This window comes from Pseudomonas sp. FW305-96 (genome assembly GCF_058783825.1).
Genome location: NZ_JBYSYW010000003.1, coordinates 222940 through 274350, shown reverse-complemented (window position 1 = coordinate 274350; position 51411 = coordinate 222940). Strand labels below are relative to the sequence as shown.

Annotated in this window: 47 protein-coding genes and 1 tRNA gene (1 of these 48 only partly in view); 22 read left to right on the top strand and 26 right to left on the bottom strand. The window is 65.2% G+C overall.

The window, feature by feature from the left end; translation table 11 throughout:
* On the top strand, positions 1 to 191 hold a 191-nt coding region (locus AC3WL2_RS04080), incomplete at its 5' end, for a 5-formyltetrahydrofolate cyclo-ligase (RefSeq protein WP_305887787.1).
* 8 nt (positions 192 to 199) lie between these two features.
* Here AC3WL2_RS04080 and AC3WL2_RS04075 read toward each other — a convergent pair.
* The gene (locus AC3WL2_RS04075; protein WP_011536298.1) at positions 200 to 355 is read right to left on the bottom strand and encodes a hypothetical protein; all 156 of its coding nucleotides are present in this window, start codon (positions 353 to 355) and stop codon (positions 200 to 202) included.
* Between the two features lie 176 nt (positions 356 to 531).
* On the opposite strand from AC3WL2_RS04075, the gene AC3WL2_RS04070 reads away from it, so the two are divergent.
* The 4 genes from AC3WL2_RS04070 to AC3WL2_RS04055 all read left to right on the top strand — a co-directional run bounded on the left by AC3WL2_RS04070 (position 532) and on the right by AC3WL2_RS04055 (position 5865).
* Positions 532 to 981, top strand: a complete 450-nt coding sequence (locus AC3WL2_RS04070) for an EVE domain-containing protein (RefSeq protein WP_102683477.1) — start codon at positions 532 to 534, stop codon at positions 979 to 981.
* A gap of 93 nt (positions 982 to 1074) precedes the next feature.
* Positions 1075 to 2034, top strand: coding sequence for an HlyD family secretion protein (locus tag AC3WL2_RS04065; protein WP_102683478.1), 960 nt, complete (start codon positions 1075 to 1077; stop codon positions 2032 to 2034).
* A complete protein-coding gene (gene rbbA, locus AC3WL2_RS04060; RefSeq protein ID WP_102683479.1) occupies positions 2031 to 4754 on the top strand; it encodes a ribosome-associated ATPase/putative transporter RbbA in 2724 nt (907 codons plus the stop codon). Before AC3WL2_RS04065 ends, rbbA begins: the two co-directional genes overlap by 4 nt.
* 1 nt (position 4755) lies before the next feature.
* Positions 4756 to 5865, top strand: a complete 1110-nt coding sequence (locus AC3WL2_RS04055) for an ABC transporter permease (RefSeq protein WP_102683480.1) — start codon at positions 4756 to 4758, stop codon at positions 5863 to 5865.
* On the opposite strand, the gene AC3WL2_RS04050 is transcribed toward AC3WL2_RS04055, so the two are convergent.
* Positions 5866 to 6267, bottom strand: a complete 402-nt coding sequence (locus AC3WL2_RS04050; protein WP_102683481.1) for a flagellar basal body-associated protein FliL — start codon at positions 6265 to 6267, stop codon at positions 5866 to 5868.
* Positions 6268 to 6424: 157 nt separating this feature from the next.
* On the opposite strand from AC3WL2_RS04050, the gene AC3WL2_RS04045 reads away from it, so the two are divergent.
* The 7 genes from AC3WL2_RS04045 to AC3WL2_RS04015 all read left to right on the top strand — a co-directional run bounded on the left by AC3WL2_RS04045 (position 6425) and on the right by AC3WL2_RS04015 (position 14144).
* Entirely contained in the window at positions 6425 to 7405 is a 981-nt protein-coding gene (locus tag AC3WL2_RS04045; protein ID WP_102683482.1) for an NADPH:quinone oxidoreductase family protein, read from the top strand.
* A 250-nt stretch (positions 7406 to 7655) separates the two neighbouring features.
* On the top strand, positions 7656 to 8897 hold the full coding sequence (locus AC3WL2_RS04040) for an SfnB family sulfur acquisition oxidoreductase (protein ID WP_102683483.1): 1242 nt from the start codon (positions 7656 to 7658) through the stop codon (positions 8895 to 8897).
* 136 nt (positions 8898 to 9033) lie between these two features.
* Positions 9034 to 10215, top strand: coding sequence for an SfnB family sulfur acquisition oxidoreductase (locus tag AC3WL2_RS04035; RefSeq protein WP_102683484.1), 1182 nt, complete (start codon positions 9034 to 9036; stop codon positions 10213 to 10215).
* Positions 10215 to 11606: an LLM class flavin-dependent oxidoreductase gene (locus AC3WL2_RS04030; protein WP_102683485.1), complete on the top strand. Its 1392-nt coding sequence runs from the start codon at positions 10215 to 10217 to the stop codon at positions 11604 to 11606. Before AC3WL2_RS04035 ends, AC3WL2_RS04030 begins: the two co-directional genes overlap by 1 nt.
* On the top strand, positions 11599 to 12399 hold the full coding sequence (locus AC3WL2_RS04025; RefSeq protein ID WP_102683486.1) for a MetQ/NlpA family ABC transporter substrate-binding protein: 801 nt from the start codon (positions 11599 to 11601) through the stop codon (positions 12397 to 12399). The genes AC3WL2_RS04030 and AC3WL2_RS04025 overlap by 8 nt, the downstream gene beginning before the upstream one ends.
* A 1-nt stretch (position 12400) precedes the next feature.
* Positions 12401 to 13510 carry a methionine ABC transporter ATP-binding protein gene (locus AC3WL2_RS04020; RefSeq protein WP_102683487.1) on the top strand — a complete coding sequence of 370 codons (1110 nt, stop codon included), beginning with the start codon at positions 12401 to 12403 and terminating at the stop codon, positions 13508 to 13510.
* Positions 13500 to 14144, top strand: coding sequence for a methionine ABC transporter permease (locus AC3WL2_RS04015; RefSeq protein ID WP_023632119.1), 645 nt, complete (start codon positions 13500 to 13502; stop codon positions 14142 to 14144). Before AC3WL2_RS04020 ends, AC3WL2_RS04015 begins: the two co-directional genes overlap by 11 nt.
* Positions 14145 to 14175: 31 nt before the next feature.
* On the opposite strand, the gene dibA is transcribed toward AC3WL2_RS04015, so the two are convergent.
* Positions 14176 to 16071, bottom strand: a complete 1896-nt coding sequence (dibA, locus tag AC3WL2_RS04010) for a phosphodiesterase DibA (protein WP_102683488.1) — start codon at positions 16069 to 16071, stop codon at positions 14176 to 14178.
* Between the two features lie 150 nt (positions 16072 to 16221).
* Between dibA and desA the strand changes: the two genes are divergently transcribed.
* Positions 16222 to 17406 carry a delta-9 fatty acid desaturase DesA gene (gene desA / locus AC3WL2_RS04005; RefSeq protein WP_102683489.1) on the top strand — a complete coding sequence of 395 codons (1185 nt, stop codon included), beginning with the start codon at positions 16222 to 16224 and terminating at the stop codon, positions 17404 to 17406.
* 141 nt (positions 17407 to 17547) lie between these two features.
* The gene (locus AC3WL2_RS04000; RefSeq protein WP_046857663.1) at positions 17548 to 18537 is read left to right on the top strand and encodes a GGDEF domain-containing protein; all 990 of its coding nucleotides are present in this window, start codon (positions 17548 to 17550) and stop codon (positions 18535 to 18537) included.
* 6 nt (positions 18538 to 18543) lie between these two features.
* On the opposite strand, the gene AC3WL2_RS03995 is transcribed toward AC3WL2_RS04000, so the two are convergent.
* From AC3WL2_RS03995 to AC3WL2_RS03970, 6 genes are all read right to left on the bottom strand, one after another.
* Complete coding sequence (locus AC3WL2_RS03995) at positions 18544 to 19230, bottom strand: hypothetical protein (protein ID WP_219730451.1); 687 nt, start codon at positions 19228 to 19230, stop codon at positions 18544 to 18546.
* A gap of 233 nt (positions 19231 to 19463) precedes the next feature.
* Entirely contained in the window at positions 19464 to 20801 is a 1338-nt protein-coding gene (locus AC3WL2_RS03990; RefSeq protein ID WP_256582478.1) for a response regulator, read from the bottom strand.
* Between the two features lie 135 nt (positions 20802 to 20936).
* The gene (gabT, locus tag AC3WL2_RS03985; protein WP_102683490.1) at positions 20937 to 22214 is read right to left on the bottom strand and encodes a 4-aminobutyrate--2-oxoglutarate transaminase; all 1278 of its coding nucleotides are present in this window, start codon (positions 22212 to 22214) and stop codon (positions 20937 to 20939) included.
* Positions 22215 to 22397: 183 nt separating this feature from the next.
* Positions 22398 to 23840 (bottom strand): NADP-dependent succinate-semialdehyde dehydrogenase, encoded by a 1443-nt coding sequence (gabD, locus tag AC3WL2_RS03980; RefSeq protein WP_046853707.1) that lies wholly within the window; start codon positions 23838 to 23840, stop codon positions 22398 to 22400.
* 282 nt (positions 23841 to 24122) lie between these two features.
* Entirely contained in the window at positions 24123 to 25796 is a 1674-nt protein-coding gene (locus tag AC3WL2_RS03975; RefSeq protein ID WP_102683491.1) for an aryl-sulfate sulfotransferase, read from the bottom strand.
* A gap of 17 nt (positions 25797 to 25813) precedes the next feature.
* Entirely contained in the window at positions 25814 to 28147 is a 2334-nt protein-coding gene (locus tag AC3WL2_RS03970; protein ID WP_102683492.1) for a TonB-dependent receptor, read from the bottom strand.
* A gap of 192 nt (positions 28148 to 28339) precedes the next feature.
* On the opposite strand from AC3WL2_RS03970, the gene AC3WL2_RS03965 reads away from it, so the two are divergent.
* On the top strand, positions 28340 to 29245 hold the full coding sequence (locus AC3WL2_RS03965) for a LysR family transcriptional regulator (RefSeq protein ID WP_102683493.1): 906 nt from the start codon (positions 28340 to 28342) through the stop codon (positions 29243 to 29245).
* 32 nt (positions 29246 to 29277) lie between these two features.
* On the opposite strand, the gene AC3WL2_RS03960 is transcribed toward AC3WL2_RS03965, so the two are convergent.
* Both AC3WL2_RS03960 and AC3WL2_RS03955 read right to left on the bottom strand, forming a co-directional pair.
* Positions 29278 to 30183 (bottom strand): TauD/TfdA dioxygenase family protein, encoded by a 906-nt coding sequence (locus AC3WL2_RS03960; protein ID WP_102683494.1) that lies wholly within the window; start codon positions 30181 to 30183, stop codon positions 29278 to 29280.
* A gap of 28 nt (positions 30184 to 30211) precedes the next feature.
* Positions 30212 to 31252 carry an ABC transporter substrate-binding protein gene (locus tag AC3WL2_RS03955; protein ID WP_102683495.1) on the bottom strand — a complete coding sequence of 347 codons (1041 nt, stop codon included), beginning with the start codon at positions 31250 to 31252 and terminating at the stop codon, positions 30212 to 30214.
* A 362-nt stretch (positions 31253 to 31614) separates the two neighbouring features.
* Here AC3WL2_RS03955 and AC3WL2_RS03950 point away from each other — a divergent pair, with 362 nt between their 5' ends.
* Positions 31615 to 33135 (top strand): ABC transporter permease, encoded by a 1521-nt coding sequence (locus tag AC3WL2_RS03950; RefSeq protein WP_256582485.1) that lies wholly within the window; start codon positions 31615 to 31617, stop codon positions 33133 to 33135.
* The gene (locus AC3WL2_RS03945; RefSeq protein WP_102683497.1) at positions 33132 to 33995 is read left to right on the top strand and encodes an ABC transporter ATP-binding protein; all 864 of its coding nucleotides are present in this window, start codon (positions 33132 to 33134) and stop codon (positions 33993 to 33995) included. The genes AC3WL2_RS03950 and AC3WL2_RS03945 overlap by 4 nt, the downstream gene beginning before the upstream one ends.
* A gap of 102 nt (positions 33996 to 34097) precedes the next feature.
* On the opposite strand, the gene AC3WL2_RS03940 is transcribed toward AC3WL2_RS03945, so the two are convergent.
* The 8 genes from AC3WL2_RS03940 to AC3WL2_RS03905 form a co-directional block, all read right to left on the bottom strand.
* Complete coding sequence (locus AC3WL2_RS03940; protein WP_102683498.1) at positions 34098 to 34373, bottom strand: DUF971 domain-containing protein; 276 nt, start codon at positions 34371 to 34373, stop codon at positions 34098 to 34100.
* A complete protein-coding gene (locus AC3WL2_RS03935; RefSeq protein WP_102683499.1) occupies positions 34373 to 35338 on the bottom strand; it encodes a HEAT repeat domain-containing protein in 966 nt (321 codons plus the stop codon). The genes AC3WL2_RS03940 and AC3WL2_RS03935 overlap by 1 nt, the downstream gene beginning before the upstream one ends.
* Entirely contained in the window at positions 35335 to 36186 is an 852-nt protein-coding gene (locus AC3WL2_RS03930) for an ABC transporter ATP-binding protein (RefSeq protein WP_102683500.1), read from the bottom strand. Before AC3WL2_RS03930 ends, AC3WL2_RS03935 begins: the two co-directional genes overlap by 4 nt.
* The gene (locus AC3WL2_RS03925; RefSeq protein WP_102683501.1) at positions 36186 to 36962 is read right to left on the bottom strand and encodes an ABC transporter permease; all 777 of its coding nucleotides are present in this window, start codon (positions 36960 to 36962) and stop codon (positions 36186 to 36188) included. Before AC3WL2_RS03925 ends, AC3WL2_RS03930 begins: the two co-directional genes overlap by 1 nt.
* A 15-nt stretch (positions 36963 to 36977) precedes the next feature.
* On the bottom strand, positions 36978 to 38384 hold the full coding sequence (locus AC3WL2_RS03920; protein WP_102683502.1) for an ABC transporter substrate-binding protein: 1407 nt from the start codon (positions 38382 to 38384) through the stop codon (positions 36978 to 36980).
* Positions 38385 to 38508: 124 nt separating this feature from the next.
* Entirely contained in the window at positions 38509 to 38754 is a 246-nt protein-coding gene (locus tag AC3WL2_RS03915) for a 4Fe-4S dicluster domain-containing protein (protein WP_008096634.1), read from the bottom strand.
* 149 nt (positions 38755 to 38903) lie between these two features.
* Positions 38904 to 40628 (bottom strand): fumarate reductase/succinate dehydrogenase flavoprotein subunit, encoded by a 1725-nt coding sequence (locus AC3WL2_RS03910; RefSeq protein WP_102683503.1) that lies wholly within the window; start codon positions 40626 to 40628, stop codon positions 38904 to 38906.
* Positions 40625 to 41374, bottom strand: a complete 750-nt coding sequence (locus AC3WL2_RS03905) for a GntR family transcriptional regulator (protein ID WP_102683504.1) — start codon at positions 41372 to 41374, stop codon at positions 40625 to 40627. Before AC3WL2_RS03905 ends, AC3WL2_RS03910 begins: the two co-directional genes overlap by 4 nt.
* A gap of 212 nt (positions 41375 to 41586) precedes the next feature.
* Between AC3WL2_RS03905 and AC3WL2_RS03900 the strand changes: the two genes are divergently transcribed.
* Positions 41587 to 41663 (top strand) — tRNA-Arg (locus AC3WL2_RS03900).
* Between the two features lie 93 nt (positions 41664 to 41756).
* Here the strand turns inward: AC3WL2_RS03900 and AC3WL2_RS03895 are convergent.
* On the bottom strand, positions 41757 to 43607 hold the full coding sequence (locus AC3WL2_RS03895) for a DUF3857 domain-containing transglutaminase family protein (RefSeq protein WP_102683505.1): 1851 nt from the start codon (positions 43605 to 43607) through the stop codon (positions 41757 to 41759).
* Positions 43608 to 43826: 219 nt separating this feature from the next.
* Here AC3WL2_RS03895 and AC3WL2_RS03890 point away from each other — a divergent pair, with 219 nt between their 5' ends.
* Positions 43827 to 45557 (top strand): dipeptidase, encoded by a 1731-nt coding sequence (locus AC3WL2_RS03890; RefSeq protein WP_102683506.1) that lies wholly within the window; start codon positions 43827 to 43829, stop codon positions 45555 to 45557.
* 146 nt (positions 45558 to 45703) lie between these two features.
* On the top strand, positions 45704 to 46141 hold the full coding sequence (locus AC3WL2_RS03885; protein ID WP_102683507.1) for a CBS domain-containing protein: 438 nt from the start codon (positions 45704 to 45706) through the stop codon (positions 46139 to 46141).
* 6 nt (positions 46142 to 46147) lie between these two features.
* On the opposite strand, the gene AC3WL2_RS03880 is transcribed toward AC3WL2_RS03885, so the two are convergent.
* The 3 genes from AC3WL2_RS03880 to AC3WL2_RS03870 all read right to left on the bottom strand — a co-directional run bounded on the left by AC3WL2_RS03880 (position 46148) and on the right by AC3WL2_RS03870 (position 47617).
* Complete coding sequence (locus AC3WL2_RS03880) at positions 46148 to 46786, bottom strand: NADH:ubiquinone oxidoreductase subunit N (protein WP_102683508.1); 639 nt, start codon at positions 46784 to 46786, stop codon at positions 46148 to 46150.
* Between the two features lie 70 nt (positions 46787 to 46856).
* A complete protein-coding gene (locus AC3WL2_RS03875) occupies positions 46857 to 47099 on the bottom strand; it encodes a DUF2789 domain-containing protein (protein ID WP_023629226.1) in 243 nt (80 codons plus the stop codon).
* A gap of 59 nt (positions 47100 to 47158) precedes the next feature.
* On the bottom strand, positions 47159 to 47617 hold the full coding sequence (locus AC3WL2_RS03870; protein WP_023629227.1) for an aminoacyl-tRNA deacylase: 459 nt from the start codon (positions 47615 to 47617) through the stop codon (positions 47159 to 47161).
* Between the two features lie 117 nt (positions 47618 to 47734).
* Between AC3WL2_RS03870 and AC3WL2_RS03865 the strand changes: the two genes are divergently transcribed.
* Both AC3WL2_RS03865 and AC3WL2_RS03860 read left to right on the top strand, forming a co-directional pair.
* Complete coding sequence (locus tag AC3WL2_RS03865) at positions 47735 to 49057, top strand: NfeD family protein (protein ID WP_219730245.1); 1323 nt, start codon at positions 47735 to 47737, stop codon at positions 49055 to 49057.
* A gap of 3 nt (positions 49058 to 49060) precedes the next feature.
* On the top strand, positions 49061 to 49813 hold the full coding sequence (locus AC3WL2_RS03860; RefSeq protein ID WP_023630586.1) for a slipin family protein: 753 nt from the start codon (positions 49061 to 49063) through the stop codon (positions 49811 to 49813).
* 65 nt (positions 49814 to 49878) lie between these two features.
* Here the strand turns inward: AC3WL2_RS03860 and AC3WL2_RS03855 are convergent, their stop codons facing one another.
* The 3 genes from AC3WL2_RS03855 to AC3WL2_RS03845 all read right to left on the bottom strand — a co-directional run.
* Positions 49879 to 50511, bottom strand: coding sequence for a LysE family transporter (locus AC3WL2_RS03855; protein WP_102683510.1), 633 nt, complete (start codon positions 50509 to 50511; stop codon positions 49879 to 49881).
* A gap of 79 nt (positions 50512 to 50590) precedes the next feature.
* Positions 50591 to 51178 carry a mechanosensitive ion channel family protein gene (locus tag AC3WL2_RS03850; protein ID WP_023630588.1) on the bottom strand — a complete coding sequence of 196 codons (588 nt, stop codon included), beginning with the start codon at positions 51176 to 51178 and terminating at the stop codon, positions 50591 to 50593.
* Positions 51178 to 51411 carry the final stretch of an ATP-binding cassette domain-containing protein gene (locus AC3WL2_RS03845; RefSeq protein ID WP_102683511.1) on the bottom strand. It continues 1677 nt past the right edge of the window, so only the last 234 of its 1911 coding nucleotides appear in the window; the start codon falls outside the window, past its right edge — the gene reads right to left on this strand; the stop codon is at positions 51178 to 51180. Before AC3WL2_RS03845 ends, AC3WL2_RS03850 begins: the two co-directional genes overlap by 1 nt.

Sequence of the window (51411 nt, the reverse complement as noted above, 5' to 3'; positions counted from 1 at the left end):
GCCTGGGCATGGGCGGGGGCTTCTATGACCGCAGTCTGGCCTACCAGGGCCGGCGCAAGGCCTGGAAAAAACCATTGCTGCTGGGGCTGGCGCATGAATGCCAGAAGGTGGAGCGGCTCAACCAGGCAAGCTGGGATGTACCGTTGCAAGGCACGGTGTCAGACCGTGGTTGGTACCTGGCGGCGAAATGAACCCGCGATCAGCGGTGCTGTTGCTGCGCCGGATCGACGGGCGCCTGCTGATAGGCGGCATCGAGCTTGCGCTCCCACAAACCTTGCGCGTAACCGGTGGTGACCACGCCCAGGCCGAAGATGAAGGCCAGGATCCAGAGCAGGTCCGGTTTACGTTGTTTCATTGATTGCCCCCCAAGAACAACTGTCCAGGCTCGGCGGCTTTCTTGATGGCTGCCGGAGCGTATAGCTTAAAATCGGCGCATTTTCCGACAACATGAGTCGCTAGGCAAACGTTGACGCCAACCGACTGTCGGTTTCATGCAACGAGTTATTTCAAACTCTTTCAGGAGCAGCATCCATGGCCTACTGGCTGATGAAATCCGAGCCCGACGAGCTCTCCATCGAAGCCTTGGCACGCCTGGGCAGCGCCCGTTGGGACGGAGTACGCAACTACCAGGCGCGCAATTTCCTCCGGGCCATGAGCGTAGGCGACGAGTTCTTCTTCTATCACTCCAGCTGCCCGCAACCAGGGATCGCTGGCATTGCCCGGATCAGCGCCGCGGCCTACCCGGACCCGACTGCCCTCGACCCGCAAAGCCACTACCACGACGCCAAGGCCAGCGCCGAGAAGAACCCGTGGAACGCGGTGGATGTCGAGCATGTGCAGACCTTCCGCCAGGTACTCGGCCTGGGCCTGCTCAAGCAGCAGGCGGCACTGGAGGAACTGCCACTGGTGCAAAAGGGCAGCCGCCTGTCGGTGATGCCGGTGACCGCCGAACAATGGGCCGCGATCCTCGCGCTGAGCTGATTGTGCGTCTATTGTCAGGGGTTTGATCAATATCAACGCGCCAGGATGCGCGTCGCGCCAGGATAAGGCGTGCAAGCCGCAGGATGCAGACCGATGAATCGAAAAGCCCCCAGAATCTTCGCCTCCGCCCTTGTATTGCTGTTGCTGGCGGCAGGCGGGCTGGGTTACTGGAAGTCCCTTCACGACCGCCTGCCCGAAGGCCTGAGCATGGGCAACGGGCGCCTCGAATCCACCGAAGTACAGATCGCCAGCAAGGTCCCCGGGCGCCTGGCCGAGGTGCTGGTCGATGAAGGCGACAAGGTCTCCCGCGGCCAACTGCTGGCGCGCATCGACACCCGCACCATGGAAGCCCAGCGCAGCCAGGCCGAGGCCGAGGTGATGCGCGCCCGCGAGAACTACGCCGCCGCCCAGGCCAGCGTGCAGCTGCGCCAGAGCGAACTGCTGCTGGCCAGCCAGGAGCTCAAGCGCGTTCGCGAGATCTACCAACGCAAGTTCGCCAGCCAGCAACTGCTCGACCAGCAACAGGCACGCTACGACACCGCCACCTCAGCCGTGGTCGCCGCCCGCGCCCAGCTGGCGGCAATCAAGGCCGCCATCGGCGCCGCCGAGGCACAGGTGGCCCAGCTCACCAGCGAGATCGACGACAGCAGCCTGCGCGCCCCCATCGACGGCATCATCCAGCTGCGCCTGGCCGAGCCCGGCGAGGTGCTCGGTGCCGGTGGCCGGGTGCTGATGCTGATCGACCCCAGCGACCAGTACATGAACCTCTACCTGCCCGCCGCCACCACCGGCCGGCTGACCGTGGGCGACCAGGCGCGGATCGTGCTCGACGCCCTGCCCGAGCAGGCCCTGCCGGCGAAGATCGCCTTTGTCGCGGCCAAGGCGCAGTTCACGCCGAAACAGGTCGAGACCCGTGACGAGCGGCAAAAGCTGGTGTTCCGGGTCAAGCTGCGTCTGACCGAGCCGAGCGCCGTGCCCCAGGCCAAGCCGGGCATGCCCGGCGCCGGGTACGTCCGTACCGCCGACGTGGGCTGGCCGGCCAACCTGCAATGAACGCGGCGACAGCGCTGCAGGCCGACGGTGTCAGCCACCGCTATGGCGATCTGCAGGCCCTGCACCCCCTCGCATTCAGCCTGCCGGCCGGCACCCGCTGCGGCCTGATCGGCCCGGATGGCGCCGGCAAGTCGACCCTGCTCGGGCTGATTGCCGGGGTCAAGCGCCTGCAACAGGGTGAGTTGCAGGTGCTCGGCGGTTCGATCCGCCAACGCCGCCACCGCACCGCGCTGTACCCCAAGGTCGCATTCATGCCCCAGGGCTTGGGCAACAACCTGTACCCGGAGCTGTCGATCCGCGAGAACATCCGCTTCTTCGCCACCCTGTTCGGCCTCGGCCGCGCCGAATGCGAGCAACGCATGGCCAGCCTGCTGCGCGCCACCGACCTCGAACGTTTCGCCGAGCGCCCGGCTGGCAAGCTGTCGGGCGGCATGAAGCAGAAGCTGGGATTGTGCTGCGCGCTGATCCACGAGCCGGACCTGCTGATCCTCGACGAGCCGACCACCGGCGTCGACCCGCTGTCGCGGCGGCGCTTCTGGGAACTGGTCGAACAGGTGCGCGCCCAGCGTCCGCAGCTGACCCTGCTGGTGGCCACCGCCTACATGGAGGAAGCCGAGCAGTTCGAGCACTGCCTGATGCTTGATGCCGGTCGCCTGCTGGCTGCGGGCCTGAGCCGTGAGCTGGCCGCGGCCACGCCCAGTGGCAAGCTCGATGATGCCTTTACCCACTTCCAGGGAGCCGGCCGCGAGCAGCCTGAGCCGCTGCGGATTCCGCCACGCCAGGTCGATGATGGGCCGATCGCCATCGAAGCCCACGACCTGACCTTGCGCTTCGGCGACTTCACCGCGGTCAACAAGGTCAGCTTCGCCATCGGCCGCGGCGAGATTTTCGGCTTCCTCGGTTCCAACGGCTGCGGCAAGACCACCACCATGAAGGTGCTCACCGGCCTGATGCCGGCCAGCGAAGGCAGCGCCAGCCTGCTCGGGCGCCCGGTGGATGCCGGTGACCTGGCCACGCGCAAGCGGGTCGGTTTCATGTCCCAGAGTTATTCCCTGTACGGCGAGCTGAGCGCCCGGCAGAACCTCGAGCTGCACGCTCGTCTGTTCGACCTGGCCAAGGCAGACAGTGCGCCGCGCATCGCCGAACTCATCGAGCGCTTCGACCTTGGCAACATCGCCGAGCAGCCTTCCGGCGCCCTGCCACTGGGCCTGCGTCAGCGCCTGTCGCTGGCCGTGGCAGTGCTGCACCGCCCGGAAGTGCTGATCCTCGATGAACCGACCTCGGGCGTGGATCCGGCGGCCCGCGACGATTTCTGGCGGCTGCTGGTGGAGTTGTCCCGCGAACAGGGCGTGACCATCTTCCTGTCCACCCACTTCATGAACGAGGCCCTGCGCTGCGACCGCATCTCGCTGATGCACGCCGGCCGCGTACTGGCCTGCGACACACCCCAGGCACTGCAGCGCCAGTTCCACGGCGCGACCTTGGAAGACGCCTTTGTGACCTGCCTGGAGCAGGCCCAGGACGCACCGGCCCCGGCTCAGGCCGACAACGCCTTGGAGCAGGCAGCGACCACCCCGCCGATGCTGCGCCAGGCTTTCAGCCCGCGCCGCCTGCTGGCCGTCGCCAGTCGCGAAGGCAAAGAGCTGCTGCGCGACAAGGTGCGCCTGGCCTTCGCCCTGGCAGGGGCATTGTTCATGATGGTGATCTTCGGCTATGGCATCTCGCTGGATGTGGAAAACCTCGCCTTCGCCGTGTACGACCAGGACCAGAGCCCGCAGAGCCGCGCCTACCTGGAGGCCTTCCGTGGCTCACGCTACTTCGCCGAGCGGCCGCCGATCCGCGATGCCCGCCAGCTGCACCAGCGCTTGCAGCGCTCGGAGATCAAGCTGGCCCTGGAGATCCCGCCAGGCTTTGGCCGCGATCTGCATGCCGGGCGCCAGCCGGTGGTTGCGGCCTGGCTTGACGGTGGCATGCCGTTTCGCGCCGAAACCAGCCGCAACTATGTCGAAGCCGTGCACCAGGCCAACCTCGAACAGCTCGCGGCCCTCGGACCGAACCCTGTCTCGCGCCAGCAGCCGGTACGCCTGGAATCACGCTTTCGCTACAACCAGGACGTGGTCAGCGTGAACGCCATCGGCCCCGGCGTCATGGCGCTGATTCTGGCCTTCATCCCGGCCATGCTGACCGCGCTGGGCATCGTGCGGGAAAAGGAACTGGGCTCGATCACCAACTTCTACGCCACGCCCCTGACCCGCCTGGAGTTCCTGCTCGGCAAGCAGGCGCCCTACCTCGCGGTGAGCCTGGTCAACCTGGCGCTGCTGGTGGCGATGAACCGCTGGCTGTTCGGCGTGCCGCTCAAGGGCAGCCCGCTGGCCCTGGCCTGCGGCGGCCTGGCCTACCTGCTGGCGACCACCAGCCTGGGCCTGCTGATCTCGGCGTTCACCCGCACGCAGATCGCGGCGATCCTCGGCACCCTGATCATCACCAGCCTGCCGACCATCCAGTTCTCCGGCCTGATCGTTCCGCGCTCGTCGCTGGACGGCGCGGCGGCGCTGATGGGCCAGCTGTTCCCGGCCGGCTACTTCCTCGACATCGCCGTCGGTACTTTCACCAAGGCCCTGGGCCTGCGCGAACTGTGGCCGCAGTGCCTGGCGCTGCTGGGCTTCTTCGCCGCCTTCACCGGGCTGAGCCTGATCATGCTGAAAAAGCAGGAGGCCTGAGATGAGCCGGCTCTCCCACACCTTGCGCCTGGGCCTGAAGGAACTCACCAGCTTGCGCCATGACAGCGTGTTGCTGCTGTTCCTGCTGTACGCCTTCAGCGTGGCGATCTACATGCCCGCCGCAGGCTCGGTGATCGGCGTGCACAACGCCAGTGTCGCAGTGGTCGACGAAGACCACGGCGCCATCTCGCGCAAGCTCGCCGAGTCGCTGCAACCGCCCGAGTTCCAGCCCGCCGTGGCACTGCCGGCGGATCGCCTTGACCAGGCCATGGACAGCGGCCAGTACACCTTCGTGATCAACGTGCCGGTGAACTTCCAGGCCGACCTGCTGGCCGGGCGTTCGCCGGAGCTGCAGGTCAACGTCGATGCCACGGCCATGAGCCAGGCATTCATGGGCGCCGGCTACATCGGGCGGATCTTCGAACGCGAGCTGCTGGAGTACGCAGGCCGCAGCACCAGCAGCCCGGCACTGCTCAATCCCAAGGCGCTGTTCAACCCCAACCTCGAAGGCGGCTGGTTCCTGGCGGTGATCCAGATCGTCAACAACATCACCATCCTGGCCATCATCCTCACGGGCACCGCGTTACTGCGCGAACGCGAGCACGGCACTCTCGACCACCTGCTGGTGTTGCCGCTGACGGCGCTGGAAATCATGCTGGCGAAGATCGCCAGCAACGCCCTGGTGGTGGTGGCCTGTACCTGGATTTCGCTGGAAGTGGTGGTCAAGGGCGCCCTGGGCGTGCCGCTGGCGGGCTCCATGGGGCTGTTCCTGGGGGTGACTGCGCTGTACCTGTTCGCCAGCACGGCACTGGGCATCTTCCTCGCCACCCTGGCGCGCTCGACACCACAGTTCGGCCTGCTGGCGATCCCGGTGATCATCCCGATGCTGCTGCTGTCGGGAGGCAGCACGCCGCTGGACAGCATGCCGCAGTGGCTGCAGTGGGTCATGCAGGGCTCGCCCTCGACCCATTTCGTCAGCCTCGGCGCGGCGATCCTGTTCCGCGACGCCGGACTGAGCGTGGTCTGGCCGGACGTCGCGGCGCTGGCCGCGATTGGCCTGATATTCTTCGGCGTGGCCCTGGCGCGCTTTCGCCGCAGCCTCGCCGCCTGATCACTGCACGATCAGGTTGTTGAACAGCAGGTCCTCGACGATCGGCTTGCCCTCTTCGGACTCCATCACCTGCTGCACCTGTTTCAGGGCTTCCTGGCGGAGCTTTTCCTTGGCCTCGACGTTGCTCATGTTGTCCAAGCCCTGCTGGGTGAACAGCGCCACCAGCTGGTTGCGGATCAGCGGTTCGTGGTGCTTGACCGCCGTGGCGGCGGCATCCCCGGTCACGCGCAGGGCGACGTCGGCCTTGTACACGCGCAGCTTGGGGCCGCCGTCGAGGGCGTAGTTGCCAACGAAGGGCGGGCTGAGGCTGATATAGGCGACCTTGGGCTCGCCTTCCTTTTCCTCGGCCATGGCCGCCGCCGGCAGCATCAGGGCCAGCACCATCAAGATCCACGCTTTCACGAATTCGCTCCTCATTACAGTTGCCGCCAGCTTACCCAGCGCGCCGGCCAAACCCAAGCCCGGGCTTATGCCGGCTCATCAGGGCCGACCATGCTCGTTGACCCTCGGGGCGGCCCTCCTACACTTATCGGCCACCACACGCAAAGGAATAGCCCTGATGAAAGCCTTGTTGTGCAAAGCCCTGGGCCCGGCGCGGGACCTGGTCCTGGAAGAGGTCGCCAGCCCCGTGCCGAAGAAGAACGAGATCCTCCTCGACGTGCACGCCGCAGGGGTCAACTTCCCCGACACCCTGATCATCGAGGGCAAGTACCAGTTCAAGCCACCGTTGCCGTTCTCACCGGGGGCGGAAGCCGCCGGCGTGGTAGCCGCGGTCGGCGAGAAGGCCGGCGCGTTCAAGGTTGGCGACCGGGTCATGGCCCTGACCGGCTGGGGCGCTTTCGCCGAGCAAGTGGCGGTACCGTTCTACAACGTGCTGCCGATGCCGGCGGATATGGACTTCACCACTGCCGCCGCGTTCGGCATGACCTACGGCACCTCGATGCACGCCCTCATCCAGCGCGGTCAGCTCAAGGCCGGTGAAACCCTGCTGGTGCTCGGCGCCTCGGGTGGCGTCGGCCTCGCGGCGGTGGAAATCGGCAAGGCCCTCGGGGCACGGGTGATTGCGGCGGCCAGCAGTGCCGAGAAGCTGGCGATTGCCAAGGCGGCTGGCGCCGACGAGCTGGTCGACTACAGCCAGGCCAGCCTCAAGGACGAGATCAAGCGCCTGACCGGCGGTCAGGGCGTGGATGTGATCTACGATCCGGTCGGTGGCGAGTTGTTCGATCAGGCTGTGCGCGGGCTGGCGTGGAACGGCCGGTTGCTGGTGGTGGGGTTCGCCAGCGGGACGATCCCGCAGTTGCCGGTGAACCTGGCGCTGCTCAAGGGCGCGGCGGTGGTCGGGGTGTTCTGGGGCGCCTTTGCCCAGCGCCAGCCGGAGGACAACGCCGCCAACTTCCGCCAGCTGTTCGCCTGGCATGCCGAGGGCAAGCTGAAACCGCTGGTGTCGCAGACCTACGCGCTGGCCGAGGGCGGCGCCGCGATCGAACGTCTGGGGCAACGCCAGGCAGCGGGCAAGCTGGTGGTAACGGTTCAGCGCTGACCTTTCTGCCCTGTCGCTGGCTCACAGTGACAGGGCCGACCCCGCAGTTCTTCTATTCATATTCCTAAACGGTAGTTCATAAACTTTTTATAAACGAATAGGGTATATCAACCGGACCACCGGACCAGCAAACGTCTGTCGCCATCAGCTGAGGCGACGCTTTCAACTTTGTGAGGTTAGGAATGGTCAGGATCACAATCACCCCAGTGCATAACGCCAGGGCATTGAGTGCAGCCAAGGAGCGGTACTGATGTCCAGCCAACCAACTACCCGATTCCACAGCGATCACGACAGCTCGCCGCTGCTGCTGCCGGCCAAGGTGCTGCGCAACGACGAAGAGGCCCTGCAGGCCGCCCGCGAACTGGCCGAGGTGGCCCGCCAGCAGGCCGCCAAACGTGACCAGCAGCGCAAGCTGCCATGGGCCGAGATCGAACAGTTCACCCGCAGCGGCCTGGGCAGCATCAGCGTGCCCAAGGCGTTCGGCGGCCCCGAGGTCTCGTTCGAAACCATCGCCGAAGTGTTCCGCCTGATCAGTGCCGCCGACCCGGCGCTGGGGCAGATTCCGCAGAACCAGTTCGGCATCCTGCAACTGGTGCGCCTTACCGCCACCCAGGCGCAGCAGGAAGCGATCTTCCGCGCCGTGCTCGACGGCTGGCGCATCGGCAATGCCGGCCCCGAGCGCGGGACCAAGGACACCCTGACACTCAAGGCGCGCATTACCCGCGAGGGCGACGGCTATCGCATCAGTGGCGAGAAGTTCTACTCCACCGGCGCCCTGTACGCCCACTGGGTAGCGGTAAAAGCCCTGGACGATGACGGCCGGCAACGCCTGGCCTTCGTCCGTCGCGGCAGCCCGGGGCTGCGCATCGTCGACGACTGGTCCGGCTTCGGCCAGCGCACCACCGCCAGCGGCACCGTGCTGCTCGACCAGGTGCCGGTGGACGCCGACCTGGTGCTGGACAACTGGCGCCTGCGTGAAGAGCCCAGCATCCAGGGCGCCGCCTCGCAGCTGATCCAGGCGGCCATCGACGCCGGCATCGCCGAAGCGGCCATCGAGGACACGATCCAGTTCGTGCGGGAGAAGTCCCGGCCCTGGATCGAGGCCAAGGTCGAACGCAACAGCGACGACCCCTATGTGATTGCCGACATCGGCCGCCTGAAGCTCGAACTGCACGCCGCCGAGGCCCTGCTGCGCAAGGCCGCCAGGGTGCTCGACGAGGTCAACGCCGGCGTGATCGGTGCCGCCGCCGCGGCCCGTGCCTCGATCGCCGTGGCCGAAGCCAAGGTGCTCACTACCGAGATTTCGCTGCAGGCCAGCGAGAAGCTGTTCGAGCTGGCCGGCAGCCGCGCCAGCCTGGCCGAGTTCAACCTCGACCGGCACTGGCGCAACGCCCGCGTGCACACCTTGCACGACCCGGTGCGCTGGAAATACCACGCCGTCGGCGCCTATCACCTCAACGGCACCCTGCCTGCCCGCCATTCCTGGATCTGATTCACGGCCCAGGGGCTGTGGTGCAGCCCTTTCGCCGGCAAGCCGGCTCCCACAAGGATTTCTGTGAAGCCTCACTGTGGGAGCCGGCTTGCCGGCGAAAGGGCCGCACGGCGGCCCAAAGTGCCCGGAGAGCAAAATGACTGCATCCATCATCACCACCGACGCCCAGGCCCTGGCCGTCGCCGACGAACTCGCCCACTACCTGCGCGAAGACAGCGCCCTGCGCGACCGCGAGCGCCGTCTGCCGCATGCCGAACTCGAACGTTTCGTGCAGTCCGGCCTGTGGGGCATCAGCGTGCCCAAGGCCTTTGGCGGCGCCGGCGTGTCCAGCGCCACCCTGGCCAAGGTCATCGCCCGCATCGCCCAGGCCGACGCCTCGCTCGGGCAGATCCCGCAGAACCACTTCTACGCCCTGGAAGTGCTGCGGGTGAACGGCAGCCCCGAACAGCAACGCCGCCTCTACGCCGAAGTCCTCGCCGGCCGCCGCTTCGGCAACGCCCTGGCCGAGCTCGGCACGAAGAACGCCCACGAGCGCACCACCCGCCTGAGCCGCGACGGCGACCATTACCGCATCGATGGCCGCAAGTTCTACTGCACCGGCGCGATCTACGCCCAGCGCATCCCGACCCTGGTGATCGACGAGCAGGGCGTATCGCACCTGGCCTTCGTGCCCGCCGACAGCCAGGGCATCGAGGTGATCGATGACTGGAGCGGCTTCGGCCAGCGCACCACCGGCAGCGGCTCGGTGGTGTTCAACCATGTGCCGGTCCGTGCCGAAGACGTGGTGCCGTTCCAGAGCGCCTTCGAGCGCCCGACCACGGTCGGCCCGCTGGCGCAGATCCTCCATGCCGCGATCGACACCGGTATCGCCCGCGCCGCCTACGAGGACGCCCTGCACTTCGTGCGTACCCGCAGCCGCCCGTGGATCGACTCTGGCCTCGACAAGGCCAGCGACGATCCACTGACCCTGAAGAGCTTCGGCCAACTGGCAATCCGCCTGCATGCCACCGAGGCCCTGCTCGAACGCGCGGGTGAAATCCTCGACATCGCCCAGGCCGACAGCAACGCCGAGACCCTGGCCGCCGCCTCGATTGCCGTCGCCGAGGCCCGGGCGATCAGCACCGAGATCTCCCTGGCCGCCGGCACCACCCTGTTCGAGCTGGCCGGCAGCCAGGCCACCCTGGCCGAGCACAACCTCGACCGCCACTGGCGCAACGCCCGGGTGCACACCCTGCACGACCCGGTGCGCTGGAAGTACCACGCCATCGGCAACTACTACCTCAACGACGAGAAGCCGCCGCGCCGAGGGACCATCTGATGGCCAAGCAGATCCTGCTCAATGCCTTCAACATGAACTGCATCGGGCACATCAACCACGGTTTGTGGACCCACCCGCGGGACACTTCGACCCAGTACAAGACCCTCGACTACTGGACCGACCTTGCCCGCCTGCTGGAGCGGGGGCTGTTCGACGGGCTGTTCATCGCCGATATCGTCGGCACCTACGATGTCTATGGCCAGTCACTGGACGTGACGCTCAAGGAGTCGATCCAGTTGCCGGTCAACGACCCGCTGCTGCTGGTCTCGGCCATGGCCGCCGTTACCAGGCATCTGGGCTTCGGCCTCACCGCCAACCTGACCTATGAAGCGCCTTACCTGTTTGCCCGGCGCCTCTCCACTCTCGATCACCTGAGCAACGGCCGGGTCGGCTGGAACATCGTCACCGGCTACCTCGACAGTGCAGCTCGGGCCATGGGGCTGGAACAGCAACCCGAGCACGACCGCCGCTACGACCAGGCCGACGAATACCTGCAGGTGCTGTACAAGCTGCTCGAAGGCAGCTGGGCCGACGATGCCGTGGTCGCCGACCGCGCGCAACGCGTGTATGCCCGGCCGGACAGGGTGCGCAAGGTCGAGCACCAGGGCGAGTTCTACAAGGTCGAGGGCTATCACCTGTGCGAGCCTTCGCCGCAGCGCACACCGGTACTGTTCCAGGCCGGCAGTTCGGCGCGCGGTTTGGCCTTTGCCGGCAACCATGCCGAGTGCGTGTTCATCAGCGGCCAGGAAAAGGCCGCCACCCGCGCCCAGGTCGACAAGGTGCGCGCAGCGGCGCAAGCCGCTGGTCGCGACCCGCAGGCGGTCAAGGTATTCATGGGCATCACCGTGATCGTTGCCGCAACTGAAGACCAAGCCCACGCCCTGCACGCCGAGTACCTGAATTACGCCAGCGCCGAGGCAGGTGTTGCGCATTTCGCCAGTTCCACCGGTATCGACTTCTCACGCTACGAACTGGACGAACCCATCGGATTCGCCAAGGGCAATGCCATCCAGTCCGCCACCCGCCAATTGCAGGACAGCGCCTGGACTCGCCGCCGCCTGCTGGAGCAGCACGCCTTGGGCGGCCGCTACGTGACCCTGGTCGGCGACCCCGGGCAGGTGGCCGAGCAACTGATCGGCTGGCTCGACGACACCGGCCTGGACGGCTTCAACCTGACCCGCACCGTCACCCCGGAAAGCTTCGAGGCCTTCATCGACCTGGTAGTACCCGAACTGCAACGCCGTGGCCGCTACAAGACCGACTACGCCGAAGGCACCCTGCGCGAGAAGCTGTTCGCCAGTGACCATCCGCACTTGCCCGCCGACCATCCCGGATCCTCCTACCGCAACACCCCCACCCCTGCCCCGACTGGAGCCCTGCACCATGCTTGAAAAACTGTTCCGGCCCGTCGCGGCCATCGCCCTGGGCCTCGGCCTGTCCGCCGCCGCCTTCGCCGCGGAGCCACTGAAGATCGGCACCACCGCCGCCTTCGCCATCCCGTTGGAAGCGGCGGTGGCAGAAGCCCACAAACAAGGCCTGGAGGTGAAGCTGATCGAGTTCAGCGACTGGATCGCGCCGAATGTCAGCCTCAACAGCGGCGACATCGACGTGAACTACTTCCAGCACATCCCCTTCCTGGAAAACGCCAAGGCCGCCGCCGGCTTCAACCTGGTCCCCTATGCACCGGGGATCATCAACAACGTCGGGCTGTACTCGAAAAAGTACAAAAGCTTTGCCGAGCTGCCCGAAGGCGCCAGCGTGGCCATCGCCAACGACCCGATCAACAGCGGCCGTGGCCTGCAACTGCTGGCCAAGGCCGGGCTGATCACCCTCAAGCAGGGCGTGGGTTACAAGGCCACCGAGGACGACATCATCGCCAACCCGAAGAAGATCAAAATTCTCCAGGTGGAAGCGGTGCAACTGGTGCGCGCCTATGACGACGCCGACCTGGTGCAGGGCTACCCGGCCTATATCCGCCTGGCCAACACCTTTGACGCTACGTCGGCGCTGCTGTTCGACGGCCTGGAGAACAAGGAGTACGTGATCCAGTTCGTTATCCGCCCACAGGAGAAAAACGACCCGCGCCTGGCCAGGTTCGTCGATATCTACCAACACTCGCCGGTCGTGCGCGCCGCCCTGGACAAGGCCCATGGCAAGCTCTACCAGGCCGGCTGGGAAGGCTGATATGGCCCAGGCCAGCGCCCTGAGGGCGCCCATCCCGCCCGCCGAACCGTGCAAGGCCGAGGAAACGGCCCTGCGCCCGGAAGTGAACCAGGCGCACATCCGCTTCATCGGCCTTGGCAAGACCTATCCGGGCCAGGGCCAACCAGCGCTGCAAGGCATCGACCTGAACATCCGCCGCGGCGAAATATTCGGCATCATCGGCCGCAGCGGTGCCGGCAAGTCTTCGCTGCTGCGCACGATCAACCGCCTGGAACAGCCCAGCCAGGGCCGGGTGCTGATCGACCAGGTGGATATCGCGCCGTTCGACGAGGACCGCCTGGTGGCCCTGCGCCGGCGCATCGGCATGATCTTCCAGCACTTCAACCTGATGTCGGCCAAGACCGTGTGGCAGAACGTCGAGCTGCCGCTGAAGGTTGCCGGCGTGGCCAAGGCCGAGCGCCAGCGCAAGGTACGCGAGCTGCTGGAGCTGGTGGGCCTTGCGGAAAAGCACCATGTCTACCCCGCGCAGCTGTCCGGCGGGCAAAAGCAGCGCGTCGGCATCGCCCGGGCGCTGGTGCATGACCCCGAGATCCTGCTGTGCGACGAAGCCACCTCCGCGCTGGACCCGGAAACCACTGCCTCGATCCTCGAGCTGCTGCGCGACATCAACCAACGCCTGGGCCTGACCGTGGTGCTGATCACCCACGAAATGGCGGTGATCCGCGATATCTGCCAGCGCGTGGTGGTGCTCGAGCGGGGCGAGATCGTCGAACAGGGCGAGGTCTGGCAAGTGTTCGGCACACCGCGCCACGACGTCACCCGCACCCTGCTCGCACCGCTGCAGACCAAGCTGCCGGCCACCTTGCAGGCCAGTCTACGCAGCCAGCCGGGCAGCCGCGACGCGGCCGTGGTGCTCAAGCTCGACCTGGTGGGCGAGCCGGAACTGAGCGCCCTGTTCAGCGATCTGGGCGGACGCGTGCGGCTGCTCCAGGGCGGCGTCGAGACCATCGGCGAGCATGCCTTGGGGCAACTGATCCTGGCAGTGCGCGGCTCGCCGCTGGACACCCGCCAGTTGCTCGAACGCGCCCGTCGCTGGGCCGTGGATGTGGAGGTACTCGGCCATGTGGATTGATCGCCTGCTGCAAGGCTTGCTCGACACCCTGCTGATGGTCGGCGTGTCCTCGCTGGTCGCGCTGGTCGTCGGGGTACCGATGGCAGTGCTGCTGGTCACCAGCGACAAGGGCGGGATCTTCGAGGCCGCCGCGCTGAACCGGGTGCTGGGTGCCATCGTCAACCTGTTCCGCTCGATCCCGTTCCTGATCCTGATGGTCGCGCTGATCCCCTTTACCCGCCTGGTGGTCGGCACCACCTATGGCGTGTGGGCCGCCGTGGTGCCGCTGACAATTGCCGCCACGCCGTTCTTCGCGCGCATCGCCGAGGTCAGCCTGCGCGAGGTGGACCACGGCCTGATTGAAGCGGCACAGGCCATGGGCTGCCGGCGCTGGCACATCGTCTGGCACGTGCTGCTGCCCGAGGCACTGCCGGGGATCGTCGGCGGGTTCACCATCACCCTGGTGACGCTGATCAACTCCTCGGCCATGGCCGGGGCGATCGGTGCCGGGGGTTTGGGCGATATTGCCTACCGCTACGGCTACCAGCGCTTCGACAGCCAGATCATGCTGACCGTGATCGTGATGCTGGTGGCGCTGGTGGCGGTGATCCAGCTGGGTGGGGACCGTTTGGCCAAAGGTTTGAACAAGCGTTGAGCCCATCGCGGGCTTGCCCCGCGATGCGGTGTCAGCCCCAGTGCAGCTCCGCCGCCGGCACCGGCCGCCCGAACCAGTACCCCTGCCCCAGCTGGCACTGCTGTTCCAGCAGGAACCGCGCCTGCTCGGCCTGCTCCACCCCTTCGGCATGCACCTGCATGCCCATGCTTCGCGCCAGGGCGATGATCACCCGCACGATGGCAATGTCGTCTTCATCGTGGGGCAGGCCTGCCACGAAGCCCTGGTCGATCTTCAGCTTTTGCACGGGCATGCGTTTGAGCCGCAGCAATGACGAATAACCTGTACCGAAATCGTCGATGGCCAAGGTCACGCCCAGCTCGCGCAGGCGATGCAGCTGTTCCAGGGCGACCTCGGGGTCTTCCATCACCGCGCTCTCTGTCACTTCGAGCTCGAGCAGCGACGGATCCAGCCCGGTATCATGCAGCGCATCGGCCACCTGGCGGTACAGGTCACGCTGGCTGAACAGGCGACTGGAGATGTTCACCGCCACGAACGCCAGCTGCCGCCCTTCGGCCTGCCACTGCACCATCTGCCGACACGCTTGGTGCAGCACCCAGGCGTCGATTTCGGCAATCAGCCCGGTACGCTCGGCGATGGGGATGAACTCCCCGGGGGGAACCAGGCCACGCACGGGATGCTGCCAGCGCACCAGCGCCTCGACGCCGATCATCCGGGCGGTGAACAGGTCGTGCACCGGCTGGAAGAACACCCGCAGCTCCTGCTGTTCGAGCGCCCGACGCAATTCGCCGGCGGTCTCGACCCGCTGCTGGGCATGGGCGGTAAGCTCCTCGGTGTACAGCGCGTAGCAGGCGCGGCCATTGCTCTTGGCCTTGAACAGCGCCGAATCGGCGTTGCGCAGCAGCTGCTCGGCGCTCAGTGCATCGTTGGGGAACAGGCTGATGCCGATGCTGGCACTGATGAACAGGCGGTTGCCCTCGAAACAGAACGGTTCTTTCAAGCGCTCGATGATCGATTGCGCCAACTTGCCTGCCTGGCCGACCTGCTGACAGCTCTCGGCCAGCACGCCGAACTCGTCTCCCCCCAGGCGCGCCAGGGTCACACCATTGCCCAGCACCTCGCGCAGACGTTCGCCGACCAGCTTGAGCAGTTGGTCGCCAATGGTGTGGCCGAGGCCGTCGTTGATGCTCTGGAAGTGATCGAGGTCGAGCAGCAGCAAGGCGCAGCCGCGCTTGTTGGCCTGCGCCGCGGCCATCGCCTGCATGGCGCGATCATTGAACAGCAGGCGGTTGGGCAGACCGGTCAGCGGATCGTGGTGAACGAGATAGGCCAGCTCCTGTTCGGTGTGCTTGATCACGCTGATGTCGCTGAACACTGCGACGTAATGGCTAAGCTCACCACTGTCGTCACGAATGGCGCAGATCGTCTGCCATTGCGGGTAGATTTCCCCGCTTTTACGGCGATTCCAGATTTCCCCGCTCCATTCGCCCTGCTCCGCCAGCGCGGCATAGATCTGCTGGTAGAACGGCGCTCCATGCCGCCCTGACTTGAACTTGCTCGGACGTTGGCCGATGACTTCTTCCTGCTGGTAGCCGGTAATGCGCATGAATGCCCGGTTGACGTGCACGATCAGGCCGTTGCGATCGGTCACCAGCACCCCTTCCAGAGTGCTGTCGAACACCGCCGCAGCCATGCGCAGGCGCTCGCGGTCATCGCTGCGCAGGCGCGCGCCGATACCAATGAAGTTGAGCAGGCGCGCACGTGAAACGAAGATCAGCGCGGCACTGAGCAAGACCCAGAGCACGACATTGATCTGCCGCCCCACGGCCAGGGCCAACGGATCCTCGGTCATGCCGTGCAAGACCAGCTCGGACAGCACCAGCCAGAGAATCGAAAGCAACACGTAGAGCCCGGCCATGCGCAAGGCGTCGCGAACGGAAACAGACATGTCGGGTGAATGAGCCCATGAAAAAAGAAGGGGCATTATAGGGGCTGAAACACCCTGTGACTTCCTATCCAAAAGCGCGACTGGTTTTATTTCCCCGCCAAAGGATAATGCCTGCGTTGTTCCGCCTGTTTTCCGAGGGTATTTCCCGTTATGTGGTATTACGGTCTGCTCGACTTGTCGGCCTGGCAACTGGTCGCCGTCACCCTGCTGATGACCCATGTGACCATCGTCAGCGTCACCATCTACCTGCACCGCTACTCGGCCCACCGCGCCCTGGAGCTGAACGCGGGCCTCAAGCATTTCTTCCGTTTCTGGCTGTGGCTCACCACGGCGCAGAACACCCGCGAGTGGACCGCCATCCACCGCAAGCACCACGCCAAGTGCGAAACCCCCGACGACCCGCACAGCCCGGTGCACAAGGGCCTGGGCACCGTGCTGCGCAAGGGCGCCGAGCTGTACCGGGAAGAGGCGAAAAACGAGGAAACGCTGCGCATCTACGGCAAGAACTGCCCGGACGACTGGATCGAGCGCAACCTCTACACCCGCTACAAGCTCGGCGGCATCGCCCTGATGGCGGTACTCGACCTGCTGCTGTTCGGCACCATCGGCATCACCATCTGGGCGATCCAGATGATGTGGATTCCGTTCTGGGCCGCCGGTGTGGTCAACGGTCTGGGCCATGCCGTGGGCTATCGCAACTTCGAATGCCGCGACGCCGCCACCAATCTGGTGCCGTGGGGCATCATCATTGGCGGCGAGGAGCTGCACAACAACCATCACACCTACCCCAACTCGGCGAAGCTTTCGGTACGCCGCTGGGAGTTCGACATGGGCTGGATGTGGATCCGCCTGCTGAGCCTGCTGCGCCTGGCCAAGGTGCAACGGGTGGCGCCCATCGCCCATCGGGTGGAAGGCAAGGCGTCGCTGGACATGGACACCGCCATGGCCATCCTCAACAACCGCTTCCAGATCATGGCCCAGTACCGCAAGCTGGTGATCGGCCCGCTGGTCAAGCAGGAGCTGGACAAGGTCGACACCTCGGTACGCCACCGCTTCCGCCGCGCCAAGCGTCTGCTCTCGCGGGAAACCAGCCTGCTGCAGGATCGCCACCACGTGCGCATCGAGTCGCTGCTGGCCCACAGCCAGGCTCTCAAGACCATCTACGAAAAGCGCCTGGCGCTACAGCAGATCTGGGCGCGCACCAGCGCCAACGGCCACGACATGCTCGCCGCCATGAAGGACTGGGTACACGAGGCCGAGGCCAGTGGCATCCAGTCGCTGCGTGACTTCGCCGCCCAGCTCAAGACCTACTCGCTGCGCCCCAACGGCGCCTGAGCCACCGTTGATCGGCATGCCCCGCAGAGGGGCGTGCCGACCGGAACTTCCCCCCCTGCAATCGACTCAAATCCGGCATATCGCCCGCGTGGCGGGCCGGACCGTGGCCGCACGCCCATCGTCGAGAACCGTTCCGTGCTCATGGCCAAAGATCTCCCACCCACCTCTACCGGCACCCCGCGCCCCGAAGCTGCTCAAACCCTGCTGGCGCTGCTGCACGCTCAAGGCGAAGTGGCCCGCCTGAGCGAACGCGAGCAGCTGTACAGCTCGCTGCTCGACAGCGTCAACGCCGTGCTCTGGGCCTTCGACTGGGAAACCCGTCAGGTGCTCTACGTCAGCCCCGCCTACGAACGCATCTTCGGCCGCCCGGCCAGCCTGGTGCTGGCCGACTACAACGAATGGCGCGACGCCATCTACCCGGACGACCTGGAGTACGCCGAGCGCAGCCTGGCCCAGGTGCTGGTCAAGGGCACCGTCGAGGACCGCGAGTACCGCATCCTCAACGCCGCCGGCGAGGTGCGCTGGCTCAGCGACAAGTGCTATATCAACCAGCAGCGTGAAGGCGACCAGCGGGTGATCATCGTCGGCATCGCCGAGGACATCACCGAGAAAAAACAGCTCGAAGGTGAGTTGCAGCGCCTGGCCACCACCGACGTGCTCACCCAGAGCAGCAATCGCAGGCATTTCTTCGAGTGCGCCCAGCAGGCCTTCGACAGCGCCCGCGAGGACGGCACGCCGATGGCCTTCCTGCTGTTGGACATCGACGACTTCAAGCACATCAACGACAGCTATGGTCACCAGGAAGGCGACCAGGTGCTGCAGCGCATCGCCGACAGTGGCAAGGCCGTGCTACGGCGTGGCGATCAGTTCGGGCGCATAGGGGGAGAGGAATTCGCCGCCGTGTTCCCCGGCTGCACCGCGCAGGTGGCCGAACAGATTGCCGAGCGGTTGCAGCGGGAAATCCAGCGGTTGAGTTTCAGCCATGGAGAGCAGACCTACGGAGTTACCGTAAGCCAGGGGCTGACCGGGCTGCAAGATGAGGATGAAACGCTCGACAACCTGTTCGCCCGGGCGGATGCGGCCATGTACCGTGCCAAGCGCCAGGGCAAGAACCAGATAGTGAAAGGCTGAAGCGGGTCACTTCGCGGCTGAGACACTCCATTCATAATCGATCGGCCCGCTACGTGGCCCAGCCAGTATCCCCTCTGGCTCTTTCTCCAGACCTTCCTTGAAGCCAACTTCGAGAAAATGTCGTTGCTGATCGGTGATTTCACCCGCCAGAGCGATAGCCTGGGCTGTGTAGCGCTTGATCAGTGCAGCCCTCTTGGAATCTTTCGAATAGCTCACAGGCACCTCCGAGATGTGGAAAGTACGTTGCGGGCTCATTGCCGCAACGGATATCACGAGACTTCCGCCCGGATCGCGAGCGAAGCCAAGCGACTGGTACAGGGGCTCGGCCCCCGGGTCCGGCTGTTGAACCTCAATTCGCGAGTACTTGAGCATCCTTGCGTACTCTGCAACCGCCAACAACGACAGTGACGCCACCAGCCCCCTCAATGGGTTCTCCGGGCCCGGCTTGCCCTCCAGCAGGATGATCTTGATGCAGCGCCTGCTTCGCCGGGGGCTGGCATAGCAGAGCCCACAGAGCTCTCGCGCAGACCACAACGACAGGTCGAAGCCTTTGAGGTCGAAGTCCGTCCATCGCGGCACCTCCTCCCAAGGAAAGTGGTGGGTCTGCTCGCCCCAGCCCTGAAAAGCCTCGAAAGCCGTGTGACCAATAGGTTCGAAACATACCTTGTCGACGTCAAGCCCAGGTCTGGGCACACGTTGGCTCTTGCAGAATGCTTCCTAGGCCAGCTTTCGCGCTTGCGATCGAAAGACCTGATAGCGCAGACCACGGTGTCTGTACGTACTCATCTTCAGCCGCAACCTTCCTGCCATCCCGTTGTTGGAGTGGAGGGAAAGCTACGCCTGAAGGACTTCTCTGGATACGAACTACCGTCCGCAATATCTGTAGGAATGCTCCCAAGCCTGATGCAATCCCGGCGGTGCACTGATCAAGCCTGGCGCTCCTCATCTTCGGCCGGGGCTGCATCAGTAGCCGGCGCAATAACCGGGGCAACCTGCGGCTCGCTCGCAGCAGTTTCCGCCACCTGATGCTCAGCCTCCTCCCGTGCCAGCGCCTCCGGGTCCACCTTGCGCAGCCGCGACAACTCCGGCAACCCCAGCTTGAGCAACCGCGCCGTCTTGCTGCTGGCGATCTTCTCCAGCCCCTCGCTGGGCCTGAGTCGCGACAGTTGCCCGGCCAGGTTCATCGCCAGGATCTCCCGGGAGTAGACGCCGCCACCGAGCTGATACACCGCGGCGATCAGCTCGCGCAGGTCGAGCGGCAAGCGCCAGCGGGTGCGCAGTGCCGAGCCGAACGGTGCGCCGAACTCGTTGAGCGATAGCTCCACCTGGTCCTCGTCCAACTCGCCACCGGCCAGTCGCCACTCCTGCAAGGTGCGCAGCACCGCCAGGTCGCCCAGGCAATGCAACAAACCCGCGCAGTAACAGCGCCCTTCGTCCACTTCGAGGGTGCGCGCCAAGGTGCGTGCGTAGTCGGCGGCATGCAGCGACAGATTCCAGTAGTGCGCGGCATGCCGCGCCAACAAGGGGTCGCTCAACCGCGCGCTGCGCTTGAGCGTTAGCCCGAGGATCAGGTTCATGCTCTGGGTGCTGCCAAGCTTGTTCAGCGCCTGCAGCAAGGTCTGCACCGGCGCTTCGCGATGCAGCGCGGCGCTGTTGGCGGCAGCGATGAGCACGCCGGTAATCTGCGGGTCGTTGCGTACCTCTTCCTCGAGTACCTTGAGGTTCAAGCCATTTGGGTTGAGGGCGCGCTTGACCGCCACCTGCACATCGGCGAACAGTGGGCCGCCATCGGCAGTGGCGCGGCGTTGCTCGAGGTAGGCCGGCAGTTGCACGCCGGGCTGCAGCGGTGGCACCGGGCAGGCGATCTGCTCGCCCACCTCCAGCAGCAGGTTTTCCAGACGCTTGCGCAGGTTATCCAGGTCGAGCGGCTTGCTCAGGTAGGCGGTGGGGTGCAACGGCAGCGCCTCGCGCACACTGGCGCTGTCGGTGCGGTTGCTCATCAGGATGAACGGCAGGCCGGGCTTGTCGCCCCTGGCGCGCACCTTGCGCAGCAGGTCCAGGCCATCGAGGCCGGAAAGCTCACGGGCGGCGATGATCAGGTCAGGCTTGGCCGCCAGCGCGCTCAGGGCCTGGGAGCCATCGGCACAGACCTGCAGGCGGGCGTCACAGCGCACACTGAGCAGCATTTCGCTGAGCATGTCGCGTACCCAAGGGTCACCCTCGGCGATCAAGACACAAGGGGCAACGGGGTCGGCAGCGCTCATGAGCGAGTCTCCAGAAATGACGCGCGATCCATCGCAGCTTCCACGGAATCCTCCTACAACCTTAGCGCCTGAAGCCGGCGAACGGCATAAAAAAACCCGCCGAGGCGGGTTTTTTTCTGAAACGTGTCACATATTTCAGGCCAGTTCGGCGAAGCACTCTTCGATGATCGCCAGGCCTTTATCCAGCAGGGCATCTTCTGCGGTCAGCGGTACCAGGATACGCAGGACGTTGCCGTAGGTGCCGCAGGACAGCAGGATCAAGCCCTTGTCGCGAGCCTTGGCGACAACCTGGGCAACGGCGGCGGCGTTCGGGGTGTGGGTGCCTTTCTCGAAGACTTCCACGGCAATCATCGAACCCAGGCCACGGACATCGCCGATGATCGGGTGCTTCTTCTGGATTTCACGCAGGCCGGCGGTCAGGCGCTCGCCAACGGCCTTGCTGCGATCCAGCAGCTGCTCTTCCTCGAACACTTCGATCACCGCCAGGGCTGCGGCGCAAGCGATTGGCGAACCGGCGTAGGTGCCGCCCAGGCCGCCTGGGGCGATGGCGTCCATGTACTCGGCCTTGCCGCACACACCGGCCAGCGGGAAGCCGCCGGCGATCGACTTGGCGAAGGTGGTGAGGTCAGGCGCGACGCCCATCTGCTCCATGGCGAAGAAGGTACCGGTACGGCCGGCGCCGGTCTGCACTTCGTCGGCGATCAGCAGGATGCCGTGCTGGTCGCACAGGGCACGCAGGCGCTGCATCAGCTCTTTCGGCGCAGGCAGGAAGCCGCCTTCGCCTTGTACCGGCTCGAGGATGATCGCGGCGATGTCACGCGGCTCGGCGTCGTTCTTGAAGATGCGCTCGACCGAGGCGATGGCGTCGTCAACGCTGATACCGTGCAGCTCGCTCGGGAACAGGGCGCGGAAGATGCCGCCTGGCATCAGGCCCATGCCGGCGGAGTACGGCACGACCTTGCCGGTCAGGCCCAGGGTCATCATGGTGCGGCCATGATAGCCGCCAGTGAAGGCGATCACGCCAGCACGGCCGGTGGCGGCACGGGCGATCTTCACGGCGTTTTCAACGGCTTCGGAGCCAGTGGTGACCAGCAGGGTCTTCTTGTCGAAGTTGCCAGGCACCAGCTTGTTGATCTTTTCGCACAGCTCGACGTACGGCTCGTAGGCCAGCACCTGGAAGCAGGTGTGGCTGACCTTGGTCAGCTGCTCTTGCACGGCCGCGACCACTTTCGGGTGCAGGTGGCCGGTGTTCAGTACAGCGATGCCGCCGGCGAAGTCGATCAGTTCGCGGCCTTCAACGTCGATCACCGTCGAGTTCTTCGCGGTATCGACGAAGATCGGGTGGATCTGGCCAACGCCACGTGGGACGGCGGCGACACGACGTTGCATCAGGGATTCGTTGGTCTTGCTCATAGTGCCCTCAATTGCGCCGGTTCTGCGGCGCTTTTATTCGGGGGTGGCTGGACGCAGGCGTGCACAGTATTCGTTGATCGACTGTCACACATGCCCTGGCCACCGGGTACCGCTATGTCAAAAAGGCCAGCGAGACGTCGCTCTCGCGCCCCGCTGGCAGAGGTAAAAGCGTTTACCTGGCGATCAGACGCTGATGCACAGGTATTTGATCTCGAGGTAGTCCTCGATGCCGTACTTGGAACCTTCGCGGCCAAGGCCCGACGCCTTGATGCCGCCAAACGGCGCGACTTCGTTGGAGATCAGGCCGGTGTTGATGCCGACCATGCCGTACTCCAGGGCCTCGGCGACGCGGAACACGCGGCTCATGTCACGGGCATAGAAGTACGAGGCCAGGCCGAACTCGGTGTCGTTGGACATGGCGATGACTTCGGCCTCGTCCTTGAAGCGGAACAGCGGCGCCAGCGGGCCGAAGGTCTCTTCCTTGGCGACGGCGGCGGTTTTCGGCACGTCGACCAGGATGGTCGGCTCGAAGAAGTTGCCTTCGATGAGCTTGCCACCGGACAGCACCTTGGCGCCCTTGGCGACGGCGTCCTCGATGTGCTCCTGGACCTTGGCGACAGCCTTGCCGTCGATCAGCGGGCCAGTGGTGGTGCCTTCTTCCAGGCCGTTGCCGATCTTCAGCTTGGCCACGGCGGCTTTCAGCTTCTCGGCGAAGGCGTCGTAGACACCGTCCTGCACGTAGATACGGTTGGCGCAGACGCAGGTCTGACCGTTGTTGCGGTACTTGGAGATGATCGCGCCCTCGACCGCCTTGTCCAGGTCGGCGTCGTCGAACACGATGAACGGCGCGTTGCCGCCCAGCTCCAGGGAAACTTTCTTGATGTCCTTGGCGCACTCTTCCATCAACTGGCGACCAATTTCGGTCGAGCCGGTGAAGGACAGCTTGCGCACCAGGGAGTTGCCGGTCAGCTCGGAGCCGACTTCGCCGGCGCTGCCGGTGATCACGCTCAGCACGCCAGCCGGGATGCCGGCACGGGTGGCCAGTTCGACCAGGGCCAGGGCAGAGTACGGGGTCTGCGAAGCGGGCTTGAGCACCATCGTGCAACCGGCGGCCAGGGCCGGGCCGGCTTTGCGGGTGATCATCGCGGCCGGGAAGTTCCACGGGGTGATGGCGGCGGTGACGCCGATCGGCTGCTTGATGACAATCAGGCGCTTGTCCGGCTGGTGGCCTGGGATGACGTCGCCGTAGACACGCTTGGCTTCTTCGGCGAACCACTCGATGAACGAGGCGGCATAGGCGATTTCGCCCTTGGCTTCGGCCAGTGGCTTGCCCTGCTCGGTGGTCATCAGGCGGGCCAGGTCGTCCTGGTGCTCGATCATCAGCTCGAACCAGCGGCGCAGCTTGCCGGCACGCTCTTTGGCGGTCAGTGCGCGCCAGGCCGGCAGCGCCTTGTCGGCGGCCTCGATGGCGCGGCGGGTTTCGGCGGCGCCCATCTTCGGCACGCTGCCGATCACTTCGCCGGTGGCCGGGTTGGTCACCTTGATGGTCTGACCGCTGTCCGCATCCAGCCATTCACCATTGATGAAGGCCTGCTGGCGGAACAACTGAGCGTCTTTGAGCTGCATGTCGGCTTCCCTTTACTGCGAATTTTGATTGTTGAAAAGGCGCCCTCGATGCGGGGGCGGCCGTCAGGAATTCGTGCACCAGGGTGTTCGACGCCTGGGTGCCGAGCGTTTGAAATCTCAAACGGAATGCTAAGCGGGCGCTGGGGGGTTGGACAATAGGCTGTTCGAAAAAAAGAACGAGTGGTCGGAATTCAGATCAGTGGAAATGCATCGCGGGGGAAGTCGCATCGGCGGTGCGCCGATGCGACTTGCCCCGCGATAGGGTCCTGGAAGGTTAGTCCATCAGAACGCCTTGTCGAGGTCGATCACCACTGCCCGGTAGCCCACGCTGCCCGGCTGGCGGCTGTGCACTTTCAGCTCCACCGCCACCTCCTGGGTGCCGCGACGCACTTCATTGAGCACGCTGGTCGTCAGCTTCTCGGGCGTGAGGAAGTTCACCGAAGCCGAATAGATGAACTGGGTATCGGTATCGGCCCGATACGCCACCACCGAGGTGATCGGGCTGTACCACTCGTCACCCCGCTCCTTGCCGTACTGCCACACCTGCTCGACCGTGCCCTTGGCCTCGTCGATCCTGTACTCCACCGCCCGGCTGTAGTTGCCCGCCAGCTTAGTCGGGCCGAAGTCCCGGCCCCAGCCGTTGTCGAACACGGTCAGCGTGCCGCGCCCGGTCAGCCAGGCGGTGTGCTGGGTCCAGGACCATTCGAAGCCCTCGCCCACGGGTTTGAGCACCTTGTCCTGCAGGCGCGCCGGCCAGCCCTGAGGCGCAGCAAGAATCCACTTCACCTGCTTGTCGCGACCGATCTTCACCACGCCCTGGTGCCGTGCTGAAACGATGATGCTGTCGTCATCGGCGTCGTAGTCGATGGCGTTGACGTGGGCCCAGTTGCGTCCGGTACCGACGCCGGGAGTGTCGCCGAACGGCAGGTCGCCTTCGGCCAGCTCGTTGGCCAGGCGCTCGTCCTGTTTCTGCACGCCGTCCGGCAGCTGGATCGCGGCCTTGCCCAGGGTTTCCAGCAGCTCGCCGCGGTACGGGTCGAGGATCTGGTTCAGGTCCCAGAAGTCGAGCACGTCGCCGGCCTCGTTGACCTCGATGATATGGTCGCGGATCGAGCGCACGCGCTTGCCATCCGGGCGGCGGTAGTCGCTGGTGCCGACCCGCAACAGGTAGGTGCCGTTGGGCGTCTCGCGGATCTCGTGGGAGAAGTCGGCGAACTTGTCCGGCAGGTTGCGCTGCCAGATACGCCGGCCAAGCAGGTCGTACTTGGAATAGGTCTGGCCCTGGCCCCAGATCAGCTTGCCGTCGCGGGTCTGGTGGAAGCCCATGGTTCCGCCCAGGCCGTCGCGGTGGTTGGAATCGTGGATCTGCTCGATATCGAGGTACCAGCGCACATCGCCGTTGCTGTCGGCGATCCAGTTGTTGCCCACCGAGTCCCACTCGGCGGCACCGCCCAGACCGTTCCATTTGAAGGCCCGGCCACCGGGGATGTCTGCCAGCAGGTGATTGAACAGGTACAGGCGCTGTTCGAAGCCGGGCGCGACCTTGACCGGTTCGACCTCGGGCAGCGCCGCAGTCTGCTTTGCCACCACCGGCAGGCGCACCGCCGGGGCGTAGATCTCGTAACGCTCGCGAATGCGCTCACCCTCGAGCTTGTAGCTCACCTCCACCTGGTTGACGTGGTCCGGATACAGGCCGAACACCGGAATGCCGCCGTAGGTCCACAGCGAGCGGTCGGACACGTCGTAGACAATATCGATACCGCGCTCGCCACGCCCCAGCACGCGAACGTGAGCGGCGCCAAGGCTGCGGCCGCCGTCGCGGATGATCGCGGTCAGCGGCGCCAGGCGATACGGGTTGACCACCACGTCGCCGAGCAGGGCTTCGTCGCGGTCGGGCACCTTGGCGGTGAGGCAGGCGCCTTCGGGCAGGTCGTGGGGTTGGGTCTTGGCGTTCATGGCAAAGCTCCTTGTGCTCAGAAGTCGTAACGGGCGGTGGCGCCCACGGTGCGCGGCGTGCCAAGCACCCCGGCATAGCCACCGTTGGCGGAGTTCCACAGGCTGGTGAAGTAGGTCTTGTCGCCGGCGTTCTTCACCCACAGCGACAGGTCGAGCACGCCGTCGCCCTGGTCCAGGCGCACGCCGGTGGACAGGTTGACGATGGCGTAGCTGGGGATCTGGCCATAGTCGGAATCGTCGATGGTGCCGACGGCCCTGGAGCGGAAGGCGTAGCTGGCGGTGACGTAGGGCTCGATACGCTCGGTCAGCTGCCACTTGTACTGGCCGTTGAGGTTGGCGATGTACTTGGAAGCGCCGACCACCTGGTGGCCGGACAGATCGCAAGTGGCCGCGGCATTGGCCAGGCTCACCTCCGGCGGGCACGGTGCGTCGTCGTACTCGGTGTAGCGCACGTCGTTCCACGAGCCATTGAAATTCACGGTCAGGCCGCGGACCGGCAGGGCCGTGGCCTCGAACTCCAGGCCTCGCGAGCGCACGCTGCCGGCGTTGGCCAGGTACTGCACGCGGTTGGCCTCGTCATAGACGTTGGCCTGGTAGCCGTGCACTTCGGTCCAGAACAGGTTGGTGTTGAGCTGCAGGCGGTTGTCCAGCAGCGTGCTCTTGATCCCCAGCTCCGCGTTGTTGGCGCGTTCGGTACCCACCAGTAGCGAGTCGGTGCCCAGCCTTGGCGCGGCGCCAACGGTGAGGTTGACGCCACCGGACTTCTCGCCGTGGGACAGGCTGGCATAGCCCAGCACCGCGTCGCTGAAGCGGTAGCTCAGGCTGAGCAGCCCGGAAGGGGCGAAGCTGTATTGGTTGAGGTCACCTGAATCGTAGGCGCCCACCCTGCCCTGGCGCGCCGCGGCCGCCGCACCGGTCACGGCCGCGCCGCCGGACGGCGCGTCGCGGGTCACCCAGGCGCTTTTCTCTTCGTAGGTACCCCGCACGCCAGCGGTGAAATCCAGGCGCTCGGTCAGGTGCCAGGTGCCTTGGGCGAACAACGCGTAGCTATCGGTATCGATGTGGCCGTTGCCGATTGTGGTGACGTTGGCCAGGGCGCCAGCCGGGGTCAGGTTCCAGATGTCGGCTTGCGGTCCGTTGTAGGTGAACGATTTGTTGTCCAGATCCTGCTTGAAGTAATAGGCGCCGAGCACATAGTCGAAGAAGCCGCCGGTGGGCGAAGCCAGGCGGATTTCCTGGGAGTACTGCTTGTCGCGCACCGAGACCCCGGCGCTGTGGAACACCGGCACGTTGAGGCCGTCGTCGTTGCGCGGCGTGAAGTCCCACCAGCGGTAGGCGGTGATCGAGGTAAGGGTGAAGTCGTTGGGCAAGGTCCAGTTGGCTTCCACCGAGGTTCCACCCTGGAACACCTTGACCATCTGGTCGGCGTCGAAGTTGACCTTGCGGTCCTTGCCCGACACCAGGGTTGCGCCGGCCTGGGCGGCCAGGCTCTCGTAGCGGTTCACGCCATTGATGGTCGGGCCGGTGCTGTAGAGGCTGAGGATACCGTTGTCGGAGTTTTCTTCGTTGTATTCGCCGATCCAGCGCAGGTTGAAGGTTTCGCTGGGCTTGAACAGCAACTGGGTGCGAAAGCCCTGGCGTTTGCCGCCGTTGAGGTCATGTCCGTTGTAGACGTTCTTCACATAGCCGTCGTCCTCGGTGTGGTAAGCACTGATGCGCCCGGCGAGGGTGTCGGTCAAAGGACCGGAGAAACTGCCCTGGGTCTGCCAGTAGCCATCCTCGCCCAGCGACGACTGCACGCTGCCCTCTTGGTGGAAAGTCGGCTTGCGCGTGGTGATGTTGAGCACACCGGCTGTGGTGTTCTTGCCGAACAGCGTCCCCTGCGGGCCACGCAGCACTTCCAGCTGCTCGACATCGAGCAGGTCGAACACCGCCATGCCCGGGCGGCCGAGGTAGACGTTGTCGAGGTAGATCCCGACGCTGCCTTCCAGGCCATCGCTGGCCGGGTTGTTGCCCAGGCCGCGGATGGAGATGCTCGATTGGCGGGCGTGCACATAGGCGACGTTGGTGCTCGGCACCAGTTGCTGCAAATCCTGCACGCGGTAGATGCGCTGGGTCTCGAGGGTTTCGCTGCCCAGCACACTGATCGGCGTGGGCACGCTCTGCGCGGTCTCTTCGCGTCGCCGGGCATTGACGGTGACGGTGCCGAGCTGGGCTTCCTGCGTCACGGCTGGGGCGGCGTTGGGCTCATCGGCAAAGCTGCTGCCGGAAGCGGCCAGCAGCACTCCAGCCGCCAGGGGGTGCAGGGCGAACAACGAGGCGCGCGCGGGCCAACGGGAAAGTCGGGACATGCAGATGCTCCTTGAGGCAAGGGCCCAGGCGAGCATTTCCGTTGGCGGAACCGAATCGCGGTCAGGCTGGTTTATATTCTTTTAAGAAATATAAATATTTGTAATTCATATTTTGTGGAATAAGAGACTCCCTTTATAAGGTTCCCAACCCTTCCCAGCAATTGCATTCCACCGAAAGTTTCCATGTAGAAAATGCATATCGACCTGCGCCAGCTCCGCCACTTCATCGCCCTTGTCGAGCACCGCAGCTTCGTCGCTGCAGCGGCTGCGGTGAACCTTTCGCAATCGGCTTTCAGCCGCAGCATCCAGACGCTGGAGCACAACGTCGGCTGCCGCCTGGTCGACCGCGCCAGCAAGGAACTGGCGCCGACCCGCCAGGGCCTGCTGGTGCTGGAGCATTCGCGGCGCCTGGTGCATGGGGCGCACAACCTGGTCAACGAGATCAATCAGTTCAATGGCGCCACCACCGGCGTGGTGCGCTTTGGTTCGGGGCCGGCGCCCGCCGGCGGGCTGGTGCCGCGGGCGGTTGCACGCTTCATCGCCGAGTACCCGGCGGCGCGCACCTGCTTCCAGGTGGACAATTGGCAGGCCTTGAACCGCCGGCTGATCGCCGAGGAGATCGAGTTCTTCGTCGCCGACACCCGCCAGTTCGAAGCCGACCCGGATTACCAGGTGCACAAGCTCACGCCCCAACGCTGGCACTTCTGCTGCCGCGCCGGGCATCCACTGACCGAGCGTGGCGAAGTGCGCGCGCAGGACCTGTTCGACTATCCGCTGGCGACCACCTTCCGCCCGCCGAACATCCGCAAGATCCTCAGCGACCTCAGTGGGCGGCAGGACTTCCTGCCCAGCGTGGAATGCGAGCATGGCTATGCGCTGCTCAATGTAGTGCAGCACTCGGACACCATCGGCATCGCCTGCAGCGCGAACCTGCGACCTTACGAAGGGTTGGTGGCGCTCAAGCTGGCGGACCTGGCACCGGAACAGGAAGAGGCGTTCTACACCCGCTATGGGGTGGTGAGCCGGGTGGGGTATGGCTTGTCGGCGCTGGCGCAGGGATTGGTGAGGCAGTTGGTGGCCTGTGACGTCGAGTTGTAGCGAACAGGGGCCGCTTTGCGGCCCCAACGGTCTCAGCCCTTGCGCGTGGTCCGGCTCAGTTGCCCATCCACGCCCACCGGCACCTCGCCGGCCAGGGTCACCCGACGCACGATGCGCGGCTGCGTACCGTAGTCATCCACCGCATAGTGCTGGGTCGCGCGGTTGTCCCAGATCGCCACGTCCCCGGCCTGCCAGCGCCAGCGCACGGTGTTTTCCAGGCGTGTCACATGCCCCTGCAGCACCGCGAACAGATGCTGCGAGTCGGCCAGCGAATAACCCTTGATACGTTTGACGAAATGCCCCAGTTGCAACACACGCTCGCCACTGACCGGATGCACGCGCACCACCGGGTGCTCGGTCTCGTACACCGTCGAAGTGAACACCTTGCGATAGCGCTCCAGCTTGGCCGGATCGACATCAGGTTTCGCACTGGCGTAGTCGTACTCGTTGCTGTGCACCGCCCACAGCTGGTCGGCCAGGGCGCGCAGCGGTTCGGGCAGTTCCTGGTAGGCCGCGGCGGTGTTGGCCCACACCGTGTCGCCACCGGAGGCCGGCGCCACCACGCTGCGCAGGATCGAGGCCTTGGGATAGGCATCGACGAAGGTCACGTCGGTGTGCCAGGAGTTGGCCCGCTGCCCCTCGGCGCCATCGAGCTGGAGCAGGTAGCTGGTGCCATCGACCACGGGCACCGTGGGGTGGGCGATGGGGTCGCCGAGCCGTTGGGCGAAGGCTTCCTGCCCTACGTCATCCAGATGCTCCTGGCCTCGGAAGAAGATCACCTTGTACTGCACCAGCGCCGCCTGGATGGCGTCGACGGTGGTCGGGTCGAGGTCGGCAGACAGCTTGATGTTGCGGATCTCGGCGCCGATGCGCCCGGCAACGGGGTGGATGTCGAGTTCGAGGGTTTGCGGCGCGGTGGCCAGTGCGGCGTTGCTCATGGTCGTGCTCCTCAGGGTTGTTGTCGGGTCAGCGGGCGGCCTGGGTGGCCTGGTCCTGTTGCAGGGCGTGGTCGATGAAGCGTGGTTCGATCCAGTCGGTTACCTGGAAGCCACGGCGGATCAGGCGCTCCTTGGTGGCCAGGTCGACGCCCTGTTGCAGCAGGCCGACGAAGCCAGCGTCCAGGCGTGGGTCGAAGTATTCGGCAAGGTTTTCCTCGGCCAGGTCGTCGCGCAGGATCGACTTTGGCCAGTTGGCGGTATTGGCCACCAGGTCCACGTAGGCTTCGCGATTGCGCTCGTCGCGCAGCCACTTCGCCGCCTGTTCCTGGGCGTTGACCAGGCGCTGCACCAGGTCGGGGTACTGGCGAATGAACGCGTCGGTGCCGAGCAGCACCGCTTGAGTACTGCCGGCCCCTTGCAGGTTGCGTGAGTTGACCGGCAACTCGACCAAGCCCCGCTCGCGCAGCGACAGCAGGTTGGACAGGCCCCAGGTGGCGTCGATCTGCTTGGCGGCCAGGGCGGCATTGGCGGCGTTGAAGTCGAGGTTGATGACTTTCAGCTCACGCTCGGACAGCCCCTGGCTGGCCAGGGCACTGGCGAACGACAGCTGGTTGGCGGTGCCGCGGAACACTGCCACGCGCTTGCCCTTGAGATCCTGCAGGCTGTGGATGCCCGAGCCCGGAACTACGCCGAGGTAGCTCTTCACACCGCGCACCCCAGCCGACAACACGCGGGTGTCGAGGCCGCTGGCCTTGCCGATGATCGCGGCCAGGTCGCCCAGATAGGCGAAGTCCGCCTGGCCGTTGGCCAACGCTTCGTTGACCACGGGGCCTGCGCCCTTGAAGAAGCGCCAGTCGATGCGGATGCCGTCCTTGGCAAACTCCTTCTCCAGCAGTTGCTGATCGCGCAGCACATCCACCACGCCGCCGGCACTGGGCTTGCTGCCAGCGCTGAGGTCGGGCACGGCGATACGGATCACATCCGGCTGGGCGGCATGCGCTGCCACGGGCACGGCACTCAACAAGGCGGCGAGCAACGGGCTGAGCAGGTGGCGGAAGGTGGTTTTCATGGCAAGGCTCCTTGGCAGGCTGCCACCGGCGATGGCCGGCGCTATGGGCCAGAAGCTAGGCAGGTCCGGTTAGAACCTACAAAGATCAAAACTTCATTTTTTAGTAACCAGAAGGCATAACTCAGGCGCCATGCGGGCCTGCGACGGGCTTGCAGGAAACGCATGGAAAATATGAGGAAAACGCAACGGGACGGGGCTTTCGCATGCACCGACCGCATGCTTTTATCTCTTGAATACTATTTATGTGAATTTTTAATTCCATAAATGAATAAACAAGGAACGGTTTGGGAGATGCCCCGATGAGCGAAGTCTTGAGCGCAAGTCTGCGGCGCCTGTGGCGGCCGCTGCGCGGCCCTTTCGCGATGCAAGGCCGCTCCTACCTGCCGTGGATCGTGCCGTTGGCGGTGGCGGCCTTGTGGGTCGTCGCCAGCCGGGAGCACTGGATGAGCGAACAGATCCTGCCCGCCCCCGCGCTGGTCTGGCAGAGTGCGCTGGAGTTCGGCTCCGGCGAACTCTGGGGCCACCTGTGGATAAGTCTGCAGCGCCTGATCTGGGGGCTGCTGGCAGGAGTCGCCAGCGGCCTGCTGCTGGGCACTTGGCTGGGCGGGTCGCGACGGGCGCAGACTCTGGTGCTGCCCACCTTCGTCGCCCTGGCGCAAATCCCCACACTGGCCTGGATCCCGCTGTTCATGCTGTTCTTCGGCATCGGCGAGCTGCTCAAACTGGTAGTGCTGGTCAAGGCGGTGGTGGTGCCGGTCACGCTACACACCCTGGTCGGTGTGCGCGACGCCCAGCCCAAGCTGCGCGAGGCCGCCGCCGTCCTGCGCCTGCCCTCTCACCTGCTGTTCCTGCGCCTGTTGCTGCCCGCCGCGCTGCCGGCGTTTCTCGCCGGTGTGCGACTGGCCTTGGCCACTGGCTGGACCTCGCTGCTGGCTGTGGAACTGCTGGCCTCCAGCGAAGGCATCGGCTACCTGATGGTCTGGGGGCGGCAGTTGTTCATGCTCGACCTGGTGTTCCTCTGCATCCTGCTGATCGGCCTGGTCGGCGCACTGATGGATCGCGGCTTCTCGCGCCTGGAACGCAGCCTGTTGCACTGGCCGCAACCGGCCACTGGCGAGCAGTTGCGCGGCCAGGTGCCACGGGGCTGGCAAAGCCTGCTGCTGCCTGCGGGGCTGTTGCTGCTGTGGCAGGCCGCCAACAGCCTTGGCTGGGTCGATGCCAACATCCTCTCTTCACCGCTGGATGTGCTGCGCAGCCTGTACGCAGGCCTGCTCGACGGTTCGTTACCCGAGGCCCTGCGCCTGAGCCTGCAACGCACCCTGGTCGGTCTGTTGATCGGCGGTGGCGCGGGGTTCGCCCTGGGCCTGCTGCTGGGCCTGTCAACCAACGCCGAGCGCTTGCTCGGCCCGAGCCTGTCGGCGTTGCGCCAGGTGGCGCTGTTCGCCTGGGTGCCGCTGCTGACCGCCTGGTTCGGCCTGGGTGAAGGCGCCAAGCTGGTGTTCGTCGCACTGGCGGCGTTCTTCCCGATGCTGATCGCCACCCAACGCGGCATCGCCAGCCTCCCGCCACAGTTGGGCGAGGCGGCGCAGGCCCTGCGCCTGGACCTGCCGCACCGGCTGCGTCTGCTGGTGTTGCCCGGCGCTGCCCCGGCGATCTTCGCCGGGCTGCGCCTGTCGCTGATCTATGCCTGGCTCGGCACTATCGGCGCAGAGTACTTCATGCCCTCGGACGGCGGCATCGCCAGTCTGATGATCGGCGCCCAGCAATTGTTCCGCATGGACCAGGTGATGGCTGCCATGGTCCTGATCGGCCTGGTCGGCGCCCTGCTCGGCCACCTCGGCCAACGCCTTGAATCACGCGCCACGCGCTGGAGATCCGCATGAACGCTTTCATCACCCCGGCCCTGCACGCGGCCAACCAAGCTGATGCCACACCGCCGCTGGTCAGCTTCGAGAAAGTCGGCAAGACCTTCAGCGTCGACGGTCAGCCGTTCGAAGCCATTCGCGACTTCGACCTGTCGATCGAACAGGGCGAATTCATCGCCATCGTCGGCTCGTCGGGCTGCGGCAAGTCCACCCTGCTGCGCCTGCTGGTGGGCCTGGACAACGACTACAGCGGCCAGATCCGCGTCGATGGCCAGCCGGTCAACGGCATCGGCGGTGAACGCGGCATCGTGTTCCAGGAGCACCGCCTGTTTCCCTGGCTGACGGTGGCGCAGAACATCGGCCTGGGCCTGGTCAACGACAAGCTCACCCAGGGCGAGCGCGCCCGTCGGGTGCATGAATTCGTGCACCTGGTGGGGCTGGTCGGTTTCGAATCGGCCTACCCGCACCAGCTGTCTGGTGGCATGGCCCAACGCGTGGCGATCGCCCGGGGGCTGGTGGCCAGCCCGCGCATCCTGCTGCTCGACGAACCGTTCGGCGCCCTGGATGCACTGACCCGCCAGCAGTTGCAGGACGAGTTACTGGCAATACGTGAGCGTTCTGGGGTGACCGTTCTGCTGGTGACCCACGATGCCGAAGAGGCAACCTACCTGGCCGACCGGGTGGTGGTGCTGGAACCGCGGCCGGGGCGGATCAAGGCGGTGGTGGAAGTTGGGCTGTCGCATCCGCGCCAACGCACCGGGGTGGCACTGCATGGCTTGCGCGAGAAGGTGCTGCACCAGATTACCGGGGATGGCGGCTATCTGCGGCCGGTGGTGCATAGGGTGGAGGGGTTGCGGCCGGAGTTGATTGCGCTCTAGGGGTGGGTTGCCTGTACCGGCCTCATCGCCGGCAAGCCGGCTCCCACAGGGTATTGCCTTGCTTTTGTGGGAGCCGGCTTGCCGGCGATGAGGCCGGTGCGGTCAACCGAGACTGCGCAGGTAGTCCCAGGGATAAATCCCCCGCTCATGCCCATCGCTGAACACCAGCTGCACCCCATACCCCTGGACCTCGATCCGCGCCACCCGCACATCCTCGCCCACCAGCGAAATCGCACCCTTCAACCGTGCTGCCCGGCACTGTGAACATGGGCAGGCACCGCGCAGCCGGGCGTGGCTGATCAACTGCTCAGCCTCACCCCACTGCACCAGCAGCTCACCGCGTGAGCGGTGGTTGCGCAAGGCGCTGGGCGCGCCCATCACACCGCCCCTTGCAATTGCGCCAAGGCAATGCGCACGGCCTTGCGCACTTCCGGGTCGCTGTCGGCCTCGGCCGCCTGCAACGCCGGCAATGCCCGGGCTTCACCCAGCTCGCCCAGCGCCAGTGCGGCTTCCTTGCGCAGGTTGGCGATGCCATGGCCCAGCAATTGCGCCAGCCCATCCAACGCGGCAGCATGGCGCAGCCGGCCCAAGGCCCGCGCCGCGCGCAAGCGGACCTGCCAATAGCTGTCGCCCAGCGCCGCGATCAACGCCTGGCCCGCTGCAGCCTGGCCGACCTTGCCCAGGGTGGTCGCCGCCTCTTCACGCACCTGCCAGGCCTCGTCGGCCAGAGCGCCGATAAGCGCCGGCAGCACACCGGCATCCCGGGCCAGGCCCAACGCCCCAATGGCGGCGCGGCGCACGTCGGTATCCGGCTCGTTGGCCGCCAGTTGCGCCAGCGCGGGCAAGGCCGGCGCATGCTTGAGCCAGCCGAGGATGCCCACCGCTTCGCGGCGCACACCGGCATCCACATCCGCCAACGCCTGCAACGCAGGCACAGCGGCGTCCTCCAGGCGCAGCTCGCGCAGGGCGCGCAAGGCGCTGGCCCGCACGAAGGCATCGGCATGGCTGGCCCAGGGCAGGATCAATTGCCCCGCCTCCTGGGTCTTGAGCTCGCTGAGGCTCTGGGCAGCCGCCAGGCGCACCGGCTCGGCGGGGTCGGCCAATGCGGCGCACAGGCCCTGCACCACTTCCGGCGCCTCCCAGGCTTCAAGCAAGCGCGCGGCTTCGGCGCGCACATCAGCATTGGCGTCGACCAACAGCGCATCGGTGAGCCAAGGCAGGCCGTCCGGGTCTTCCAGGTCGGCCAGTTCGATCAGGGCGATGCGTCGCACGCCGGCATCAAGGGCGTTCAGGCGTGGCAGCAGTTCGATGATGTCGGGGTTGTCCGTGATTCGTTCAGTCATAGCGCAATCCGCAGCGGAGGATGGTCGGTGTCGGGCAGGCCCAAGGGTGTCAGGCGCGGCAGTTCGCGTCCTTCTTCATGGCGCAGCAACGCCAGGCAATGGCGTTTGAGGTGGGTGAATGCAGGGCTGGTCAGCAGGCTCGCTCGCCGCGGGCGGGCGAAGTCCAGCCGCAGATCTTCGATAAAACGCCCAGGCCGGGGGCTCATCACCAGGAGGCGGTCGGCCAGGAACAGCGCCTCATCGATGTCATGGGTAACGAACACCACCGTGGTGCGAATGCGCGCCCAGATATCCAGCAGCAGTTCCTGCATGCGCGCACGGGTCTGCGCATCGAGGGCGCCGAACGGTTCGTCCATCAGCAGCAGGCGCGGGCGGTTGATCAGTACCCGAGCGATCTCGGCGCGTTGCTGCATGCCGCCGGACAACTGACTGGGCCAGCGTTGGGCGAAATCACCCAGGCCGACCAGTTGCAGCATCTCGGCGGCCTGATGTCGACGCTCGGCCTTGCCCAGCCCCTGCATCTTCAAGCCGAAGGCCACGTTGTCGAGCACGCGGAGCCAAGGCAGCAGCGTGTGATGCTGGAACACCATGCCGCGTTGCGGCGAAGGGCCGTCGACCGCTTGCCCGTCCACCAATAACTGGCCGCCGGCCGGCGTCAGGTGCCCGGCCAGTGCGCCGAGCAACGTGGACTTGCCGCAGCCGGACGGTCCGAGGATGCACACGAACTCGCCCGGGGCGATGGCAAAGTCCAGCGCCTGCACCGCTTCGAAGGTGTCACGCCCATGGCCCAGGCGAATCGACAAACCCTGCGCTTCGATCCGCCCGGGCACCTTTTGATAACTGCTCATCACGCACGCCTCCGTATCCAGGGCGTGGCCAGCGCGCCAAGGTGCTTGACCAGCGCGCTGCTGCCCATGCCCAGCACGCCGATCAGCAGCATGCCGACGATGATGTCGGGGTAGTTCTGCAAGGTGTAGGACTCCCAGGTGTAGTAACCGATACCGAACTGCCCGGCGATCATCTCGGCAGTCACCAGGCAGAACCACGAGGTGCCCATGCCGATGGCCAGCCCCGTGACGATGCTCGGCAGCGCGCCCGGCAGCACCACTTCGCGCAGGATCGCCCAGCGCCCGGCGCCCAGGCTGCGCGCCGAGGCCACCAGGCGCGGGTCGATCGCCTCGACGCCGTGCACGGTATTGAGCAGGATCGGGAACAGCGCACCGGTGAAGGTGATGAACACCATCGACAGCTCCGAGGAGGGGAACATCAGGATCGCCAGCGGGATCCAGGCCACCGCCGGGATCGGCCGCAACACTTCCAGCGGCGGCATCAGCGTGTCCTCCAGCCACTTCGAGCGACCGATCAACAGGCCCAGGCTCACCCCCAGCAGCGCCGCCACGCCGTAGCCGGCGAACACCCGCGCCAGGCTGCTGCCCAGGTGCGCCAGCAGGGCGTTGGAGGCCAGCAGTTGCCAGGCGGCGTCGAGCACCGCGCCGGGCGTGGGCACGTAGGTGAAGGTGAACAGCAGCAGGTCCAGCTTGTGGCTCGCGGCCAACTGCCAGAACAGCAGGCAGGCCAGCAGCGACGCCAGGCGCAGGGGCCAGCGCGCAAGGTCACGGGTCATGGCGGCGGCTCCCGATCAGCGCTGGGCCAGCAGCTTCTGGTTGGCCTGCACGAAGTCCAGCGCTTCGCCGCCATGGGCCTTGGCGTACTGCTCGGCCTGGTCCTTGAGCAGGAAAACCGCCAGCTGGCCCTGGCCGTTGCGCACGAACCAGGCCTGGTTGGCCAGCAGCTTGATGCCGCTGTCGGCGGCCTGGGCGTAGATCGCGCGGATATCCTTGCCCTCCTGTTCCAGCTGGGCCAGGGCGCTGAGCGCGGCTTCCGGGGAGGCGTAGTGGCGCACCTTGTCCTCGCCGCGTACCCAGATTTGCGCCAGGCGGCTGAAGTCGGTGATGGGCTTGCCGGTCGCGGCATCATTGGCCTTGAGTGGCAGCGGGTCGTAGTTTTTCAGGGCCTTGTCGTAGTCCTGCCCGGCCTGCTTGTAGGCGCTGCGGATGTACTGGTCATCGATGAACTGCGCGGTGTCCAGACCCCGGTCGGTCTTCTTCAGCAGCTTGAGGGTGTCGATGGAGGTGGCCACGGCCTGGCGGTACTCGGGCTTCCAGGTGAGGTCGCGGGTCTGCAGGCCGAGCGGGCCGTGGAACAGGTAGTTCACCTCGGCTTCGATGCCGGTGACTTTCTCGATCAGCTCGCTGTACTTCTCGGGCTCGGCGGCGAGCAGGCGGTCGGCTTCCAGGCTGGCACGCAGGTAGGCGGTAACCACTTCCGGGTACTTTTTCGCGTAGTCGGCGTCCACCAGCGCGCCATGGAAGGTCGGCGCGTTGGCCTGGGCGCCATCGTAGATCTTGCGGGCGAAGCCGCGGTTGGGGAACAGCTCGGCAAAGGGCACGAAGTCGGCGTGGGCCTCGATGCGGTTGCTGCGCAGGGCGGAACCGGCGATCTCCGGAGCCTGGGCAATGATCTTGACGTCCTTCTGCGGGTCCCAGCCTTGGGCGGCGACCGCGCGCAGCAGCATGCCGTGGGCGGTGGAGGCGAACGGCACTGAGATGGTCTTGCCCTTGAGCTCGGCCAGCGACTGCACGCTGGAGGCGGCCGGCACCACGATGCCGTTACCGCTGCCGTGCACGCTGCCGGACAGCACGCTGATGAACAGGCTGCGCTTGCCGGCGTCGAGGTGGGCGACGCCGTTGAACGAGCCGGGGAAGTCGGCCATGGCGCCAAAGTCGAGCTTGCCGGCGACCATCTCGTTGGTCAGCGGCGCGCCGCTGGTGAAGTTCTTCCATTCGACCTGGTACTGGGCGTCCTTGTACTTGCCGTCATGGGGCAGGTATTTGTCGAGCAGGCCCAGCTCGCGGATCAACAGGCCGCCGGTGGCGCAGTTGATGGTGGTGTCCTGGGTGCCGATGGCGATACGGATGGTTTCGGCGCTGGCGTTCAGGCCGGTGATTGCCAGCGCAAAGCCGGCCACGGTTGCTACAAGGCGCATGGGTGTTTCCCCTCGAATCGTTTTGAGTATTGGAGTCGTCTCCGCCACCGGGCTGGGGTGGTGGGAAACGAGGGGCATTGCAGGTGGGCGTCCGGTGGTTCGGCCGGATGGCGGGGGTTCGGGTTCAGCGCAGCAGGTACGGGATATCGACCTTCACCGCGCCGGTGGGGCAGTCCTTCTCGCAGGGCATGCAGTACCAGCATTCATCGAAGGCCATGTAGGCCTTCTGCGTGGCCGGGTTGATGGCCAACAGGTCCATGGGACACACCTCGACGCAGACCGTGCAGCCTTTTTCGGCGATGCATTTGTCTTCATCGATAGTCACCGGGGCGCTGCTGCGAAAGAAGATTTCCTGGGGTTGGTAGGCCATGTTCACGGGGTCCTTAGGGCCTTTGGCCCTCTTTATGGTTCATCGCCGGGGCGGCTGGCCCTATCGCTGGCAAGCCAGCTCCCACAAAAGCGCTATGCCCACCCTGTGGGAGCCGGCTTGCCGGCGAAAGGGCCGCACAGCGGCCCCATTCACGCCGCGTCAGCCTTCACCCGCAGCCGGTCGTACGCGGTCTGTTCCTCGGCATCCAGCGGGATCAGGTACGGCTCCACCGCTTTCTTGAAGCTGGTCATCCCACCGTCCTCGCCCTTCTTCAGATGGCAATGCACGAACCACTCGCCATCATTGCGCTCGGGGAAATCAACCCGGTGGTGGTACAGCCCCCAGCGGCTCTCCTTGCGGAACAACGAAGCGCGCGCGGCCATCTCGGCGCAGTCGCGGATGACCGCAACTTCCATGGCACGCATCAGCTCATGGGGGTTGTTGGCCTTCATCTGCTCAAGATCGCGTTCGATTTCGGCGAAGCGCGCCAGGCCGATTTCCATCTTCTTGGTCACCTTGGGCGGCTGCAGGTAGTCGTTGACCATGCGGCGTAGCTTGTACTCGACCTGGGCCGGCGGCAGGCCGTGCTCACGCTGCAAGGGCGCGAACACCCGCGCCTGTTCGCGTTCGACCTGCTGCGTGTCGACCTCGGCGTACTCACGCCCGGCCACATACTGCGCGGCATTCACCCCGGCGAACCAGCCATAGGTGAACGCGCCGAGCATGTAGTTGTGCGGTACCGCGGCCATGTCGCCGGCGGCGTACAGGCCCTTGACGCTGGTCTCGGCCTTTTCGTTGACCCACACCCCCGAAGCCGAATGCCCGGAGCAGAAGCCGATCTCGGAGATATGCATCTCGACCATGTGCTGGCGGTAGTCGGTGCCACGCCCGGCGTGGAACTGGCCACGGCTGGGGCGCTCGTTGCTGTGCAGGATTTCCTCGATGTTCTGGATGGTTTCCTCGGCCAGGTGGTCGAGCTTGAGGAACACCGGGCCGTTGCCGCCTTCGAGCTCCTGGTGGAACTCCCACATCATCTGCCCGCTCCAGTAGTCGCACTCGATGAAGCGCTCGCCCTTGCTGTTGGCGGTGTAGCCGCCCAGGGGGCCGGTGACGTAGGCGCAGGCCGGGCCGTTGTAGTCCTTGATCAGCGGGTTGATCTGGAAGCACTCCAGGTTGGCCAGTTCCGCCCCGGCATGGTAGGCCATGGCGTAACCGTCGCCGGCATTGGTGGGGTTTTCGTAGGTGCCCATCAGGTAGCCCGACGAGGGCAGGCCCAGGCGCCCGGCGGCGCCGCAGGCAAGGACAACCGCCTTGGCGCGGATCACCCGGAACTCGCCCGAGCGGCAGTCAAAGCCCAGTACACCGGCGGCGGCGCCTTCGCCATCGAGCAGCACGCGGGTGCAGACCATGCGGTTGCTGATCTCCACCCGGGCGCGCTTGAGCTGGCGGTACAGCACCTTCTTGATGTCGTGGCCCTCGGGCATGGGCAGCACATAAGCGCCCATGTGGTGGACCTTCTTCACCGCGTAGTCGCCTGTTTCGTCCTTCTCGAACTTCACGCCCCAGCGGTCGAGCTGCTCGATGGTCTCGAAACTCTTGGTGGCGTAGGCATGCACCGCGGCCTGGTTGACGATGCCGTCGTTGGCGACGGTGATTTCCTTGGTGTACTGCTCGGGCGTGGCATGCCCGGGGATGATGGCATTGTTCAGGCCGTCCATGCCCATGCTGATGGCGCCGCTGCGCTTGACGTTGGCCTTGTCCAGCAACAGCACGCGCAGGGTCTTGTCCTGCTCCTTGGCCTTGATCGCGGCCATGGGCCCGGCGGTGCCACCGCCGATGACGACGATGTCATAATCCTGGGTCTGGATGCTCATGCCTTGCCTCCCTTCTGGCGGTCGATGCGCAGGCGGTACTGGAACGCGTCGCCACGGTAATAAAGGTGTTCGAAGTCCAACGGGGCGCCGTCGGCGGTGTGGGTGAGGCGCTCGATACGCATGATCGGCGCACCCTCTTCCACCTCCAGGGCCTGGGTCAGGTCGCTGTCGGCGAGCACCGCGTCGATGGCAAGGTCCGCATGGCCAAGGGCGATGCCGCAGTCGTTTTCCAGCAACAGGAAGATGTCGCGGGTAACCAGGTCGGCCTTCTCCAGCTTCTCGCCGACCGCCTGGGGCAGCCAGGTGATTTCCAGCGACACCGGCTCGCGGTTGATCAGGCGCACGCGGCGGATTTCGGTAACCAGGCTGCCCTCCTCGACCTGCAGCCGCTGCGCGACCAATGCACTGGCCGGCACATGGCGGAAACTGCGCAGGCGGTTGAGCACTTCGTAGCCCATCTGCGTCATCGACTCGGCCAGGCCCTGCAGGGTGCTGACGTTCTGGAACGCCTTGGGCTTGGCGACAAAGGTGCCCTTGCCATGGATCTTGAAGATCAGCCCTTCCTTCTGCAGGTCGCCCAGGGCCTGACGCACGGTGATGCGGCTGACGTCGAAAGCCTTGCCCAGCTCGTTTTCCGAGGGCATGCGGCTGTGCGGTGGGTAGCTGCCGTCGAGGATGCGCTCGCGCAGCAGTTCCTTGAGCTGGGTGTAGAGCGGTACGGGAGAAAGCGGGAGCAATTCGGCCATGGTCTTCTCTGCTGGCTGACTTGTTATAACAAGTTGTGACCAGAAGATAGTGGGTATAAGCCTGGACTGGGAAATACCGATATCGAATATGGTTAGAGCGCATCGCAGGGCAAGCCCGCTGCCACGGGCGCGCGATCGCACAGCCAGGGAAAAACACTCCTATATCAAGGCGATGGACGCCACCAACGCAGATGGGTATCATGCGCCCCGTTGCACTCGTAGCTCAGCTGGATAGAGTACTGCCCTCCGAAGGCAGGGGTCGTGGGTTCGAATCCCGCCGAGTGCGCCATGACTTCGCGCTGCCACCCGTGTGTTTTCACCGATGGCGGCAAACAAAAGCCCCGCTCAGATCGCTCTGGCGGGGCTTTTGCGTTTCCGGGCCTCAGCCCTGCACGATGATCTGGCCTTGCAGGTCCCTGACCATGGTTTCAATGACTGGCTTCATCGCCTTGAACTCTTCAGGCGTGCACACCGCCTTCGGATGCTTGAACTGCATGCGCCGCTCGACCACCACGGCATTGCCATCGCGCGTGTAACGGGCACTGTAGTCGAAGCTGCCTTCCTTCACGGCAACGGCCTTGGGCGTCGCCAGGACGGTGACTTCGGCAGGGAACTCGAAGCGCGACTTCTCCACCGTTTCGTTGGAAATGCAGACGAAGCCCTGGGTGCGTTCGTTTTCGGCGGCAAAGCCATAGACCATCTGCGAGATACCGCCGACCAGACTGCTCAGTGCTGGAAGCCCATCTGGGCCTGGCAGGTTCACCAGGTTCTCGGTATGACCCTCGACCTGGCTGTGGAAGTGCTCCGGCGCCACCGATGGCTGGATCAGGATCTTGCCGCTGCCCCGCTGCCCGTAGGCATTGAGCACCTGCTCGACCATGCGGTCGAGATCTGCCGGTTTCATCGACTTGGCGCCATAGCGGTTGACCTCGCTGGCCCAACCCTCGATCGTCGAAGCGCCGGTGAAGTCCGCGGCGCCCGTGCCCTTGACCTTGAACAGCATCTCACCGACCTGCTTGCCGAACTGGGAGGCCGGGGTCTTGCCGAATTCGCCCGAGGCGGTCAGCAGCGTCGTCTTGTCCAGGTCCATCAGCGGCAGGTAGCCGGCGGCCACCGACGGGTCGGTCGAGTCCAGGTACAGATCCAGGCTCGGTACGTAGGTCAACACATGGTTGAGCACGCCCAGGGTCGGCACCTTGGGCAGGTGGTAGGCATTGCCGAGGTTGATCAGGGCAGGCGAGCTTTCGATGGCCACAGCCTTGAGCAACGCCTCGAGCAGGGCGACATGGTCCTTGCAGTCGCCATAGCGGTTGTCCAGCACGCTCTGCGCCGAATGCGGAACCACCCCGCCGGCACCGACATAGACCGCCACGTAGCGGATGTTCTCACGCACCCAGTCACTGAGCTTGAGCGCCTTGGCCCGGGCATCGGGCAGGTTCGCCGTCAACTGCTCGGCCAGTGCGGCGATGGCCGGCGTCACTTCCACCCCGGCGCGCGCCTGGTAGCTGGCGGCAAGCCCAGCGTAATCCTTGAAGGTCGACACCGCGAGGTACTGGCCATAGTCCAGGTAGGACACGGCGCTCGCCTCGATCCTGGCCCTGTCGGCGGGCACGAAGTCCCAGCGGTAGACCTTGCGGCCCTTGCCGGCCTTGGGCGAGGACGCCTTGAAGCCACGGGCATCAGCGTACAGCGGCAGATCCGCCGGCAGGTCGTAGATCAGCGAGAACTGCTCCACGGGGTGGAAATCCGGGCCGGTGAGGTCCTCGAAGTGGCCGGGGAACAGCGCTGTGTTGCGATGGCGCTTGTAACGCAGCACCAGGCGATCGCCGACGGCGACTTCCGGGAAGATCACCACCTTGACCCGGGAGTCCTGGAACATTGGCGCGTAGGTGGACGCCTGTTCCTGCTGCTCCTTGATCTGCGAGGCATCGACCATCACCTTGCGCCCATCGGGCTTCTGGGTGAAGGCTTCGTCGACCTCCAGGGTTTCGTACGAGCGGTTGTAGCTCAACGGCTGCTGGGCCTTGGCCTGGATGGCCCGCTCTTCGTTGATGCGCGAGATCGACTCGACCGCCACCTGGAAGCTGCCGTCGGTCTGCACGGTGAAGGTCTGCACGACCTTTTCCAGGGTGACAGAGTGGTCGGTGCCATCGTCCCGGGCCTGGGCGGGCGTGATGCAGGCAAGGGTGAAGGCCAGCACCCCGGCCAGGGGTGCAAGGTAAGACGTGAACATGAGGATCCTTCTCTCGTAAAACGGGTTATTACATAAAACGCTAATGATACGCATTTTTGTCATAAAGCTGCAGGCCGCGCCGTAGATGAAAGCTTGCACGTTTGTGCAGAAATGCACATTGCCACCTCTCCCGCGCCAGTAGTCATTGGTGATAGCGTGGGCATCTTCCGTTTGCGTAAACGGTCACCCTCCACCCCTTGCAAAGGAATGCGCACACCCATGCCATTTACCAAGCTATCCGCCGCATCGCTCCTGCTGGCCAGCGTGGCCATGTTCTCGATCCCGGCCCAGGCCAACCTCTCCCAGCAGCAGTCCGCCGCCATCATCAAGGCCTACGACGGCAGCGATCCGGCCGACTTCAAGCAGTTCCTCGGCAAGCTGGCCGGCAGTGACCTGGCCAAGGCCGACAAGCTGGACGACACCCTCAAGCTGTACCTGGCCGGCAAGCCCCTGGCTGCCGAGCAACAGGACGAGATCAACCGCCTGCTGGGCCTGTACACCCGCATCAAGTACGGCAAGGCCGCCAAGGAGACCCTGCGCGAGCTGGTGGAGATCCCGACCGTTCGCAAAGAGGGTGTGCCGCAGCACGAAAACCCGGATTTCCTCAAGATCGCCGACAAGATCAAGGCCCTGGCCGAGGGCTTCGGCCTGCAGTTCCGCAATATCGACAACCGCGTCTACGAGATCACACTCGGCGAGGGCAAGGAAGTCATCGGCATCCACGCCCATGCCGACGTGGTGCCGGTCACCCCAGAAAACTGGAAGCTCAAGGACGGCACCAAGCTCGACCCGTTCAAGGTCACCCTGGTGGGCGACCGCATGTACGGCCGCGGCACCGAGGACGACAAGAACGGCATCGTCGTGGCGCTCTACGCGCTGAAAGTAGCCAAGGACGAAAAGCTGCCGCTGGCGCGCCAGTTCAAGCTGCTGGTGGACACCACCGAGGAAACCACCGGTGATGCCATCCCCTACTACTTCGAACGCAACGCCACCCCCGACTACAACCTCGCGCTGGACGGCGGCTACCCGGTGGTGATCGCCGAGAAAGGCTATGGCACCGTCATGGCCACCTTCGCCAAGCGTGCCGGTGATGGCAAAGGCGCCGAGGTGATCAACCTCACCGGCGGCCTTGCCACCAACCAGATCCCCGGCAGCTCGGTGGCGACATTGACCGGCGACAAGCCGGCCGAGCTGGCCAAGGCCCTGGAAAAAGCCGGCGCGGCCTACGTCAAGCGCCATGGCGGTGACTTCAGCATCGACGCCAAAGTCGACGGCAAGCAGGTGCTGCTGACCGTGACCGGCGTGTCGGCGCACTCCTCCGAGCCCGAGTCCGGGGTCAACCCGGTGGCGCGCATGCTCGACTTCCTCAATGGCCTGGGCAAGGAGGTGCCGCTCAAGCACAACCACATCACCGACGCCGCCCGCTACGCCGCCGACAACTGGGGCCTGGACTACCTGGGCAACAAGCTTGGCGTGGGCTTCAAGGACAACTTCATGGGCCCGCTGACCACCTCGCTGACCTTCGTCGGCCTGGATGACAAGGCGCTGAAGCTGGCGGTGAACCTGCGTATTCCCAAAGGCAAGTCGCTCGACACCCTCAAGGGTGAGATCTCCGGCAAGCTCGACAGCTGGGTTGCCAAGAGCCAGACCAAGGTGGCCTTCGACTACAGCATGGACGAGCCGATGTACCGCAACCCCGAAGGCGAGTGGGTCAAGGCCCTGCTGGCCGTGGCCAGCGAGAACCTGGGCATGAAGCACGAGTACGGCACCTCCGCTGGCGCCACCTCGGTGCACGACCTGCCCAACGGCGTGCAGTTCGGCCTGGCCATGCCGGATGTGAAGTACACCGGGCACAACGACAACGAGTTCAAGACCGTGGAGCAGTTCATGCTCGACCTGCAGATCGTCAGCGAGATGGTGGCGCGGATCGGGCAGATGCCGAAGCTTTGATGACTCACTCGGGGCTGCGCAGCAGCCCCTTGCCACGATGACGTTTTTCAATCACCTCGATGCCGTTTCCTGCATTGCCGTGCAGAGCGCCGTGCCGGATGCTTTATTTACTCCGACACAGCGCTTTTTCACCCACCGAGGCCCGTATGAAGAACGTCGAACAAATCCTCAAAGCCAAGTCCCAGCATCAGACCGTCTACACCATAGGCCCTGATGACTCGGTGCTGGATGCCTTGAAGCTGCTGGCGGAGAAAAATGTCGGCGCCCTGCCGGTGGTGAAAGATGACCAGGTGGTAGGGATCGTCAGCGAACGCGACTACGCCCGTAAACTTGTACTCAAGGGGCGTTCATCGCCATTCACCAAGGTACACGAGATCATGAGCGCCCCTGTGATCACCGTGGAACCCAAGCAGAACCTTGAGTACTGCATGAACCTGATGACCAACCGCCACCTTAGACACCTGCCCGTGGTTGAAAACGGCAAGCTCATCGGCCTGCTTTCGATCGGTGACTTGGTTAAAGAGATCATCGCTGAGCAGGCAAACCAGATTGTCCAGTTAGAGCAATACATCCGCGGCGAATGATCCCGCTCAGTGGTAAGCGCGCTCCAGCTCGTCCAGTTGATGGTCGAAGCTGCGCAGGCGCGCCGACCAGGTGTACACCAGCACTTCCAGATCGCGATTGAGCACGGCGGTATTGCCGCCCTCGCGCACCGGGGCATCGCACAGATCCAGCTGATAGCGCTCGCGGGCCATCGCCGTGGCCACGCTGGACAAGTCGCGGGCATTGGCCAGCCAGTGATGGTGGTGGTCGTGCACCTCGCGGTCGAGTTCCCGGCACTGGCGCTTGAGGGCGTCGAGGCTCTGCTCCAGCGGTGTGCCCTTGAGCTCGCCCATCACCTCCTCGAAGGTGCGCCCGGAGTGCCAGTAGCTGCCCCAGAAGTAGCGGTCGAACACCGTCTCGACCCGGCGCAGGGCGACTTTGGTGTTCCAGATGGTCAGCAACGTTCGCCCCTGGGCCACCTCACGCTTGTTCAGGTGCAAATGCTGCCAGGCGATCCAGGCCAGGCCGCAGAGCGCCACCGCCGCGGTCACGGCGGCGGCGGCATAGAGAAACTGCACGGCCTGGTTCATCTGGTGGGTGTGCCGTATACCGTAGAAGTAGCCGGCGGTCAGGGTGCCCAGGATCGTCACGGTGCACCAGAATCCCGGTGCGTAGGGATCTTTCATCGCGCCATCCCCTCTTGTTTTACCTGAGCATAGCAACGGCCCGATCACCCATCAGGTGCCGCTCGGCGCTTTATTTGCGGGGGCGACGCAGCGCTTCGTTGAGTTGGTCGAAGGGTACCGCCCAATCGGCGTCCTCTATGATGCTTTCCTTCAAAAAGGTTCTTTGCGCCTCGGTCCAGAACGGTGCGTCCACCAGCTTGATCTCATTCTTCAACGGCGAATGAGTGGTGATGAACTGGTCGATGCTGGTGGCATCGTCCGCCAGCCCCAGTTGCTTGAACAGGTCGGCAAATGGATGGTTCGGTGCTTCCATGATTCCTCCTCGGGCCGGGCGGGTCGTCCACGACGCCAACCCGGCGTTGGTTGCGAGCATCAGCTCAGTTCGCGCACTTCGGCGTGCGGCACCAGCTTCAAGTATTGCTCCATGCTCATGTGGATCAGATGATCGTGGTCACCTGCCTCGAGGTAGACATCGCCCTGGCGGGTAAGACTCCGGTCGAGCAGCATGGGAATGTTGTAGGCGTCGCCCAGGGCCGGGATGGCGCCGCGCTCGCAATCGCCGAACAGGCTCGGCAGGTTGCTTTCGCGGGTCAGCTGCCAGGCCCCGGTCATGCGCACCTCGGTCATGTCCAGATGCCGGTTGGCCGGCAGCACGGCCATGATGAAGTTGCCATGGCGGTCATCAAGCATCACTGACTTGGCGACCCGCTCGGCGGGTACGCCGGCCGTGCGCGCCGACTCAAGGCTGGTGGCCGAATGGGGATGGGGAATGATGTCGTAGTCGCAGTTGGCCTGGTCCAGGCGCTGCTGAAGGGTCTTGGCCATACGCATGATGCACCTCCGGTTTTGCCCCCACCCTCAAGTTTAGGCCGTGGCCCGGCAGGCACGGCTAAACTTCAAGGACAGGTCTGCATGAGGTGACGACAGGTGATCGCCCAGCGCTGGCGCATGCTGCTGTTGCTGTTGATCCTCGGCTTCGCGCCGGGTGGCCAGAGCGCGCCTGGCGCAAATGTATGGCTGTTGAGCGTCGATGATGCCATCGGCCCGGCCAGCGCCGACTACCTGCTGCGTGGGCTGGACCAGGCGCAGGCACAAGGCGCGCAACTGGTGGTGATCCGCCTCGATACCCCCGGTGGGCTGGACAGCGCCATGCGCCAGATCGTCAAGGCGATCCTGGCAAGCCCCGTGCCGGTGGCCACCTACGTCGCCCCGGGTGGGGCCAGGGCAGCCAGCGCCGGCACTTACATCCTCTACGCCAGCCATATCGCGGCCATGGCCCCAGGGACCAACCTCGGCGCCGCGACGCCAGTCCAGGTCGGCGCTCCCGGCAAAGCTGAACAACCCGCCACGAACAGCGAAGAAGGCACACTGGCACGTAAACAGGTCAATGACGCCGCCGCCTACATCCGTGGCCTGGCCCAGCTGCGCGGGCGCAACGCCGACTGGGCGGAGAAGGCCGTGCGCGAGGCCGTCAGCCTGTCGGCCAGCGAAGCCCAGCGCTTGCAGGTAATCGACCTGGTCGCCGCTGACCTCCCCGACCTGCTGCGCCAGCTCGATGGCAAGTCACTGCTCGTCGCAGGCCAGACCGTGCAACTGCGCACCCATGAGGCCAGCGTGACCGAACACCTGCCGGACTGGCGCACCCGCCTGCTGGCGGTGATCACCAACCCCAGCGTGGCGCTGATCCTGATCATGATCGGCGTGTACGGCCTGCTGTTCGAATTCATGAGCCCGGGCTCCGGGGTCGGCGGCGTGGTCGGCGGCATCTGCCTGCTGCTGGCGCTGTATGCCCTGCAACTGCTGCCGGTGAGCCATGCCGGGGTGGCGTTGATCCTGCTCGGGGTGGCGTTCATGGTCGCCGAGGCGTTCCTGCCCAGCTTCGGCGTGGTCGGCTTCGGCGGCATCGTCGCCTTCGTCGTCGGGGCGGTGATCCTGATGGACACCGACGCCCCCGGCTTCGGCATTCCGCTGGCACTGATCATCAGCCTGGCAGTGCTCTCGGCGCTGTTGCTCGGCGGCGTGCTGGGCATGGCGGTGAAAGCGCGCCGGCGCGCCCTGGTCAGCGGCGATGCCGGGCTGGTGGGCAGCCTGGTCACGGTGACGCAGGTGCGCACCGACAACCCGTTCTGCGGTTCGGTACAGGCCCAGGGCGAACAGTGGCAGGTGCAGTGTGCGACACCACTGCAACCTGGCCAGCACGTGCGGGTGACGGCCCGTCATGGCGTGACCCTGGAGGTCAGCGCCACTGCGCCCACGGCGCAAGGAGAGTAGACGATGTTCATGCAATTCGGTTTCAGCGCCGTACTGGTGCTGCTGGCCATACTGCTGCTGTCGGCGCTGCGCATCCTGCGCGAGTACGAGCGCGGCGTGGTGTTCCAGCTCGGGCGTTTCTGGCAGGTCAAGGGCCCGGGCCTGATCATCCTGATTCCGGGAATCCAGCAGATGGTGCGCGTCGACCTGCGTACCGTGGTGCTCGATGTGCCGCCCCAGGACGTGATCACCCGCGACAACGTCTCGGTCAAGGTCAACGCCGTGCTCTACTTCCGCGTGCTCGACCCGCAGAAGGCGATCATCCAGGTCGAGGACTTCCTCGCTGCTACCAGCCAGCTGGCCCAGACCACCTTGCGGGCGGTGCTCGGCAAGCACGAGCTGGACGAACTGTTGGCCGAGCGCGAACAGTTGAACTCGGATATCCGCGAGGTGCTGGACGCGCAGACCGACGCCTGGGGCATCAAGGTGGCCAACGTCGAGATCAAGCACGTCGACCTGAACGAATCGATGATCCGCGCCATCGCCCGCCAGGCCGAGGCCGAGCGTGAGCGACGGGCCAAGGTGATCCATGCCGAAGGTGAGTTGCAGGCGTCGGAGAAACTCATGCAGGCGGCGCAGATGCTGGGCAAGGAGCCGGGGGCTATGCAACTGCGCTACATGCAGACGCTGGGCTCGATTGCCGGCGACAAGAGCTCGACCATCGTGTTTCCGATGCCGATGGATCTGCTCAAGGGGCTGGTGGATCGTCAGCGCTGAAAAGCAATCGCGGGGCCAGCCCGCTCCCAGAACCGTGGGAGCGAGCTGGCCCCGCGATGATCAAATCAGATCGGCGCGCGGCGCAGCGTCGCCAGGAACGTCGCCGCGCCAATGAACAGTCCGGCAAAGGTACGGTTCAGGCGTTTCTGCTGCTTCGGCGTACGCAACAGGCGCAGCACCCGCGAAGCCAGGCCGGTGTAACCCGCCATCACCAGCATGTCGACGCTGATCATGGTCACGGTGATCGCCACGTACTGCGGCAGCAACGCCTCGTGCGGGTTGATGAACTGCGGCAGCACCGCGAGCATGAATACCAGCGCCTTGGGGTTGCTGACGTTGACCAGGAAGCCACGGAACACCAGGCTCAGCGGCTTGCCGATCGGCCGCACGCCGGACTCGTTGCTCATGTCCATCGGCAGGGCTTGCCATTGTTTGTAGGCAAGGTAGACCAGGTAGGCGACGCCGAACCACTTGATGACCTGGAAGGCCGTGGCGGAAGCGGCGAGGATGGCGCCGACACCGGCGGCGATGACGGCGATCTGCACGATCAGGCCCAGTTGCAGGCCCAGGGCGTTCCAGTAACCACGCCAGAAACCGTACTGCAGCCCGCTGGACATCGAGGCGATCGCCCCGGCACCCGGCGACAGGCTGATCACCCAGCACGCGGCAAAGAAGGCCAACCACGTTTCCATCGACATCGCACACCTCGCTCGAACATTTGTTACAAAGCGTTAAGCTACGGTGCTGGCGAAAAAATAACCAGTAAATTCTGCGGCTTCAGTCGGTTTCGATCGATTCCGGCTTGACCGCAGTGGTGGCCTCGGCGCCACGCCAACGGCGCACGGCTTTCTGGAAGAACTGGCTGTTGGGCACCTGCACCAGTGCGCCACCCGCTTCCGGCGTTTCCATCAGCGTGGTGTACAGCAGGTTGATGGCGATCACCCGGCCCTTCACCCCCGGTTTGTCGAGGGTATCGACCAGCTCGACCACATCGCCGATACGAAACGGCCCGACGGTGAAGATCAGCACCGCGCACAGCAGGTTGGACAGCACGCTCCAGATAGCGAAGAACGCCACCGCCGCCACCGCGACGAAGCCCGACAGCGCGGTCCACAACACCGTGGCCGATACACCCAGGCGCTCGAGCACAAACAGCAGCGCGCTGCCCATGATCAGCCAGCGCAAGGCGCCGCGCACCGGCACCATCAGCTCGTGCGGCAACGGGTAGCGTTCGCCCAGGCTTCTCAACCCGCGAGCGACCATGCGCTGCAGGATGAACGCGGCGATCAGGATCAGCAGAATCTGCAACCCCAGCCACATCGAGTCCATCCACTGCCCCGGCAACAGCGAGCGCAGCTCCTCCATCAGGACAGCGCCTCGAGTTCGGCCTGCATGCTTTCGAGGGTTTCCAGGGCTTCCATCCAGGCCTCCTCAAGCTCGCCTTCGCGTTGCTTGAGCTTGGTCTGGCGCGCCAGCAGGTCGCGCAGTTCGTCCTTGCGCGCGGCCTCGTACACGCCACCGTCGCCCAGGGCGGTCTCGACCTCGGCCAGGTCCTTGTGCACCTGGTTGAGCTCGGTCTCCAGCTTGTCGGCCGCCTT

What these genes read in the sequence shown, in the direction of transcription:
- AC3WL2_RS04025 (WP_102683486.1), top strand. Translation starts at nt 11,599, where the DNA reads ATGCTTGAAAAACTGTTCCGGCCCGTCGCGGCCATCGCCCTGGGCCTC.
- AC3WL2_RS04065 (WP_102683478.1), top strand. Translation starts at nt 1,075, where the DNA reads ATGAATCGAAAAGCCCCCAGAATCTTCGCCTCCGCCCTTGTATTGCTG.
- AC3WL2_RS03850 (WP_023630588.1), bottom strand. Translation starts at nt 51,178, where the DNA reads ATGGAGGAGCTGCGCTCGCTGTTGCCGGGGCAGTGGATGGACTCGATG.
- AC3WL2_RS03875 (WP_023629226.1), bottom strand. Translation starts at nt 47,099, where the DNA reads ATGGAAGCACCGAACCATCCATTTGCCGACCTGTTCAAGCAACTGGGG.
- AC3WL2_RS03895 (WP_102683505.1), bottom strand. Translation starts at nt 43,607, where the DNA reads ATGTTCACGTCTTACCTTGCACCCCTGGCCGGGGTGCTGGCCTTCACC.
- AC3WL2_RS03935 (WP_102683499.1), bottom strand. Translation starts at nt 35,338, where the DNA reads ATGACTGAACGAATCACGGACAACCCCGACATCATCGAACTGCTGCCA.
- AC3WL2_RS04075 (WP_011536298.1), bottom strand. Translation starts at nt 355, where the DNA reads ATGAAACAACGTAAACCGGACCTGCTCTGGATCCTGGCCTTCATCTTC.
- gabT (WP_102683490.1), bottom strand. Translation starts at nt 22,214, where the DNA reads ATGAGCAAGACCAACGAATCCCTGATGCAACGTCGTGTCGCCGCCGTC.
- AC3WL2_RS04000 (WP_046857663.1), top strand. Translation starts at nt 17,548, where the DNA reads ATGGCCAAAGATCTCCCACCCACCTCTACCGGCACCCCGCGCCCCGAA.
- AC3WL2_RS04045 (WP_102683482.1), top strand. Translation starts at nt 6,425, where the DNA reads ATGAAAGCCTTGTTGTGCAAAGCCCTGGGCCCGGCGCGGGACCTGGTC.
- AC3WL2_RS03855 (WP_102683510.1), bottom strand. Translation starts at nt 50,511, where the DNA reads ATGTCGATGGAAACGTGGTTGGCCTTCTTTGCCGCGTGCTGGGTGATC.
- AC3WL2_RS04055 (WP_102683480.1), top strand. Translation starts at nt 4,756, where the DNA reads ATGAGCCGGCTCTCCCACACCTTGCGCCTGGGCCTGAAGGAACTCACC.
- dibA (WP_102683488.1), bottom strand. Translation starts at nt 16,071, where the DNA reads ATGTCTGTTTCCGTTCGCGACGCCTTGCGCATGGCCGGGCTCTACGTG.
- rbbA (WP_102683479.1), top strand. Translation starts at nt 2,031, where the DNA reads ATGAACGCGGCGACAGCGCTGCAGGCCGACGGTGTCAGCCACCGCTAT.
- AC3WL2_RS03965 (WP_102683493.1), top strand. Translation starts at nt 28,340, where the DNA reads ATGCATATCGACCTGCGCCAGCTCCGCCACTTCATCGCCCTTGTCGAG.
- AC3WL2_RS04015 (WP_023632119.1), top strand. Translation starts at nt 13,500, where the DNA reads ATGTGGATTGATCGCCTGCTGCAAGGCTTGCTCGACACCCTGCTGATG.
- AC3WL2_RS03930 (WP_102683500.1), bottom strand. Translation starts at nt 36,186, where the DNA reads ATGAGCAGTTATCAAAAGGTGCCCGGGCGGATCGAAGCGCAGGGTTTG.
- AC3WL2_RS04030 (WP_102683485.1), top strand. Translation starts at nt 10,215, where the DNA reads ATGGCCAAGCAGATCCTGCTCAATGCCTTCAACATGAACTGCATCGGG.
- AC3WL2_RS03885 (WP_102683507.1), top strand. Translation starts at nt 45,704, where the DNA reads ATGAAGAACGTCGAACAAATCCTCAAAGCCAAGTCCCAGCATCAGACC.
- AC3WL2_RS03990 (WP_256582478.1), bottom strand. Translation starts at nt 20,801, where the DNA reads ATGAGCGCTGCCGACCCCGTTGCCCCTTGTGTCTTGATCGCCGAGGGT.
- AC3WL2_RS03960 (WP_102683494.1), bottom strand. Translation starts at nt 30,183, where the DNA reads ATGAGCAACGCCGCACTGGCCACCGCGCCGCAAACCCTCGAACTCGAC.
- AC3WL2_RS03970 (WP_102683492.1), bottom strand. Translation starts at nt 28,147, where the DNA reads ATGTCCCGACTTTCCCGTTGGCCCGCGCGCGCCTCGTTGTTCGCCCTG.
- AC3WL2_RS03950 (WP_256582485.1), top strand. Translation starts at nt 31,615, where the DNA reads ATGCAAGGCCGCTCCTACCTGCCGTGGATCGTGCCGTTGGCGGTGGCG.
- AC3WL2_RS03925 (WP_102683501.1), bottom strand. Translation starts at nt 36,962, where the DNA reads ATGACCCGTGACCTTGCGCGCTGGCCCCTGCGCCTGGCGTCGCTGCTG.
- AC3WL2_RS04040 (WP_102683483.1), top strand. Translation starts at nt 7,656, where the DNA reads ATGTCCAGCCAACCAACTACCCGATTCCACAGCGATCACGACAGCTCG.
- AC3WL2_RS03915 (WP_008096634.1), bottom strand. Translation starts at nt 38,754, where the DNA reads ATGGCCTACCAACCCCAGGAAATCTTCTTTCGCAGCAGCGCCCCGGTG.
- AC3WL2_RS03945 (WP_102683497.1), top strand. Translation starts at nt 33,132, where the DNA reads ATGAACGCTTTCATCACCCCGGCCCTGCACGCGGCCAACCAAGCTGAT.
- AC3WL2_RS03890 (WP_102683506.1), top strand. Translation starts at nt 43,827, where the DNA reads ATGCCATTTACCAAGCTATCCGCCGCATCGCTCCTGCTGGCCAGCGTG.
- AC3WL2_RS03870 (WP_023629227.1), bottom strand. Translation starts at nt 47,617, where the DNA reads ATGCGTATGGCCAAGACCCTTCAGCAGCGCCTGGACCAGGCCAACTGC.
- AC3WL2_RS03920 (WP_102683502.1), bottom strand. Translation starts at nt 38,384, where the DNA reads ATGCGCCTTGTAGCAACCGTGGCCGGCTTTGCGCTGGCAATCACCGGC.
- AC3WL2_RS03975 (WP_102683491.1), bottom strand. Translation starts at nt 25,796, where the DNA reads ATGAACGCCAAGACCCAACCCCACGACCTGCCCGAAGGCGCCTGCCTC.
- AC3WL2_RS04020 (WP_102683487.1), top strand. Translation starts at nt 12,401, where the DNA reads ATGGCCCAGGCCAGCGCCCTGAGGGCGCCCATCCCGCCCGCCGAACCG.
- AC3WL2_RS04070 (WP_102683477.1), top strand. Translation starts at nt 532, where the DNA reads ATGGCCTACTGGCTGATGAAATCCGAGCCCGACGAGCTCTCCATCGAA.
- AC3WL2_RS03860 (WP_023630586.1), top strand. Translation starts at nt 49,061, where the DNA reads ATGTTCATGCAATTCGGTTTCAGCGCCGTACTGGTGCTGCTGGCCATA.
- AC3WL2_RS04035 (WP_102683484.1), top strand. Translation starts at nt 9,034, where the DNA reads ATGACTGCATCCATCATCACCACCGACGCCCAGGCCCTGGCCGTCGCC.
- AC3WL2_RS03940 (WP_102683498.1), bottom strand. Translation starts at nt 34,373, where the DNA reads ATGGGCGCGCCCAGCGCCTTGCGCAACCACCGCTCACGCGGTGAGCTG.
- AC3WL2_RS03905 (WP_102683504.1), bottom strand. Translation starts at nt 41,374, where the DNA reads ATGGCCGAATTGCTCCCGCTTTCTCCCGTACCGCTCTACACCCAGCTC.
- gabD (WP_046853707.1), bottom strand. Translation starts at nt 23,840, where the DNA reads ATGCAGCTCAAAGACGCTCAGTTGTTCCGCCAGCAGGCCTTCATCAAT.
- AC3WL2_RS03880 (WP_102683508.1), bottom strand. Translation starts at nt 46,786, where the DNA reads ATGAAAGATCCCTACGCACCGGGATTCTGGTGCACCGTGACGATCCTG.
- AC3WL2_RS03910 (WP_102683503.1), bottom strand. Translation starts at nt 40,628, where the DNA reads ATGAGCATCCAGACCCAGGATTATGACATCGTCGTCATCGGCGGTGGC.
- AC3WL2_RS03865 (WP_219730245.1), top strand. Translation starts at nt 47,735, where the DNA reads ATGCTGCTGTTGCTGTTGATCCTCGGCTTCGCGCCGGGTGGCCAGAGC.
- desA (WP_102683489.1), top strand. Translation starts at nt 16,222, where the DNA reads ATGTGGTATTACGGTCTGCTCGACTTGTCGGCCTGGCAACTGGTCGCC.
- AC3WL2_RS03955 (WP_102683495.1), bottom strand. Translation starts at nt 31,252, where the DNA reads ATGAAAACCACCTTCCGCCACCTGCTCAGCCCGTTGCTCGCCGCCTTG.